The sequence below is a fragment of the Finegoldia dalianensis genome (assembly GCF_046255015.1).
Classification (GTDB): Bacteria; Bacillota; Clostridia; order Tissierellales; family Peptoniphilaceae; genus Finegoldia; species Finegoldia magna.
Map to the genome: position 1 here is coordinate 1 of NZ_JBDLBQ010000003.1, position 57,671 is coordinate 57,671.

The following is a 57,671-nucleotide window of genomic DNA, read 5'->3' on the forward strand; positions in this document are numbered from 1 at the left end:
TCAGTGTAAAATGTACTTGGGTCATGTAAAAGTCCTCCTGGGTATGTTTTTGTCGTTAAAAACATTGTACCGTAAAAGGACTGTTATATGGCCTTTTTACTTTTACACAATTATACGGACTTTATCCAATATCGTATACGAAATCGATGTTGTCGACTTGTTTGCATACATCCTTATCTTCGTACCATTTCAAAGTAGTATCGTAATTTTCAAAATAGGGAACAAGTTTGATTCTATCATTGACTATTATAGTGTCCATATTGAATCCTCGAACTATTTTATATTGTGTTTTGCCATTTTTTCCTTAAAAATATCTGTGATGATTTTTTGCAATTCGTCACGCTCTTTTTCAGGAAGTTCGCCTTCTCTTTTTGCTACAGCGTAAAGTTCAGGATATTGGTTGGCAATTCTTTCAATTGTTTTAGTCGTTGAGTGTTTTCTTACAAAAAACGGAATTTTTTTGATCCATCCATCCGGAACCAAGGCTAATATTTTATCTGAGGCTTCTTTGTCACTGATTTCTGCTGAGGATAGTCCGTCGTTGATTTCTGATTGTTCTTTTTCTGTAAAATCTTCTAATTTCATAATATCCTCCTTGTGTATTTAAAATTTAACATTGTTATATTATAACGCTAATAGTATTATTTATCAAAATCCAAATTAATTCTTAATTAATGAACTTACAATATCACCGTGTCTTTTTTCATCGTTTTTGACACTTTCTATTTCTGGGAATTTTTCAGCAACTGGTGCATAGGTATTAGCAGCATTGTATTCTCCGTTTGCAATTAGTTTATATAATTTTTTCTTTCCTATTATCTTATAAAGCAAAGGAATAATTATCGCCTTGGTTTTTTTAGGTTTCAGATTTTCTTTTGTAAGATTGTGGAATACCGATGCATGATGACCTTCTTCTGTAGCAAGCTTACGAAAAGTTTCTTGATCATTTGCATCCTTTACAGTATCTGCAAGTGCACGATACATTAACACAACGTCCAATTCACCTTGTTGAGATTTCAATAGTATTTTCATATCTTTTTGTGTTATATTCATTTTTTTCTCCTATTTTAGATTCGATTAGTTCCCTTAAATTCATAGAATAATTTTTTAGTTAATTTAATTTTACCACAAAACAAAAACCCGACTATTATCAATAGTGATAAAGCCGGGTTTTAAATTTAAATATAAATTTTTTGTTGCTCTATTGTAGTTTTACGCTGTACTTTTAAACACAATTAATTGTCTATCCAATATCTTTTAATTGTCTTACCATCTGAGTTAACAAACTCATTTTCAAGTACTCCACCATTTTTAATAATAGACTTAGCTGATCCTATATTTTCTTTATCACAAATCATGAGTACTCTTTCAATTCCCAACTTTTTACACTCTATCAAAGCTAGTCTTACCATTTCTGTGGCATAGCCTTTTTTTCTCTCACTGGGTCTTATTCCATCTCCAATATGTCCACCTTCTTTCAAAAGTGACTCATTTAAATAGTGGCGAATATTTACAGCTCCTAAAAGCCTATCTCTTTCTTCATCTAAAAGGAAGAAAACTGAATCTGGAACTTTATTTTCAGTTTTAGATTTTATTTCTAAGTTATTTAGATAATAGTCAAAATCATCGTAATCATTTTTAAATATTGACCACGGAGAAGTGTTTGTGTTATTCATTTCTTGGTCAATCTTCCATTCATCAATCATCTCACCAAGCTTTAATTCATACTCTTTAGTTAGTTTAATTAATTTTAGTTTCATATATTTTCCTTAATTCCATCCATACCATGACACAACCTACTCAATATCCAAAATGTAGCTAAAAACAAGAATTTGAAAGAAATTTTCGACAACTAATTTCAAAATACTAAGCTTTTAATAATAAATCCACAAAATCAATAATATATTGATTTCAAGCACCCAGGTTTTTCTACTTTTTCTCCAACAACACAATAGCTTCGCAGTGTCTTGAGTGGTCAGTATGGATAACATTGGTTATTTTTCAAAAGCCTCGTATGTGGGAATATGCCGATCAATAAACATCTTATAATTTACTAAATCATTCTAAAGTAGAAAAAACAGCTCATGGCTTAGCTTAATTTTGTTTAATAATTAAAGGATATAGTTTGTTTACTTACATTTACTTCTGCTTCTACCCCAAAAGGAATTATACATCTTGGAGTTGAGTGTCCAATATTTATATTATAGACAATTGGTAAATCTTTATTAGTGATTTCTTCTAATAAAATAGATTTATACTCCTCGTAATAGATTTCATTTTGAGGTTTTCCTACTAATACTCCTGCTAATACATCAAATAAGCCGTAGTTTTTTAGAGCACGTATCATTTTCCTATATAAATCTGGTTTTGATTTTTCTTCGCTTGATTCTATTAGTAAAATCTTATTCTCCCATTCCTCAAGGGTTGGAAATAAATTATATTTGCTACAAATTTCTACTGTATCGTTAAATCTAGAATTATCGAACATATCATATATTGTTTCTATGCATCCGCCTAAAATTTTTCCACTAAATATAGGATTTCCTCTTAAAAGCTCAAAACCAGTATTACTATGGCTTTTCATTTCTATTCCAATAGCTTTCTCGCTAAAATCTTCCCTTGCCTCATACCAAACTTCACTAGGATGTATCTTATTTATTTTTCCTGTTTTTATAAGTTCCAAAAAGTATTTTTCTGTATAAGCTAACATATTAGCAGATAATTCACATACATCTGGCAAGAAAGCCTGACCATAAAATGTTTTTATTCCAAGCTTATTTAGCATAAAGTGATTCATTGTTGAGTCAGAAAAGCCTAAAAAAAGTTTTTGTTTAACAATATTTTTTAATCTATCTCTTTCAAATAAATAAGGAGCTAATCTATAGGTATCTTCTCCACCAATAGCACATAAAATCATATCAATAGTGTCATCTTCAAAAGCAAGCAGCAAATCATCTGCCCTAGCTTCCGGATGATTCTTTAAAAAATCAATTCCTTTCAAAGAATTAGGTAAAAACTCTATTTCGACTCCTAGCTTATTTAATCTGTCTATTCCTATTTTTATTTCATGCTCAACGAAACTTTCTCCCAAAACACCACTGGATAAGCTCACAACTCCTATTTTCTTTATCATTATTTCCTCCAAATTTCTAAATAAAGTAAAAATATCCTATGTTCTTATTTTCTTGATAGCAACGCAACAGCTTCGCAGTGGTAAGTCCTTGGAAACTGATCGAAAAACTCTAATGACTTAATTTTATATCCTTTTTCGATAAATTTGTCCAAATCCATTCTTTGTGTTATCGGATTGCAAGAAATGTAGATGAATTTATCTGGATTGATGTCGATTAATCTATCGATTGCTTTTGGATGAATTCCATCTCGTGGTGGATCGAGGACTACTACGTCTTTTTTCTCAACTTTTTCCATAAAATTCAAGCAATCATCGCAGATGAACTTTGTGTTAGTCAATCCATTTAGTTCTGCGTTTTCTTGTGCTTTTTCGACTGCTTCAGCAATTATTTCGACTCCGATTACACTTTCAGCTTTTTTTGCAAAAATTTGTGCGATGGTACCAGTTCCACAGTACAAATCGTAGACGTTTTTTCCTGACAAATCTCCAGCTAATTCCAATGCTCTGTTATAAATTTGTTCTGCTTGTGCTGGATTTGGTTGGAAGAAGGAAAATGGAGATATTCTAAATTCCAAGCCATTTATTTTTTCTGTCAAATATTCTTTGCCGTACAACAATTCCAATTTGTCGACTATTACTGCGTCTGAAATATTATCGTTAATTGTGTGATAAATAGACACGATTCTGTTGTCGATTTGCTTTGCAAATTCAACGAAATCATTCACATCAAACTCATCACTTGTCGTTACCAAATTAATCATGTACTCATCTTCACTGAAAGTTTTTCTGATTATGAAGTGTCTCAAAAGTCCAGTATGTTTTATTTTTTTGAAAAATTCGTAATTTTTGTCACGAAAATATTCTTGAACAGCTTGTCTGATTTTGTTGAAGCCTTCATCAATGATATTGCAATCTACAGTGTCTGTTATTTCGTAGAATTTGTTTTTAGTGTGAAGTCCTAAAACAAGTGGACCACCTTTGACGCTATCTCCAAAAGTGTATTCCATTTTGTTTCTGTAGCCTTGTAAAATAGGCGATGGATGAAAATTAATATCCTCATCGTAAATATCTTTGTACAATTCAGTGAGTGTTTTTTTCTTCAAATCACACTCCACATCATACTCTAATTTTTGATAAATACAACCGCCGCATCTTTCATTTACAGGACAACCTTCAATAGTTTCAAGAGGGGAGTTTTCTAGTCTTTCAACTAGTTTTCCCTCAATAAATCCCTTTTTCTTTCTTTTTCGTTGAAAAGAGATTGTTTGTCCTTGAATTGTGTTCTTTATAGAATACAAATTATCGTCTATTTTGCAAATTCCCTTGTTAGGAAACACATTGTATTCTACTTTTGCCTCTAAAATTTTTTTCATTATCCTTGTAGACCGTCTGCTTGTCTTTGCATATTTTCTACGACGATATCGTGAATATCTCCGATTGATTGTCCGTATTCCAATACTTGCCAAGGTTCATTAGTATGGAAATGAATTTTAATCAAATCATCGCCACCTACAACCAAAAGGCAATCTCCTTTGAAATGTTCTGTAATATATTCACTAATTGTATCGCTTGATAAGTTTTCTCCTGCTATTAATAATTGTGTATCAAATCTAAATTCTATTTGTTCTGACATAATTTCACCTTCATTTTTAAATTTCCCATTGGGATTAAGTTAATTTTACCATATTGTGTTGTATTTTTCTCAGAAAAATTATTTCCAGCTATTCGGAAGAAGTGATTTGTAAGGATATGAATCAAACCTATCGTCAATCAAAAATAATTCTCCAGTATCGGTGTTTGTTCTAATAAGTCTTCCACCAGCTTGGTGTACCTTGTTCATTCCTGGATACACATAAGCGTAATCGAATCCGTTTTTTCCATTTTCGTCGAAATATTTTTTAATCAAATCATTTTCTACGCTAATTCCGGGAAGTCCGACTGAAATTATCCCTACAGTATTCAATCTGTCGCCACTCAAATCCACGCCTTCGCTGAACACTCCACCCAAAACACAAAAAGCCATTATGGTTGAAGTTGTTGTAAATTGGGACAAAAATTCCAACCTTTCCATATCAGTTAGCGTTCGTTCTTGTGTTAAAATATCGAAACCACAAATCTCATACACAGATTCCAAGTACGAATAAGAAGGGAAGAATATGAGCTTGTTTCCAGGCTTTTCGTTGATTTTTCGAAGGATTTCTGCAATTTTATATTTCGTATCTTCGCGGTCTTTGAATCTAGTTGAAATGTTGATGTGATTTACTTTCAAATTCTCTTTTGGGAAAGGAGATTCCAATCTTATGTTGTAGAATTTTTCCAAACCCAACACATCTGCGAAGTAGGTCATAGGAGACAGTGTCGCTGAGAAAAATACGTTGGATTTACATTTTTTCAAAAGATTTTTAAAAATATTGTGTGTGTTCAAGCACATGATGTTGTAAATAACATCATCATTTTCAGATTTTATCAAAGTGACGAAAGAATCGTCGTAAAAATCAGAAATTTTCAAAAATTTATTGATTTCAAAATACACATCCAATACTTTGTCGTAGTATGGTTTGTCCTTTTCTTCGACCAAGAATTTCGTCATGGATTCTTTGCAACGTACACAATAATCAATCAAATCTACTGACAAATCCTTGTATGTGTTGACTGGTTTTCCCAAAGATTCATCTTTGATTTGTTTTGCTAGTTTCTTCAAGTTGCGTTTGATTTTGAGTTCTTTTTTATCATCTAAAAGTTCATCACAACAGTCCATAAGCTGGTTGAAACTCAATGAATACGAATACATATCACGTCCTCGACTCACCAAATTATGAGCCTCATCAACCAAAAGCGACATTCTCAAATAAGGAACTTCGAAAAATCTTTTAAGATATACTACCGGATCAAAAACGTAATTGTAATCACAAATCACAATGTCACAGAAATTGGACAAATCAAGCTCCAATTCCAATGGACAAACTCTGTATTTGAATGCGTATTTTTTAATGATTTCTTCCACTATAATATCTTCGTTTTCAAGCATATCGAGAATGCATTTGTTCACCCTGTCGTAGTGACCTTTTGCAAATTCACAATCATTTGGATTACATTTAACTTCATTATTGATACAGACCTTGTTCTTTGCGATTATCTCGACTGATTTTATTATCAAACCTTTTTGTTTCATTAAATACAACTGGTCGTTACAAGCTTTTTTTAGCGTAGACTTTGCAGTCAAATAAAAAATCTTGTCCGTCAAATCTTCTCCCATAGCTTTAATTGAAGGGAAAAGCGTGGAGATAGTCTTGCCAATTCCTGTTGCAGCTTCCACCATCAAATCCACACCCTGTTTGGTTGCAGAATACACGTTTTGGCTCAAATACTTCTGACCAGCTCTAAATGCAGGATATGGAAATAACAAGTTATGAATGGATTCGTTACGATTCTTTATGTGTTGTGTGATTAACTCGGTGAATACGGAGTATTTTTCTAACAATGAAAAATAAAATTCTTTTAATTCTTCAAAAGTAAAATTTTGTCTGATAAATTTTATTTTCTTGGTATCAGTTTGATAATAAGTTAGCTGCAAATCAATATCTTCCAAGTCGTTGTCCAAAGCATAAAAATACCCGTAGCATTTTACTTGTGCCCAGTGATATTTGTTGGAATTGTATTCCAATTCTTCCAAATCACGAGTAGTCGATTTTATTTCATCTATTAACGTTTTGCCATTTTTAATTCCTATTCCGTCAGCTCTACCTTCCACGATGTAATTTACCGATTTGTAGAGGGTAGTGTTTTTGAGAGTAACTTCCGGCAAAAATCCAATATCGTATTCTTTTTGAATCATTTTGTGGATTTTCTGGCCTTCTTTTGCTCTGTCGAACACATTTCTGAATCTATCGTCTATATCGCCGCTTCGTTCAGTGTATTCAACCAAATCTCTGACAGAAAGTTTGATTTCTTTTTTCATAGTTTATAATTTTGTTGAAGCAAATTTACTTCCTTGTAAATTTTCCTTCTTTCAATCGCTAAATCACGATACATTTTATCCTCATCTGTTACATATTCTATTGTTTCATTTACCATTTCAGATTCTCCGTCTTCGTTTACACTTACCATTGTGAAATATCCCGAAGCTTTTATGATATCAGTTCCTTCTACTTTTGCACGAACGAAACATTCCATGCTCGTTTTGCCAACGTAATCTATAATTGCTGTGATTTTTATGATTTCACCTAATTTTGTTGGAGCATTAAATGTCAAATTATTTACAGCTTTGGTCAATGTTTTATTAGAACAAAATCTTCTCGTGCACACACCTGCGATTGTGTCCATCATTTTGAATAATTCTCCTCCGTGTAGAAGTCCGTAAAAATTTCCCATATCTCCATTTGCTCTGAATTTTACAATTGTTTTTGTATCTTGTTTTGTTTTCATATTTTCCACCTTTTAATTCTTACTTCTATTATAGTATAAAATTTTATTTTCGGAAAAATGAAATCAATCACAAGTTTTTAAAATTGAAACAAAAAGAAATTAAATGTATAATTAGATTGTATGAACTTTACAGGAGGTTAATGATTTGAAATATAGAGAATATTATGATAATGTTTTAGTCCGAATTGAAAAGGGCGAAGACGTTGTAGAAAAATTATTCGAATTAGTTGAAAAACTTCAACTAAAAAATGGTTCTATTTCAGGAATTGGCGCCAGCGATAATATAACTGTGGGATTATACAGTGTAGAAAAACAAGAATACACTAAGAAAAATTTTACAGGAGAGATGGAAATCACGAGCATCCTTGGAAATATCTCTACTATGAATGACAAACCTTATTTGCACATGCATATTACATTTGCAGATGAGAATTTGAATGTTCACGGCGGACATTTGAACGAGGCTATCATATCAGCAACTTGTGAGATTATAATTAATAAAATAGATGAAAAGGTTGATAGATTCAAAGATTCTGTAACAGGTTTAAATTTATACGATATTTAGAGGGGAAAATGAAATATTATTTTAATAATGACAGCGTAGATCCGTATTACAATTTTGCGGTTGAATATTTTTTCGCAAAGCATAACATTCCAGTTTTTATTTTGTGGAGAAACAAGGATTCAATCTTACTAGGTAAGAATCAAAATATTTACAGAGAAGTTAACTTGAAATACACTGAAGAAAATGGGATTAATCTAGTTCGTAGGTTATCTGGCGGTGGTTGCATATATACTGATGAAAAAAATATGCAATACACTTTTATTGAAAGTCAAAACTACGCAAATGACTTCAAACATTTCGCTAATATGATAATCAATCAAATGAAAAAAATAGGACTTAATCCAGAATTCAGCGGTAGAAATGATATTTTGATTGACGGTAAGAAAATAAGTGGCAACGCACAATATATGAAAAACAGCATGGTTGTTCATCATGGTACAATTCTTTTCGATATTGGTGTCGAAAAAATGATGCATTCACTTACTCCTCAAAAAATAAAATTCGAAGGAAAAGCCATCAAATCGGTAGAATCCAGAATCACAACTATTAATGATATGATTGATATGGAATACGATGAGTTTTTCAATAAAATTAAAAACGGTATCATTGAAGATAATAACTTAGAAGAATACGTGCTTAACGATTCTGAAAAAGAAGAAGTGAATAAATACATCGATTTATTTAAAAATGAAGAATTTATTTACTCAAAAGGAGAAACTACTGCAAATTATCAAAGAAAACACAAGTTTGGAGTTGTGGAGTATAGCTACAACATCAAGGATAATTTGATTGATAGTTTTAAAATAGAAGGGGATTTCTTTTCAAACAAAGATATTTCAGAATTTTGCGATATGTTTGTTGGAAAGGCTATGACAATAGACGGTTTCCACAGTGTATTAAATGATGTTAATATCGGGGAATACATTGTTGGAATGGATGAGAAAGTGTTTTTAGGTGATATATTTGATTAGAAAACCAAAATGGATGAGAGTAAAAATCGAAGGTAGCCAAAACCTTCACGAAGTAGAAAGTTTAGTAGATGGATTTGAATTGAACACAGTTTGCAAGGAAGCAAATTGTCCTAACAGAATGAAATGCTACGAATCACGTACAGCTACATTTATGATTTTAGGAGATATTTGTACTAGAAACTGTAGATATTGCAACGTAACTACTGGAAGAGGAAGAGCTGTTGATGAAAAGGAACCTGAAAATGTTGCAAAAGTTGTGCAAAAATTAGGGTTGAAATATGCTGTTATTACTTCAGTTGACAGAGATGACTTAAAAGACGAAGGTGCAACTCAATTCAAAAATGTTATCAAGGAAATTAGAAAATACAATGAAGGAACATTAGTAGAAGTTTTGATTCCTGATATGCACGCAAAGCATGAATTATTGGATATTGTTTTTGATGAAAGACCAGATGTATTAAATCACAACGTTGAAACAGTTCGTTCTATCTTCAAAGAAATGAGACCTCAAGGTAACTTGGACAATTCTTTTGAAGTTTTAAGATATGCAAAAGAAAAAGGACTTGTAACTAAATCTGGATTTATGGTTGGACTTGGAGAAACAAATGAAGAAGTTCATCAAATGTTGGACAAGTTAAACGAATTAAAAGTAGATATAGTTACAATTGGACAATATTTAATGCCTACATTAGAACATGCAAAGTTAGACAGATACGTTACTCCAGAAGAATTTGAAGAATACAAACAATACGGAGAATCAATCGGAATTAAACACGTTGAAAGCGGTCCATTCGTAAGAAGTTCATACAATGCGGGCAATGTATTTAAATCATTGGAGAAAAAAGAAGATGAGTAATGCAAAATAGGGCGAAAGCTCTATTTTGTATTATAAGAGGGAATATATGAATAAGTACATTTTTAGAGAGAAAATCAATTTGCTAATGCAAATTTTACTGACAATTTTGTTGTCGTGTTTTTTAGTGGTGGCGATAGTATTTACGAAAAGATTATTTGAAGTTCAAAATAAGACCTTCTCACTTATTGTAATTAGTGCATCATTGATTTTGTTCGCTGGAATAAATTATCTCAAGGACAGGACGATTTACAACATGGGACTTTCTTTTGTAGAAGGGTTTAAACAAGATTTGTTTCATAATGTAATATCACAAAATTTTTATGAAATAGATCAAAAGGAAAAAACTTTTTCGAATGATATAACATCGACATCGCTTTATTTAAAAGAATATTATATTATTCCTACATTAGAATTGATTTCTGATGTTATTTTACTAATTGTGGTAATGCTTACGGTGGGTTTTTGCGTATCATTTGTTCCGGTGTCAATTATAACAGTTGGAGTGTTGATTTTCAGTTTAATCAATGTGAGAATCGACAAATCAATAATAGAAAAGAAAACAAATACATCCAATTTAAGAAAAAAATACGTGTATTTTCTAGATGATATGTTAAACTCCAAGAAAGTTATCAACTCAAAAGCAAACAAAGCGCTTGAAGTTGTACACAGCAAACTAATTGAAGACATATCAGAAAAAGTTATGGATCTTGATAAGGAAGAACTCACGAAATACAACCTAAAATTATTGTTTATTGGATTGTATTTTATAATCAGTTTGATTTACATTATCAAATCACCAGAAATAAAAACTGGTGAAATTATAATACTTATAAGCTCTATAATGTTGTTGTATCACATGATTAAAAAAATCGTAAAAGAAAGATCCATGATTGTGCAATCTGAAGATAAAGTTTTTGAAATGGAAGAAATTTTTGGCAATCAAGAAAAATCAGATAAAATCATAGACCACATAAAAGACATTGAGTTCAGAGATGTAAAATTGTATTCTTCAAATGTTAAAGTTAAGATCAACTACACATTTTATACTGACAAAAAATACTTAATTATTTGTGATAATGAAGAAGTTGTAAATTTACTAGCCAAATCATTCATTCAAACATTATCTCCACAAAGCGGAATGATTTTAGTCAATAACGAGCCTATAGAGGAGTTTGATTTGTCATCAAACATGCTTGTCACTTACGATGAAAGTTATATTTTCGACACTGATTTTAGAAACAATGTTACATTGTTCAATTCATTTGCTGATAAAAAAATTCCACCGTTATTAAGCATATTCGATGAAGAATTGACTTCAAAACAAAGGTATTCTGAATACAGTGATAGGGACAAGAATTTGATTAGATACAAGAGAATAATCAATCAAGATTCTGAATTTAATATGGTGGTTAATTTATTTGAAAATTTGGACGAAAATACGGGAAATATTTTGCTTGAAGATTTCATTTTGAGATTCAATGGATCAATCTACTGTGCTAAGGACGTTAATCCATTTATCAAGGAAAAATTTGACGAAGTATTGTATGTTAAAAATATTGACAGCGACTATTTGTTAGTTCAAGAATAAATCAAACATCACGGTAAATAATTTATCGTGGTGTTTTTTTGTGATACTTTACATTAATATTTTTTGAGTTAAAATATATAAGTAATTAAAATTTTGGAGGAATTATGAATTGGTTAAATAAAAATTATAAAGGATTATTGCTGTGTCTTTTAATAGCTATTCCTTGCCACTTTTTAGGGAAAAAATTTCCTGTAATTGGTGGGGCAGTCCTAGCTATTTTGGTTGGGATTGTTATGGGATACATTATTAAAGACAAATCACAATTTGAAATCGGAATGAAATTTGCATCGAAAAAAATATTGCAATATGCAGTAATTTTACTTGGATTTGGAATGAATTTGGCGGTTGTAATGGAAACTGGAAAACAATCATTGCCAATAATTATACTAACTATTTCCACATCTTTAATTATTTCTTACGTACTTGCAAAGAAAATGAATATTGCGAAAAACATTGCGATATTAGTAGGAGTTGGATCATCAATTTGCGGTGGATCTGCAATTGCAGCGACTGCTCCAGTAATAGAAGCTGATGATGAAGATGTTGCACAGGCAATTTCTGTAATATTTTTCTTCAATGTAATTGCGGCTTTGATTTTTCCGTTGTTGGGAAGCGTAATTGGATTTTCCACTCATTCTGGAGAAGCGTTCGGAATTTTTGCAGGAACTGCGGTTAATGATACATCATCAGTAACAGCTGCAGCTGCAACTTGGGATGGATTGTACAATTTGGGAACACAAACATTGGACAAAGCTGTTACTGTAAAATTGACTAGAACATTAGCGATTATTCCAATTACTTTGGTATTGTCGTATTTGAGAACTAAAAAACAAGAACAATCAGAAAAAGTTGAACTCAAAAAAATATTTCCTATGTTCATTTTGTATTTCGTTCTTGCAAGTATTATAACTACAGTTGCTTTGAAAATGGGAGTAGATGCGAAAGTTTTTAATCCATTAAAAGAATTGTCTAAATTTTTCATTGTAATGGCAATGGCTGCAATTGGATTTAAAACAGATATTGTAAAATTAATAAAAACAGGTGGCAAACCAATCCTACTTGGGTTTTGTTGCTGGATTGGAATCACTATAGTTTCAATAGCAATGCAATTTGCACTTGGACTAATATAGCATAAAGCTACGCAAAAATTTTGCGTAGCTTTTTTCATGAAAAAAATCACGGCTTTAGGGGGAGCCGTGATTCTTAAGTACAATTTTATCTTACAAGGGGTTTGTTTGATATAAATTGATATCTATTATCATTATACTACGGTTTTTCAATTTGTCAACTAAAAATGATTATCAAAGTAAAAAAATCAAACAAATAGTAATATTTTTATATTTTACAGTAATATTTTAACATTTTCTTCACTAAATAATTTTATATTTTCTTTTGAAAGTTTGTGAGCAGCAATCCCCATGCCTTTTATTTTTTGATGATTGAAAGTTCCATCGTAAATGTAATTCGATCCACATGATGGAGAATTTTCTTTTAAGATTGCAATTGTAGGATTGTATAACTTCGCAAGTTTAACGACTTCTTTGCTTCCTTTTTCAAATTCTTTTGTAAATTCTTCTCCGTCATAATCAAAAACTTTCCCATCACGAATCTCAACAGGATTTCTTGGAGTTGGCATTCCACCCATAATTTCTGGGCACACTGGAATTAAATTGTATTTTTCTTTGAGCGAATTAATAATTTCATCGTCTAATTTGTTGTTAGATCCATTGTATTTGCAATCAATTCCTAATAAACAAGCGCTAATTAAAACATTTTGCATAATATAACCTCCAATTTCATTATATCATTGATTTTGTTATAATGAATAAAGGAGAATGATATGAATTTTAATAAGTTTAAATATGTTATAAAAAGGAAATGCAATAGGCTTGTTCAAATAATAAAAAGTGGGAAAAATTATACAGAAGAGCAAAAAGAGATTTTCGAAAATGCTAAAGTCGGCGATGTGATTTTTTGTGAAATGCCTATGAGTGATTCAAACTTGTACGATGTTAAACCAGGCCACGAGCAAAGACCTTATATTATTATAGAGAAGAGAGATAATTATTTGCTGGGATATCCATCAAGCCATGTTAGGCCTAAATGTTTAACCAATTATAAATATTTTGGTATTTATAAATCTATTAATGAAGATTGTTATATTCGCGGCAGAAAGTTAGATTCTTGGACTAATTCATATTACAATTTGTCAAAAGTAAAGCATATTGAAATAAGAAATATAGGCTGGTTTTTCCAAAGACCGAATGATTCTGACTTAGATAGATTAGAAAAAGTATTGACTATACGTAAAAATAATCATTTAAGAGCAATGAGAATGAACAGAAAATTCAATCTTGATAAAGGTGATATTGTGGCTGATGGTGATAATTTATTTTACATATACTCCAGTTTTAAGAATGATGTATATGCACATTCATTATATCCAGATAAATCAAGGAATACAGATTACAGAAAGAAAGTATATGCTTACAATAAGAGTTACTATGTAGATGTATCTAGCTTTGAAAAATTAAATTCTGATTTGTATCAAAATATTATTAATCAAGCCACAAGTGAATCAATAAAATCGATTGAAGAATTTAAGATGGATATAAAATCTAAAAATAGTAATAGAAATAAGCTAAGAAAAGAGATGCATTGTAAATTAATTCCAGGAACATTGATGCGACACAAAGAATTAACGGATTATGTTAATATTTATTTGTTTTCAAGAACAAAAAAGAGCTATGGGGTTTATTATGAGGATTTAGAAGAAAAAGCTGTAATAATACATATATTGAAACGTTTTAGAGAATATAAAAGATTCGATATTTTGGACAGGGAAACATTTGATGAATTAATTGAAAAGATTAAATTTGATGACGATATGAGAAGTTTCATAGTTGAACAGAGAAATATATGGGAAGAAAGACTCAACCTAGAAGATTAATCTTGGTTGAGTCTTTTGTTAATTTCGCTGACAGGAAGGCCTATAATTGTGTTCAAATCACCTTCGATATATTCTATAAGAACTGGATTTAAATCTTGAATTCCGTACGCACCAGCTTTGTCGTAAACGTTGCCTTGGTCGATATATTTTTTGATTAATTGGATATTTTTATCTGTTTTTTCTGAAAATTTTACATTACTGAAAGTGTAGAATATTTCTTCGTAATTTTTTGATTTCAAACAAACAGATGTCACAACTTTGTGAACTTTTCCGAGATAGGATGTTAGCATATCTAATACTTGGTCATAATCTTGTGGCTTGTTCAAAATTTTACCGTCATTAATTACGATTGTGTCAGAAGAAATGTATAGCGTGTCTTCTTTTAATTCTAATGGAAGAATTTTTGCTTTGGATATTTCACAGCAAACAAGTGCAAGTTTTTCTATAGTTTCACGGTCTTTGTATTTTTCATATGCTAACTTTTCAATTTTTCTTTCATCAATATCTGTAGATGTGCTTTCAAATTCACAAATATTTTTCAATAATTCGTTTCTTCTTGGAGATTTGCTAACCAAAATCACATGAGTAAATTCGTCTAAATTTCCAATTTTCGAAACATTTTTAACGTATTTCATTTTATCACCAAATATATTGTCTTATTTTTTTATTGATGTGTCAAATGGGTATATATAATATGGTGATTATATGATATATACAGTGACATTAAATCCTTCGATTGATTACATAATGCGATTGGATGATTTTGAATTTGGAGAAACAAACAGGGCGAAAGTCATCGAACTTTACGCTGGTGGTAAAGGAATTATGGTTAGCAAGTTGCTACATAATTTGGAAGTAGAAACCCAAAATATTGGGTTTTTGGGAGGATTTACAGGAGATTACATTGAAAAATTATTAGATGAGCTTGGAATTCTCCACGATTTTACTAAGATTGAGGATAACAACAGGATAAATGTAAAACTGAAACTGAATTCTGAGACAGAAATCAATGCTCCAGGTCCTGACATTTCACAACAAGAATTAGAAGACTTCTATGAAAAACTTTCTGGAATTGATGGTGGAATAGTATCTTTTTCCGGATCTGTAGCTAAGAATATGGACAAAGATATTTATGTGGAAATGATAAAAAAATTATCTCCGAATACTAGATTCACATTGGATACAACTGGTGATGTGTTATTGAAAAGCTTGGATTATAATCCTTTGTTGCTAAAACCCAACCAAGCAGAATTAGAAGAAATTTACGGAGACAAGTTTAATTCAAAAGAAGAAATAATTTCGTATATAAAATCGACCATGATTCCAAAAGCAGAGCATGTGATATGTTCTTTGGGAAGTGATGGTGCGATTTTTGTGAGTGCAAATAATTCATTTTACATTCCAATTGTAAAAGGAGAAGTTATCAACAGTGTTGGCGCTGGAGATAGTATGGTTGCAGGATTTATCTACGCTTATATGAATGAAATGAGTGAAGAAAATATGTTCAAAATGGCTGTGGCTAGTGCGACTGCGACTGTTTTCTCATATGATATGGGAGAAAAGGATCAAATAAATGAAATTTTTGGCAAATTAAAAATAATAAATATGGGGGAAAATAATGGAAATTAAAGATTTGCTTTCAAAAGATCTAATGATCATGAATCTTAAATCTACTACTAAAAAAGATGTTATAGATGAAATGATCGAAAAATTGTACGAAGACAATGTTATTAATGATGTACTAAAATTTAGATCTGAAATTATGAAAAGAGAGTTGGAATCTTCGACAGGTCTTGGAGAAGGTGTTGCTATGCCTCATGCAAAAACATCAGCAGTGAATAAACCTGCGATTGTATTTGCTAGAAGTACAACTGGCGTGGATTATGAAGCATTAGATGGAGAAGATACTTATATATTTTTCATGATTGCAGCAACTGAAGGACAAAACCAAATGCACATTGAAACTTTGGCGAAACTGTCCAAGCTTTTATTAAAAGAAGGATTTATTGACAGATTAAAAGCATCAGAATCTCCAGAAGATGTTTACAAAACTATTGATGATTATTCAGAAGAATCTGAGCCGAAAGTAGCACCAGTAGAAACTAGCTCGATTTATACAGAAAAGCCATTCGTCTTAGCTGTAACTGCATGTCCAACGGGAATTGCACACACTTATATGGCAGAAGAAGCTTTGAAGGAACAAGCATCTAAAATGGGAGTTGACATCAAGGTAGAAACAAACGGATCTGATGGTGTTAAGAACAAATTAAGCGCTGCTGATATCGAAAAATCTACTGGAATTATAATTGCTGCTGATAGAAAAGTAGAAACAGCACGTTTTAACGGCAAGAATGTAATTGAATGTCCTGTTTCCGATGCAATTAGAAATCCAAAAGATTTGATTGAAAAAATAGTAGACGGAAAAGCGAAGATTTATCATGCAGATGAATCGGAGTCAAAAGAAGTTGAAGAAGAAACGACAAATTGGAAATCAAAATTATACCAAGATATTATGAATGGCGTTAGTCATATGTTACCATTTGTAGTTGGCGGCGGAATTTTATTGGCGTTGTCATTCTTGGTTGAAAGATTTTTCTCAGACACTTCACCAATTTATAATTTATTCTCCGTAGGTGGCCAAGCTGCGTTTGGATTTTTGATTCCAATTTTGGCAGGATACATTGCTATGAGTATTGGCGATAGACCGGCGTTAATGCCTGGTATGGTTGCAGGTTTCATTGCAGGACAAGGCGCAGGATTTTTGGGAGGACTTTTAGGTGGTTTCTTAGCAGGTTATGTAATTTTATTCTTGAAGAAAATTACTAGAAATCTTCCAAAATCATTAGAAGGAACTAAACCAATGCTAATCTTCCCGGTATTTGGATTGCTATTAACATCTTTGGGTATGATTTTCGTAATATCTCCAGTGTTTACTACAATTAACAAAGCAATCAACGGATTTTTGGCAAACATGGGAACTACAAACTCAATTTTACTTGGAGCATTGCTTGGAGCGATGATGAGTGTGGACATGGGAGGTCCTGTTAACAAAGCAAGTTACACTTTCTCAATAGGAGTATTCACAGATACTGGTAATGGTGCTTTTATGGCAGCTACAATGGCTGGAGGAATGGTTGCACCACTTGCAATAGCTTTAGCATCTAGTCTATTTAAAAATAAATTTGACGAAAAAGAAAAGAAATCAGCAGTCACTAACTATATTTTGGGTGCATCATTTATCACAGAAGGAGCGATTCCTTTTGCAGCAAAAGATCCATTGAGAGTTATTGTATCATCTGTAATCGGTAGTGCAATCGCCGGCGGACTTACACAAGCATTTGGAGTAAAATCACCTGCACCACACGGAGGAATTTTCATTTTACCAGCTATGGAATCTGTAGACAAAGCGTTGTTCTTCGTATTATCCGTAGCAGTGGGATCTTTGGTTTCAGCAATCATTTATGGATTGTGGAAACAAAAAGCAGAATAATGTTATAATAATATTGTAATTTACAAATTTTCAAATTTTCAAGGAGGAAATTATGTTAGTAGCAGCAGACAAAATGTTAAAAGATGCATTAAAAGGAAAATACGCAGTAGGTCATTTCAATATTAACAACTTAGAATGGACTAAAGCTATTTTGGAAACAGCACAAGAAAACAACTCACCAGTTATTTTGGGAGTTAGCGAAGGCGCTGGAAAATATATGGGCGGATACAAAACAGTTGTAGGAATGGTTAAAGGAATGATTGAAGAATTAAACATAACAGTTCCTGTAGCAATCCACTTAGACCACGGATCATTCGAAGGTGCAAAAAAATGTATCGAAGCAGGATTTACGTCAGTAATGTTTGATGGTTCTAAATATCCAATTGATGAAAATATAGAAAAAACAAAAGAAATAGTTGAACTTGCTCACTCAAAAGGAATCAGCGTTGAAGCAGAAGTTGGAGCTATCGGTGGCGAAGAAGACGGAGTAATCGGTCAAGGAGAAATCGCCGACAAAAATGAATGTAAGAGAATTTCTGAATTAGGAATAGATTTCTTGGCAGCAGGAATTGGTAATATCCATGGAGTTTATCCTGAAAACTGGAAAGGATTAGACTTCAATGCTCTTGGAGAAATCAAAGGAGAAATCGGTGAAATGCCTCTAGTTCTTCATGGTGGAACAGGAATTCCAACTGATATGATAAAAGAAGCGATCAGCCTAGGAGTATCCAAAATCAATGTAAACACTGAATGTCAAATCGTATTTACAGAAGAAACTAGAAAATATTTCGAAGAAAATAAAGACAAAGAAAAGAAAGGATTCGACCCAAGAAAAGTTTTGAAACCAGGCTACGAAGCAATCAAAGCAAAAGTTAAAGAAAAAATGGAAATTTTTGGATCAATCGACAAAGCAAACTAATTAAAAAATCAGAATTCAAGCTGAATCTATTAATTTAGATTCGGCTTTTTGATTTGAAAAAAATTTTATTGTATAGGATAATATTATCTAGGTGATAATTTTGAAAAACATAGATTTATTTAAAACTCTTCTGAAAATTAATGCCGTGACGTTTGGTGGAGGATATACAATAGTTCCTATAATTAGAGATGAGTTTGTTAAGAACAAAAAAATAATTGACGACGACGAGATGATGAAGATAATCGCCTTGGCACAAAGTTGTCCAGGAGCGATGGCTATTAATACGTCAATCTTATTGGGGTATAGAATCAATAAAACAAAAGGAGCGATTGCAAGTGTGCTTGCAGCAACACTTCCTTGTTTGGTTATTATTTCAATCGTGAGTTTGATTTACAATAAAATCCACGACAATCCATTTATAAACATGATGCTCATTAGTATGAGTGGGGCAATCAGTGCGATACTTTTACTGACAGTTGTTGATTTGGCAAAATCAAACTTGAAAAAAGACAAGGCACTGGGAATTGGAATAATGATTTTATCATTTATCATGGGATTTGTGTTTAACATCAACGTTGCTATAATTTTACTTGCATGCGCTTGTATCGGAGTTATGTATTCAAAGATTGTGGGTGGCAAATATGATTTTGATTAAATTATTCTGGGTGTTTTTTAAAGTTGGATTATTTGCATTTGGTGGAGGATATGCAACACTTCCGCTTATCACAAATTTTGTAGTAAATGAAAATCAATGGATCAGTCTTAGAGAATTGACAGACGTACTTACGATATCGCAAATGACGCCAGGACCAATAGCGATAAATTCTGCGACATTTGTTGGAATGAAAATATATTCCGTGCTGGGCGCTGTTGTAGCAACTACTGGATTGGTGTTTCCGGCGTTAATTATTCTACTTCCGTTATCTAAGTTGATTTTCTCGGGAAAAGAATTAAAGTTTTTGGATTATATACTAAAAGGGATCAAACCTGCAGTTGCAGCACTGATATTCATTGCATTTATCGATTTGTTCGAATCGGCAGTGTTTAATGGCACATTTAATACGTCAAACATAAACGTTGTAGCTGTAATTTCATTTTTTGTAGGATTTGTAATGTATTATAAAAAAGTTTCTATCATTAAGATAATCGGCGTGTGCGCAACGATAGGACTAATATATCAATTTGTAATTTAAAAAAAGCCTCACTATGAGGCTTTTTGTAGTTTAAATATCTATTGAGTTGTCCATCATTTTAATTGATGCTTGGTATAAGCCAAGTCCTGTCAATATCCAAATAATAGTGCTTGTAATTGGTATTCCCATTATTTTTGTGAATGTGTTCATTGTAATTGTATCTGAATTTTTTAGCGTTATTAATTCGCTAGCATCTACGATTCCTTCACCTACATATGAGATTAGATAAGGGAATCTTGCGAATATTTCTTGGTCGATTAGGGATATAACCACGTTAATCACAATCATAATTATAATCCATGAGTAACCAGTTTTGTTTGATGGAAACAATGATTTTGTAGCAACTATTGAGAAATACATTACAATATATCCTATAAATGTACTTATAATAAAGTTTAAAGTCAAAATGATGAATGTAAATGGAGAAATCGTAAAGTACGGATTATTAAATGCCAATTTAATCATTTCTAAGAATTTCGATTCACCAACAAAATACATTCCCAAAAAGTTTATTAAAGAAAATGATATTGCAAATATTACTGTCCAAATAAGAGCGAATAATAATTTACTCATTAAAATGTCGTTGCTTTTAACAGGAAGTGTGAACATCAAATAGCCTCTGTCAGAATAGTAATCTCGTCTGAACACCATGACAATTTGTACAGTCAATGCCAAGAAACTTCCAAAAACTGCAAGGATACATAAAATCAAGAAAAGCATTTCGATAAATCCCATCGTTTGTGTATTTGCGATTATTGAATTTTTAAATAATGCATATAACAAGCTGTTTCCCAACAATCCGACAAATAATGATATCAAGCATAATTTCAAGTTGTTTTTTAAATCGTGTTTTAAAAGTTTAAGCATGGTGACCTCCAAAAATTTGTTTGTACACATCTTCAATGCCTTTGTTGTAAGTTGATCTCAAATTTTCTACGCTATCATTTAATTCCACAGAACCTTTGTTGAGCATGATTACTCTGTCGAAAATTCTTTCGATATCTCTAACCAAGTGAGTAGTAATAACAAGAGTAGAGTCAGGGTCGATGTTATCAATAATTGCATCCAAAATTTGTTCACGAGCTACAGGATCAACTCCTGCGATTGGCTCATCAATTATGAAAAGCTTAGCGTGACGTGATAACACAAGTGCCAAGTTCAATTTTTCAGTCATACCTTTTGATAGATTGCTGACTTTCATTTTCTTGTCCAAACTCATTTGTTCAATAAAACTAGTGAATTTTTCTCCGTCAAAATCGGAATAAAAATCTTCGAACAATGCTTGTGTTTGAGCGATTGTAAGGTTAGGGTCTAGGAAAAAACGATCCGGCAAATAACTTACGAATTCTTTTGTCTTGTAATTAACATTTTGTGAATCAATCTTCACTTCGCCTTCGTATTTTTTTATTATTCCAGCTAAAATTTTGATTAAAGTTGTCTTGCCAGAACCATTTGGACCTAGAAGTCCGATAACCTCTCCTTTTTCGGCTGTAAATGATACATCTTTAAGTGCTTGTTTGTTGCCGTATTTTTTCGACAAATTTTTTATTTCGAGTACGCTCATTTTTTCCACCTTTCATCTATAAGTTCCATTAGTTTTTCTTTTGGCATATTCATTTGATACATTTCATTTAAGAAATCATCTATCAATTGTTGTGCCATATCATTTTTCAAAGCTTTTAATTTATCTTCGTCGACATCGACAAATGAACCAAGTCCTCGTTTACTCATAGTAATTCCACAGCTTTCCAACTCTGCATAAGCACGTTGAACTGTGTTAGGATTTACATTCAATTCTTTCGCAGTTTCTCTGACAGAAGGAATTTTATCAGAAGACTTTAATTCTTGCCTAATTATTTTGTATTTAAAATAATCTACGATTTGAATGTAGATAGGCTTATTATCATCAAATTGCATATTATCTCCTTTCTCATCTGTTCTATAACAATAATACACCATTACAATAAAAAAGTCAAGCTATTTTAATAAAATATTTACGCCCTTTGATGATAAATCGTTCAGCTCATCGATTTGTTCTTGATTAATTGTGGAATTTTTCTTAGCGAAAATCTTTCCCGGTGGATAAATCACGATATCATTGATGATTTTTGTGTTTAGTAAATAATCGTATGTTTTATAAGTTTTCGTAGAGTCTGATTTTTCATATGAACGAAGAGCTTCAAGCAAGATTTCGAAATCTTTTTTATCATCGGCAATCGTTGAAATCAAAACTAGATTTTTGTCGTCTATCATTTCAATATAAACTCCGTTTTTTATCAAATGCTCATTCACATCATTTGGATTGTCACATTGAAGGACAATTCTTGTAAAATCTCTCTTGCAATTTTTTTGAATAGGAGCTTTACTTATGAAATCTAAGCCTTCAATCTCACTATAAAACCAATCTATTATTTCTTTTAATTCAGCGTATCTGCTTTCATTTTTAGTGCAATAATTGACGGCGTATTCTACTGATGTCATGAAAATATATGATGGGGAAGATGTCATAATCATTTGTAGATTACTCATAGTTTTATCTATCAATTCATCTTCACAGTTAAAATTAATCGCAGCAGTTTGTGTGAATGCAGGCATCGTTTTGTGATACGAATTAATCGAAATATCACAACCTAGTTGCATTGCATTTTTGTCAAAATACTCCAATGCAAAATGCGTTCCGTGTGCTTCGTCAACTATAATCTTGATATTATTTTCGTGACAGTAAGTTACAAGTTTTTCGATAGGCTGATAAATCCCATAATAATTGGGGCGTGTTATAAGAACTGCTTTGATAGATGAATCTTTCTTCAAATTTTCTATCAAAACTTCTTGTTCACACACTCCATCACAGTCGATCTCCACAGATTCTCCACGAGCGAGTCTTACGCCGTTGATTACGGATTTGTGGCAATTTTTCTCTACTAAAATTTTGTCGTTTTCATCTAATACGCTCATTATACTTGCGACTATTCCAGAGGTTGAACCATTGACAAGATACATTGATGATTTTGCATGTGAAAAAAGGGCAAGATTATTCCTGCCCTCAGCTATAATATTATTTGCATGGTACAAATCATCTGTATCAGATAATTCCGTTACATCAATCTTTAAAATATTTTCAAGAAAATCGTTCATTCCTTCCAACATCTTGCCCTTATGGCCAGGCATATGAAAGCTTACTTTTTCTTTTCTATTTATAAGATTATCATACAAATTACGCATTCAACATTTTCTCCACTTCAACCATAATTGCACATTCAGTACGCTTCTTTTGCATTGCACAACCCAATTCATAAGGTTTGTAAATATCATTATTAAAATTATACGCATTTGCATGGCAACCACCAGAACAGTAGAATTTGCACCAACAATTTTTGCAATCTTCTTTTGTAAATACATGACAATTCAAAAATTCTTCACGCATATCTTCTGGTAAAGTTAGATTTTCATCCAAAATATTGCCCATTTTGAATTTTTCATTTCCGACAAATTGGTGACAAGGATAAATGTCACCTTCTGGAGTAACTGCAACGTATTCGCAGCCAGCTCCACAACCTTGCATTCTTTTAATAACACAAGGACCTTGAGTCAAATCCACCATAAAATGGAAGAATTTAAAATTGGAACCATTGACTTGATCTTTTGCATAATCCACTGCCAACTTTTCGTATTCATTTAAAACAGTGTCCAAATCTTCCTTAGTAATAGCGTAATCATCATAATCGCTGTCTACAACAGGTTCAATACTTGACAATTCAAATCCTAAATCTTTGAAATGTTTTACATCTTCTGAAAAATCCAAATTCTTCTTAGTAAAAGTTCCTCTAACATAATAATATTTTCCTTTTCTTCCTTTAATAAGCTTTTGGAATTTAGGAACGATTAAATCGTAAGAGCCCTTATCATTCAAAGTTTTTCTCATATTATCGTTGACAGATTTTCTGCCGTCAAGACTAAGAACAACATTGTGCATATTTTCGTTGATAAAATCTATCTTGTCATCGTCTAACAAAACACCATTAGTAGTTATTGTAAATCTGAATTTCTTACCTTTTTCCTCGGCTATTTCGTTGCCGTATTTCACTAATTTCTTCACAAGCTCGAAATCCATTAAAGGTTCTCCACCAAAGAAATCCACTTCCAAGAATTTTCTTGAACCGCTATTGTCAACCAAATATTTCAAAGCTTTTTTGCCGACTTCTTCAGTCATATAAGCTTTGTGTCCACCAAAATCACCTTGTGAAGCAAAACAATATTCACACTTCAAATTACAATCGTGAACAACGTGAAGGCACATTGCCTTTAATACAGGTTCTCTCTTTTTGAAATCTTCAATGTGAAGATAATCATCTGATGAAAAAAGCATATTCGCTTTTTCCAATTCTCCGATTTCCTTGATAGAATCTCTGACAGATTCTTCAGGATATTGAGCTAATTTTTCTACTATTTCATCTGCACTTAAATCTTTGTAATAATCAAGTACATCGTAACTTATGTCGTCAAAAACATGGACACTTCCACCGTTTACATCTAAAACAATGTTGTGGCCATTCATTTTGTATTTATGTATCATATAATTCTCCTTTCAGCTACCGTACTATTTTATAGAAAATTCCGAATTAAGTCAATAAAAAACGAAAACCACTCAAAAGAGTGGCATTAATTTAATAATCGCATATCTGATTGTTTACTTAAAAGTCTTCAATCATTATGTAAACAAGATTATCTATTTTCGTTTTCACATTCTTGGTTAGCAACTGTGCAAGAAGTTTTGCAAGCTGATTGGCAAGATGTTTGGCATTCACCACAACCACCTTTGCAAGCTGATTCTTTCAAAGTGTTAGGTGTTAAAGTTTTAATATGTTTTTCCATAATATTCACCTCAAAATAATTATATCATAAATTCTAAAAAAATGTGCGAAATAATATTTCTGTGAATATTAAAAAAATACATTGCATAAACATAAAACAAGTGATATATTTAATTTAAAGGAATGATGAAAATGTTCAATTATATTACGCAAAATAAAAAATTATTCTACCTAACTCTTCTTACAGCACCTATTGCCGTTGGATTTGATATTGGCTTGGCGTGGCTTTTAAGAATTATAACAGATGCAGGAACTAATGGAGAAGAACAACTTTTGCCCAGAATAATTCTAATTTCTGTGTTGTACATAATTTTTGCAAGTATTTCCGATTTATTATATCGAAAAAGCACAGTAGAACTTACGAATAATTGTATATACAATGTTAGAAATGATTTGTTCAACAGTATAACAGACGAATCTCTAATCAAAATATCCAAACAAAATAGTGGATATTATATATCAATGTTTTTGAATGATTTGGAAGACTTGAAGATGGATTATTTTAAGAATATTGTGTCTTCATATCATGAAATTCTTAATTTCGTAATATCCTTAGTGTTGCTTGTCAAAATCGACATAATAATGGCAATTACAATAATAATATTTTCAGTGGTGCAATTAGCAGTTCCATTTATTTTCGAAAAATTAATCGAAAAAAGACAAGAAGAACTTATGAATATAAGAAATGAATACACGTCTAGTTTGCAAGAATTCGTGAACAATTTCAATTTGATTAAGTTTTTCAAAAGAGAAATTATTTTTCAAAAAATTAATCAAGATAAATCCATCGAATATCGTAACGCATCAAATACTAAGGAAACTTTGAGCAAAACTATTTACGTTTTATCATTTGCTAGTTCATTGGCAATGTATTTGGGTTGTATGTTGGTCGGAATTTGGCTAGTATTTAAAGACAGAATAACCATTGGTCAAGTAATAGAATCAAGCCAACTTATGGCTTATGTGACAGGACCGTTGTTAAACTTCACAGATATAATGACAAGTTTTAAATCAGCAAAGCCAGTCCAAAACAAAATTATGAATTTCATCTCAGAAGAAAAACCTGTTGAAGTAGAAGATGAATTTGAATTTAATAATTTGAAATTAAACAATATTTCGTTTAAATATCCAACAAGTAACAAATACGTTTTGAAAAATTTGGATTTTACATTTGAAAAAAGCAAAAAATACATTATTATTGGAGAAAGTGGAACGGGTAAATCAACTATATTCAAGATTTTGCAAAAACAAGAAATTGCAACGGAAGGAGAAGTTCAGCTTAATAATAAAAATATTTTGGATATTAAGGATTCAACTTACTATTCGAAAATCGGATTTGCAACTCAAGATACTGGAATATTCACAGCAAGCATCAAAGATAACATATCCTTGTTTGACAACAGACCTGTAGATAAAACAATCATTGAACAATTGGGATTAAATACTTTGATTAATTCCAAACCACAAGGAATTGACACTGTAATCTCCAGCGAAGACAAATCTATCTCAGGTGGAGAAAAACAACGAATTGCCATTGCAAGGCTACTAAATGAAGACTTCGACTGTATTTTATTAGACGAATCTACATCCTCATTGGATAAAAATAGCGTGGATATTGTTGAAGAATGCATACTTTCGAAAAAAGATTTGACAGTAATAGCAATCACACATCATTTGACAAGTAAAGCAATTGACATGAGCGATTGTATTTTAAAATTAGAAGACGGGAAATTAGTACCAGTTACAATGTAAACTAAAAGAGGTTAATAATATGGGAACTAAAAACACTTATAACAACTATCAATTCTACGAAACACCAGCATTGACTAAATATTTGGAAGAACAATCAATAAAAGGCTATAGTTTTTGTGGTGTAGTGGGAGAATTTTTAGATGTATTAAAGTTTAGTCACATGGAAGATAAAAAAAGTAAATCTTTTACTATTTTGCGTAAGCGTTTGGACGAACATATAGATGAAAAAATAAGAGAAATGAAAAATAATAAAACTGAAGTTATACACGAAAATAATACGTATATTGTATTTGCAAATAATTCTGAGGAGGATACGGAGTTAGAATCCATTTTAAAAATGCAAAATGCTCTCCAAGCAGTTTCCATAAAAAAATCTGTAGCATTTATCAGTATATTATTGATTATTTCTGTGATTAGTGTGGTTTTGAATTTATTATGGTCACAAAACACAAATTTAGTGTTAAATAGTCTGAATGTGGAAGTTTGTATTTCTCTAATTATTAATTTCTTGATTTATTTTATTGGAGATTTGCACGATTATTTTTCGGGAAAAGCAGTAACAACAGACGGGAAGCTAATATTTAATAACCGCACCAAATTAAAAGATACGCTATTTCGAATGGGAGATGTACTTAAATTCGCAATATTATTGGTAAGTATATTTCTTAGCATAAAAGTTGTGCTACAAGCAAGTGATCCTGCGGTTACAGTTAATGTTTTAAAAATGTGGTCGATATTTTGTATTGTGGGATTTGGTTCAAGGATAAAATTCCAAAAATCATATATCGCATTGCTTTTTATCGAAGTATTTCTAATAACACTTGGAGCGTTGTAGAAAACAAAAACTAATTTCTATGTAAAAAATTGCACGATTAATCTCGTGCTTTTTTTATTGCTAACATGTAGCAGGAAATTGTTTTTTTAGGATATAATATATAATGATATTTGAAAGTATAAACATGGAGCGGAATATGATAGAAGTAAACAACCTGAAAAAAGATTATGAAATAGTTAAGAGAAAAAGTTTATTAAACAAAGAAAAAACTATCGTGAATGCAGTGAAGAAGATTTCTTTTGAAATTGAAGATGGAGAAAGAGTCGGACTCATTGGGCTAAATGGAGCAGGAAAGACTACTACGATTAAAATGATGACTGGAATTTTGTATCCAACAGATGGTTTCATAAAAGTGAATGGATTCACTCCGTCTGATAGGAAAAAGGAATTCTTGAATGAGATTGGAGTATCAATGGGACAACGTTCGTGTATGTTTTACGATATTGACGTGATAGAATCATTCAAATATTTCAAAGAAGTTTATGAAATTTCGGATACAGAATTTGAGGAAAGATTACAAGAATTCGATAAAGTTCTTGGACTTTCTCAACTTTTACATACTCCTGTAAGAAAATTGTCTTTCGGTCAGAGAATGAAGTGTGAATTGGCAGTGAGTCTGATTCATTTGCCTCGAACGATATTTTTGGATGAGCCTACTATTGGTCTTGATGTTGTGGTTCAAGAGAACATATTTGAATTTTTGAATATGATAAATCAAAAATATAATTCTACTATTATATTGACCACACATGAAATAGAAAACATCGATAAATTTTGTCCAAGAATTATTGTATTAAACCATGGAGAAGTGATTTATGATGGATTGTGCAATAAATTTTTGGATAGGGATATGTACAGAAAACTAACCGTATCTTCCAAATACGTTGAGTATTTGAATGATTTCAATCCAGACATCGAAAATGAGAAGGCGACAGCTTTATTGACAATCGATCAGTTAAATAGTGTAGATATTTCAAACTTTTCTAAGTCCGAATTCACCATCGAAGAATTGAGCTTGGAAGATGTTTTGAAAACTAAATTGAGAGGTGAATGATGAAATTATTTGCTTGTTCTCTAAGAATTGCTCTGAAAAAGATGTTTGCTTATCCAAATGAAATAATCATGATATTTTTTCACAGCCTTTTCCAATTATTGTCGACGATTTTGTTTTGGGTTGTGTTATTCGACAATGTAGAATCTTTTGGATACGACAAATCTTTCATATATTTGTTGGCAATGGTCGGGATGTTATCTTCAGCTATTGAAGAAATGTTTTTCGGACTCAGAGATTTTGAGTGGTTGGTGCGTGACGGAAGTTTGGATAGGTATTTGTATCGCCCTCAAAATACTTTGTTTATGATAATGATAGAAAATATTCCACTTGTTGCATTCATTGAGCAACTCGTGCTTGGAATTGTTGGAATAATTTTGGTAGTAGTGAAATTTGATATCGCGATTTCTTTTGTAGCTGTATTAAAGATGATAATTCTTTTAATAATAGGAAACATTTATTATCAAACGATTTATGCAACAATAACTATGCTGAGTTTGAGATTTGAAAAAATATCGACATTAAGGGATTTGATTTTCAATTTTAATTTTTCAAAAAATTATCCTACTACAATTTTCCCGAATTTTTTGAGAAAATTTCTGACTTATGTAGTTCCTGTTTCATTGATAGCATTTGTTCCAACACTAGCTTTAAGTGGAAAACCTACTAGACATTTTCCTCTGATATTAATTTTTTTAGCAGTGAGCTTGATGATTTTAAACATTGTGTACAATCGTGGACTTAGAAGATATTCTTCAAATGGAGGTTAGAATGAAAAAATACTTAGCGTCTTTGAAAATAGAATACCTAAATTCAAAAGAATACTTTATTTCTTTTGTTTCCTCCATATTTTACATACCAATCACAATCATTGTTTATTATTTTTTGTGGAAATTCATAATGAAAGGACAAGCTGATATTGCTGGAATGAATTTTGACGATGTGATTGCGTATTTCATGACGATTTTGGTAGTGAAAAATTCAATATCAAATACAATGGCTGAAACTTACTACATATTCCAAGATATAAATTCGGGAAATATTGATACTCTGATAACTAAGCCAATTTATTATCCTATTACTAGATTTTTCATATCTCTAGGAAGAGTTGTAATATCAATGCCTTTGGGGATAGCTTTTTGGATAGCAGTTCAGTTGTATTTCAATAAGTTTTCATTTGTATCGCTTGGTTATTTTATAATATCTCTGTTTCTGGGATTTTGTTTGATGTTTCAAGTGCTATGCATTTTAGGATTACTAACATTTTGGTTAAAATCTGTACTTAGTCTCAGAGATGTTTTCTGGTATATTCTGGCAATATTTTCAGGAGAAGTAGTTCCCTTAGCGTTTTTCTCCGGAAAATTTGAAATTATACAACACAATCCACTTGCCGGAATTTATTATATCCCTGCAAACATAATAAACTCAAACAATATGAGTTTATTGTTGTTAGAACAGATAATTTATATGGTGATTTTTTCCATAATAATTTATTTTATGTGGAGAAGAGGAATAAAACATTACGAATCACAAGGCGGGTAAATATGATTTTGATATTAAATAATATATATGATAGGATTAAATTAGCAATTATTAAAAAATTGCGATATCATGCAATGTCCACTATATAGCAAGTGTATGGGAGGATGTGGGTACAAAGAATATTCAAATAAAAATGGGTTTTAAATAAATTGTAATTATGAATCTATAAATTATTTGAATAAATTATATTTTTTGTTTGAATTGTCAAATGAATTTGGTGTTTACATAGAAAACCCATTGGAGGTGATAAATAATGTTGAAATTAAAAAGATATGTTTCAAATAAAAGCCTTGCCATTTATTGTTTGATAAATGGTCTATTAAAAATTTTGTTTTTAGTATCTCCACTTGTTGCAAAAAAGTTTATAGATAATGCAATGAATAAAAATTTTAATAATATGTTGATTTTTGGACTGATAGATGTTTTCTTATTTGTATTAACTCAGGTTGTATCTTATATATTTGATATTTTCAGTAAAAAAGTAGAAACATCAGCAATATCTAATATTTTCAAAGAGGTAAATGAAAATTTGGATACATATAGAGTAAAAGAACATTCAATTAATAGAGATAGGATTAATCAAGAAATAACAAATAATCTTACATTAATAAAAGGCTTTATTGTAGATATACCTGTTAGTATTGTATTTTCTATTATTACTATGATAGCAATATTTTTAATAATGTTAAAATTGTCTATTAGCTTAGCATTAGTTATGATAATTGTAGTCCCAGTAGGTGCATATATATCATATAAATTAGGTTATTTGATTTCAGATTATTCGGAAAAGGATTTAACGAATAATAGAGATATTAAGGGATATCTGCTAGATAAATATTCTATTACAAAGTCAGAAAGACTTTTGAAAAAAAAGCAGATGTTTGATATAAAAATTTTATTAGAAAATTATGAGAATACCTTAAATAAAAAATATAAATTAGAATCTCTTGTAAATAATATGATGATTTATTTTATTTTAAATGGTGTAATAATTTCTATGTATTTGATTTCTGGATATTATGTGTATAAAAATATGATTACAATAGGTACTTTTTATGCTACACAACTTTATGTGTCTAGATTTTGGACACCAGTAGAATATTTGTTTGACATAAGAAATCAATATTTAACAGCAAAGCCAGCAATAAATAGTTTTTTGAATTTTATGGAAGTAAAAAAAACAAGATACAATTATGATATTATAAAAGAAATAGAATTGGTGAATTTTGAATGTTTGAGTAATAAAGGGAAAGTATTAAATGAAAAAATTTCTATGAAATTTGATAATAAAAATATAAATATAATTTCTGGAGATAATGGTGTAGGAAAAACAACTGTGATAGAATCTATTTTGAATTATACTGATAGATACAATGGAGATATATTAATAAATGGAAGAATATTAAAAGAGAGCTACTATGATATGGTGTACATATCATCTGATTATAATATATCTAATTTTGGATTGTTATCTGATAAAATAAATTTTTCTTCTGGACAAAAGAAAAAAGCACAAATAGAGTTAGCATTAAATACGGATAAGAGTGTTTATATAATAGATGAACCTACTAATTTTTTAGATGAAGAAAATAAAATCAAAATAGCGAATATGATAAATGAGTTGTATTTTAAAAGGAAAATAGTGATTTTGATTACGCATGATAGCGAAATTATTAATATGATAAAAAATAAAAAAATGTATTTTTTAAAAAAATCTGCATGAGATTATACTCGTGCAGATTTTTCATTTATTAGCATTCTTTGTTTTCTTCGATTGTTTATGAAATTAATTAAAGCTCCACTGAATATTAAAATATATCCAATTATACTCAAATAATCAGGAATTTGATGTAGGAATAAAAATCCGAACAAACCTGTAAAAATTATCGTCGAATAATCAAACACTGAAATTTCAGAAGCTGGTGCGAATTTGTAAGCCAATGTTATTCCAAATTGTCCGATAAGAGCTGCAAGTCCAACGCCGATAAGAGCAAGGATTGATGATGTTCCCATTGGAACAAAATTAAATATCATAAATGGAATACATACTACACACGAAAATCCTGAGAAAAACGCAACGATAAACGAACTATTAACTCCAAGGGTGTTCAATTTTCTAACGCAAGTGTAAGCTCCACCTGCACAAACTCCACCCAAAATTCCTATTAAATATGGAAGAATTTCCTGGATTTGTAGTGTAGGTTTTACAACGAATAAAACCCCTACAAATGCTATCAGAATCGAAATTATGTGTTCCTTTCTCAAATCTTCTTTTAGAAAAATCCAAGACAAAATCAAAGTCGCAAAAGGAGCGAGTTTGTTGAGAACTGATGCATCAGAAATAAACAAATGATCCAACGCGTAATAATTACAAAAAATTCCTGCAGTACCCAAACTTGCTCTCAAAATCAAAGTTTTCCATGGGATTGATTTAACATCGTGAAGTTCTTTTACTTCTTCTTTTTTATTCGATTTTAGTAAAATTGCGAAAGCCACCAAAAAAGCAATCAAATTTCTGAAAAAACTTTTTTGTATAGTTGGCAAATCTCCAGCAAGTGGTATGAATAAATTCATAAGAGCAAATCCAAATGCTGACAATAATATTGCTATAATACCTTTAGTTCTATTATTCATTTATTACCTCCGTATTAATAAATGATATCATAAAACAATGTAGATTTGAAATAATCGCTATATTTATCTCACTAAAAAATCTGCCTGTTTCAAGGCAGATTTTAGTTTTAATATGCGTTATTGTAAATTGTTTCGATGTCTGATGTTGACAAATCTGAGTAGCTTGTTTTATATGCAGCTGTGTTTTCAGCCATTTCTTTGATTTTATCTTTTGGAATGTCAAGTTCACGAAGTGTAGTTGGAGCTCCGATTTCTTTAAAGAAGTTTTGTAGTGCAACGATTGATTCTAGTGCTAATTCTTCATCTGTTTTTTCTTCTGGATCTATATTCCACACGTTGATTGCAAAGCTTCTGAATTTTTCCAAATGATTTTTGTAGACAAATTTCAAATAATTTGGATGAACTACTGCAAGTCCCATTCCGTGCGTTACATCAAAATATGCAGATAATGTGTGTTCCAATTTGTGGCTTAACCAATCTGAGCTTTTACCAGTGGCAGTAAGTCCGTTGATTGCAAGTGTACTTGCCCACATTAGATTGCTTCTAGCTTGGTAATCTTCAGGATTTTTGAGAGCTACTCTGATACTGTCGATTACAGTTTTCATCAAGCTTTCTGATATATTATCTGTTGTGTTTTCATAATCTGGTTCTGAAAAATATTCTTCCATTATGTGGCTGAACATATCGCAAGTTCCACTGATTAATTGATATTTTGGAAGTGAATATGTGTATGTTGGGTCGATTATTGAAAATACTGGATACAATAATCTGTGTCCGTAGCCGTATTTTTTCTTTCTTTCTATATTTGAAATTACACAACTACCATCCATTTCACTACCAGTTCCAGCCATTGTAATTACTGTTCCAAGTTTGATAGCGTCTATTGGTTTGTTTTTTTCTTCGAAGAAATAATCCCAGAAATCTTCATCAGTTTTTGCGCCCATTGCAATAGCTTTTGAGCAGTCCAATGTTGAGCCACCACCGACAGCTAGTATAAAATCAATGTCATTTTCTTTGCAGATTTTAATTCCTTCATAAACTTTGTCAGTTCTTGGGTTTGGAGTGATTCCTGAAAGTTCGAAAACTTCTTTGCCTTTCAAATTTTCCATAACATCATCGTAAACTCCATTTTTCTTGATGCTTCCTCCACCATAAGTTACTAAAATTTTATTGTAATCTTTTAATTCTTCTTTTAGGTTTGTAACTTGACCTTTACCAAAATGTACTCTTACTGGATTGTAAAATGTAAAATTGTTCATAATGCCCCCTTGTTTTATTCAAAATTTCTCTTATTTTAATATATATCCGATATTTGATTATTTAAAACAAAAAGCAGCGTAAAATATACGCTACTTAATTCATTTCTTTTATTTTTTTGTAAACTATATCTTTGATTTCAGTTGAACTAAAAGTTTTAGTGTCAACTTTTTTTATGTTTTGTAAATTATCTGGAATAGGTGATTTGATAAAGGAGTTTAGTTTTTCCAATGCCATATTTATATCCAGATTTTCGTTGTATCCGAATGATTTCAACACATTTTCCGTAGAAGAATACGGAGATGTTGTAGCCATAATTATTGAAGGAGTGTAATCATAAGAATCGATTACGTATTTGTCGTAAGCAAGAGATGCCATCGCAGTTTGAGGTGACAATGGGTACTGACATTCCAAGAATAATCTCAAAATTTTCTGACTAACCTCATCACTTGTCATGCTGTATGTTTCAATACAACTCAATTTTTGTAGTTCTTCAGGATACAAAGTGAATTTATTTTTTTCTCTAAAATCTGTGTAAATCTCTCTTATTCTATCTTGATTATTTATCAAATGATGTAGCAATCTTTCGATATTCGCCAAGACCAATCTTTCAAATGATGTGGATTCTTCACCGAAAACTTCGTCATAGACAAATTCTCCCGTATCCAAGAATTTTTTGAAAGACAATGGACTTTTTGTCGCACAAATTATTTTATTAATAGGAAGTCCCATTCTTTTTGCGTAGAAACAAGCCATTATATTGCCGAAATTTTCCGTAGGAATACTTACGTTGATTCTTTTTCCAGCTTCTATCTCTCCGTATTTTACCATAGTCACATAACTGTAAAAATAATAAATAACTTGAGTGAGAACTCTGATTATATTCAAAGAATTGCACGTAGAAATAACCGATTCTTTTTGTGCAATCAAATCTTTGATATCAGAATCATTTATCAAACTATCCACCAATTTTTTACATTCATAAAAATCACCATCTACGCCAATTGCACAGACATTATCGGAAAGTGTGGATAATAATTTTGATTTTTCGATATCTGAGATATTATTTGGATAAAACACGAAAACTTTTGTGTTCATCTTTTTGAAATTCTCAATCGTAGACACAGAGATATCCGTGGAAGCTGTGAACAAGTATAAGTTTTTCACATCTTCATTATTATTCAAATTAATATCTATAAATTTAGAGATAATACTCAATGACAAATCCCTATAAGACAGACTTTTGTTGTTGAAAAGTTCAACGTAACATCTATCATTTGTTTTTCTCAAAAAAACATTAGGCTCATCTCCATCGTAAGCGTTATTTACAATGCTTGATATTGAATCTTCGTCAATATCAGTTAAAAAATGCTTCAAAATATATATAGCAAGTTCGTTATATGTCATATCTCTAAGCACATCAATATCGTACAAATTATCTAAATTCAAAGGAACGTAAATATCATCATTTATACAATTGAAGATTACTTCTTGAGAATCGATAGTTATTGAATTATCCCTAGTGCTAATAAATTTCATATTTCCTCCTAATATTATTCTAATTATATCATTTTATGAGATTTAAGTTAATCTTTTTAAATTTCGATAAAATTTGAGTAAAAAATGCCGAAAATACAACGAGAAGCTTATAACTATTGTTTATTTTTTTTTGAAGAGTATAATAATAGTAAAGCGTTTTCTAATCAATAGAATTGATTGTAGCTTTGGGTAAGAATTATAAAATTGAGGGAGAGAGGGCATTATGATAAAAGTAATTCTTAAAAAGAACATCAAGTTTATGGCAGTATCTTTGATTATGAGCTTAATTATGGTTGTGGCGACGTTGTCCGTACCGTTTTTAAGTAATAAAATTTTCAGAGATATCACCAACATTCAAAGAAGTGATTTGTACTTATTGTTTGGTATAATGGTGTTAAATTATTTTATTCAAATAGGGCTGATTTTGTTAAAAGAAAAAGTAGCGGTGAATGTGAATTCAGAAAACTTAGATAATTTTATGCAGGATTTATTTCATGTGAAATACGACACTATGATTAATTTGGGAAACAATTCACTGATTACGAAGATTTCTAAGTTGACTAATTCTATTTACAGTTTTTTGATTGACGATGTAAACACAATGGTTAGTTCGATTTTGATAATTATTGGAGCTTTGATTTTTGTTTCTATTCAAAATATTTATTATGGTTTGATTTTATTAGCGATAATACCATTTACATTTTTCGGATTTAAATTAATCAATAAAAAACTATCTGAAAAATGCGTATCACTATCTGCAATTACTTCCAAAAACTACCAAGATTTTAACAATATTTACAGCAATCCAGATTTTTTGAAACAATACTCCAAGTTTGATGGTTTTGATAATCTTATCAACAAGAAAATCGTGGAAATTTTTGAAGCACACAAAAGCGTTAATCAATTCGCAGGTGCAGCAAGTAGTAGTATTAGAATGTTTAACGAGCTTGTGCAAAACGCTTTGTTGATATGGATAAGTTATAATGTTACGATTGGAAATGCTAAGTTATACTCAATTGTGGTGTTTACTTTGGTAATCAATGTATTCTTCGACTCATTGTATTCATTAAATGGAGTAAATATCGACTTAACGAATTTGAAGGTGGATTCTGGATTTTATAAGGAAAATATTTTAGATAATTTGGAAAACAAAAATGGCGTTGCAATTGAAAATACAATAAGCAAAGTTAAATTTGAAAATCCAGTTGTGAATATTTTGGATACTGAGTTCAAATTTGAAATTAATGAAGAATTTTATCCTTCAGATATCGTATACATAGATGCAAAAAGTGGTGCTGGTAAGAGTACATTACTGCGTTCGCTGTTGAATATCAGAGATGTCGATGGAATATCTATCAACGATAAGGACGTCAATTCATTATCTTTGGCTGAATTAAGAGAAAAAGTCGCATACGTTCCACAAAATCCACTTATCATTCCTGCAAGTTTGAGGGAAAATATTTTGGTTGATACAGTCAAAGACAAATCTATCGATGAAAAAATATTGTCTATGGATGTTTTGAAGCCTGTGTTGAAGAATAAAAACTTGGATTCAGAAATTTTGGCAAATGGAGAAAACTTATCGGGAGGAGAAAAACAAAGAGTATCCATCGTTAGAAGTCTAATGAGAGATGCCGATGTTTATATTTTTGATGAAATAACAAGCAACTTGGATTCAGAATCACAGGAAGATTTCTTCTCCAATTTTATTAAGGATATTGACGACAAAATCGTGTTCATTATAAGTCACGATAAAAAAGTACAAAAATATTGCAATAAAACAATGCATGTAAAATAAAGTAACGAGCTGATTTAATTCAGCTCGTTTTTAATATGTGATTCTGTCTAATATTTTATTGATTTTCGCAAGAACAATTCCGTAATTGGTCATAGGTATGTCGTGCGATTTTGCGAAGTTCGTTTTGCTTTGCATGTACATTTTGTTTTGCATACAGCCACCACAATGAATTATCAAATCGTAATTATAAGCTACGTTGAAGAAATCTTCTCCTCTCACAAAATCAATTGTAACATTTGGATTGATTTTACGGATTAGAGATGGGATTTTGACTCTTCCGATGTCTTCTTCTTTTGGTGAGTGAGTACATGCTTCAGTTATCAATATTTTCTTATCATCTGTCAAATTATCAAGCACTGATACTGATTGGATAAAATAATTGAGGTCTCCTTTGTTTTTTGCGAAAAGTATTGAAAATGATGTTAGTTTTATTTTTTTGTCTAAAATTTTGTCTACTTCTTTGAAAACTTTTGAATCTGTGATTACAAGGTCTGGTTTTTTCATCATTTGTAGTGATTGCTCTAATGTTTCTAGTCCTGTGCTTAAAACCAAGCATTCCTTGTCCAAAAGCTCTTTCATTATTTGAGATTGGGGAAGGATTAATCTTCCTGTTGGACTGCTTTTATCTTGTGGCATTACTAAAAGAATTTTGTCGTGATTATTCACCAATCCATCTGTTAGTGATGATGATTTGGGAATTAAATTTTCTGAAATCTTTTTTAATAATAAGTCGACATTTTCTCCAGTTAGTGCATTTACAGATAAAATTTCAGAGTTCTTTGGTTTAATCATTGCAGACGATTTGTTGTTAAAAACTTTAATTATTTTGACGTTCGTATCGGTTTCAAAATCAATTTGAGTTTTGTTCATATCGTCTGTCACATAAATTATCAAATCAGCGGACTTGATTTCATTGAGAGTTTTTGATTTTCTGTCTTCTCCAAGAGATGTATCGTCATTAAGTCCAGCAGTGTCCACAACTGTACAAGCACCAATACCGTCGATTTCTATTGTTTTCTTAACGGTATCTGTGGTAGTTCCTTTGATGTTGGATGTAATCGAAACATTTTGTTTGCAAATTTTGTTGATTAAAGTTGACTTTCCAACGTTGGTATCACCGACGATTACGATTCTGTTTTTCATTGATTTGTGAGCGCTAGAATCTGAAATCTCTGTTGCCATTTTCTATTTCCTGTAAATATTCTTTAGTTTTTTCGCGGACTTTTTCATTTGGAATATTTGCTAATTCTTTTTGGATTATTTCTTCGCCTTTTTTCTTCGTTTCATCACTGGCATAATCCATCAAGTATTCCTTCAATGTTAGTAGTGCATTTGGGCCGCAGACATTGAGGATTTGTTTTGATTTACAAAGTGACATGAATCGGTCGCCAGTTCTTCCTTCTCTGTAACAAGCTGTACAAAAACTTGGAATGTGTCCCATATCCAACAGCCAATTTACAACTTCATCCAAGCTTCTTTTGTCAGATGTGTCAAATTGAGAAGTTTCCTCTTCTTCTACACAATATCCACCGACAGATGTACGAGATCCACCAGAAATTTGGCTGACACCGACTTTCAAAGCTTTTTCTCTGCTTTTTTGTGATTCTCTTGTAGAGACGATTATTCCAGTGTAAGGAACCGCAATTCTCAACAATGAAACTATTTTTATGAAAATATCATCTGATAATGCGTTTTCAAAATCGTTCGTGTCGATATCATCAGCAGGACAAATTCTAGGAACGCTAATTGTGTGAGGGCCAAAGCCAAACTTTTCTTCCAAATGTTCCTTGTGCATCATTAGCCCAACGAGTTCGTAATCGTATGTTTCCAAGCCAAACAACACACCAACACCAACATCGTCAATTCCACCTTCCATTGCACGATCCATCGCTTCAGTGTGATAATCGTAGTTGTGTTTTGGTCCAGTTGGGTGCAAAATTTCGTAGTTTTCTTTGTTGTATGTTTCTTGGAATAAAATGTAAGTTCCAATTCCAGCTTCTTTTAATTTTCTGTAGTTTTCAACAGTAGTAGCTGCAATGTTTACATTGACACGTCTAATTGATCCGTTTTCGTGTTTGATAGAATAAATAGTTTTGATACTTTCCAACAAATAATCCATCGTATTTATCCTGTCGTCTTCTCCCATTTCAAGAGCAAGTCTTTTGTGTCCCATATCCATAAGAGCGATTGTTTCTTTTTTTATTTCTTCTTGTGTAAGTTTTTTTCTTGGAATAGTTTTGTTCTTAGCGTGATAAGGACAATATGTACAGCCGTTTATGCAGTAGTTTGATAAGTATAATGGCGCAAAAAGAACAATTCTGTTTCCATAATAATCGTTTTTGATTTTGTTTGCTAATTTGAAAATCTCATCCCATACTTCATCTTTGTTGCAATTAATTAAATATGCAACCTCTTCGTGAGTTAATCCTTTTTCTTTTTTTGCTTTTTCGACAATGTCCATGTAAAATTCCAATGGTTTTTGTTTTTTGGATTCGTCCAAGCATCTCAAAATTTCTTCATTAGATATAAATTCAACAGCTTTATCGCTTTTTTTATCGTACATTTTATTCACCATAATTTCCTATACTCATATTTGGGTTAAACCCAAGTGCTTCTATTTTTTCTTTTAATTTTTCAAAATTGCCAGATATTTGAATTTCGAAATCTTTTTTATCATTGTAAATCGAATAATTTTTCCTATTTTCAACAGGAGAAACATTAGGCATTAAAACATTGCCACCGACAGCTAATCCTTTTACAATAGAATCCTTATCCAATGTGGAAAGTGCTGTTGTAATCGGAATCAAAGCTTTGTGGTCAATCAACCTAATCATAGCCAGTAAAAAATATGTCAAATCCAAATCACCGTGCTCATATTTTTCAAAAGGAGTGTTATCAGCAGGGATAAATGGACCAATTCCAACCATTTCCGGTTGAAGTTCTTGAATGAAATACAAGTCCTTTGCCAATGTTAAATCAGTTTGAAAAGGAGACCCTACCATCATTCCGCATCCAGTTTGAAAGTGAAGACTTTTTAAATTTTTTAGGCAGTCTTTTCTGTGATCAAGACTCATTGATTTAGGATGAAGCTTCGAATAGTGATTTTCATCATTTGTTTCGTGACGAAGCAAATATCTATCAGCTCCAGCGTTTTTTAATTTTTCGTAGGAAGAAAAATCTCTCTCACCTAATGAAAGCGTCACAGCAGCATCAGAATATTTTGATTTGATTTCTTTAATTAAATCTATCAAAAACTCATCGGTTATTTCAGAATCTTCTCCACCTTGAAGCACGAATGTCCTGAAGCCTCTCTGGTAAGATCCGTCTACTGACTGTAGTATTTCTTCTTTGGATAATCTGTAGCGGTGAGCGTTCTTGTTAGAATGTCTTAGTCCACAATAAAAGCAATCATTTTTGCAGAATGAACTTATCTCCACCAACGCTCTGAAATAAACGTCGGTTTTGTAATAATGTTTTCTTATTTTTAAAGCTTCATTTGCAAAATCATCGTAAAAATTATTTCTGTTTTTTATCAAATATTCAAACTCTTGTATTGATAATTTGTCGTTGTTTTTTAATTTTTCTAGTAACTCCAAAGCCTGTATCTCTCCGTTTTTCAAGATAAATATCTTACAAAAATTTTCAATATTATATTATTATTAATGCAAGTAAATGTCAAATTTTATTTATACAGAATTTATTTTTTGATTAATAAAATTTCGTTTGACAACATTTGCATACTTTGCTATGATGAAGCTAGTATTATAAATAGGGGGGCAATATGTGTAACTGTTGCGAAAACAAATTTGATATAAGTTGTTTTCTAAAGGGGAAAGACAAGACCGATTTGATTGAAGTTTTGCACAAAGTTCAAGATAAATACGGTTATATTCCACAAGAAGTTGTGGGGAAAATTTCAGAAGAATTTGATATTACACCAGCTAGTATCTACGGTGTAATCACTTTTTACTCAAGATTTACCTTGAAACCAAAAGGAAAGTACGCGATTTCTGTGTGCATGGGTACAGCTTGTTATGTAAAAGGTGCTGAAAATTTGTTGGATGAATTTTCCAAGAGATTGGGAATAGAAGTGGGCGACACTACTGATGATTTGATTTTTTCTTTAGTTGAGACGAGATGCGTGGGAGATTGTGCATCGGCGCCTGTGGTTACTGTCAACGATACAGTGTATAAAAATGTTAAGCTTGAAGATGTAGCTGAAATTTTATCAAATGTTAAGGAGTCGTAATGGAAAAGACTAATGTAATTGATCAAATTATAAAAGAAAATTCTTCGAAATTTTACGATAGAATTAAAAATGATGATAATTTTGTAGTTGATGGCGAAAAAATAACTAAAAAAGGTGATTTTTTCCAAAAACAAACTAGAATCGCTTTAAAAAACTACGGGATAATTAATCCTGAAAGTATAGAAGAATACATAGTGATGGGTGGATATAAAGCTTTAGAAAAATCCATTTTTGAACTTAGTAATCAAGAAATAATCGACATAGTAAAAGATTCTAATTTGAGAGGTAGAGGTGGAGCAGGTTTCCCAACAGGAAGAAAATGGGAAGGTGCAATGCGTGTAGAATCTGATCAAAAATATGTAATCTGTAACGCAGACGAAGGCGATCCAGGTGCGTACATGGACAGATCGATTCTAGAAGGAGACCCCCACAGCGTAATTGAAGCTATGGCTATCTGTGCGAAAGCAATCGGCGCAGACAAGGGTTATGTTTACATAAGAGCAGAATATCCAAAAGCGGTAGCTGCTTTGAAAAAAGCAATTGATGATGCAAAAAAATACAATCTTTTAGGAGATAACATATTAGGCTCTGATTTTAGTTTTGATTTGAAAATTAGATTGGGAGCTGGAGCATTTGTTTGTGGTGAAGGTACTGCACTAATTCAATCAATTGAAGGTAAAAGAGGTATGCCTCAAGCGAAAGTTTTCAGAACTACTGAAAAAGGTTTGTTCAGAAAACCAACTGTACTTAACAACGTTGAAACATTTGCAAATATTGCTGCGATAATTAATAACGGAGCTGACTGGTTCAAATCAATCGGTACGGAAGATTCTCCAGGAACAAAAGTTTTCGCATTGGTTGGTAAGGTAAATAATGCTGGACTGGTAGAAGTTCCAATGGGCATGACAATCAACGAAATAGTTTTTGATATTGGTGGAGGAATTCCTGATAACAAAAAAGTAAAAGCTGTTCAAACTGGTGGACCATCTGGTGGTTGTATTCCAGAAGAACTTTTCGATACAAAAGTTGATTTTATTTCTCTTGCAAGAATTGGTTCAATCATGGGTTCAGGAGGAATGGTTGTAATGGATGAAACTGACTGTATGGTCGACATTGCAAAATTCTTCATGAAATTTACTGTTGATGAATCATGTGGAAAATGTACTCCATGTAGAATTGGTAACAAAAGAGTGCTTGAAATTCTTGAAAGAATCACATCTGGTCAAGGCGAATTAGAAGATTTGGATTTGCTTGACGATTTGTGTGCTGTAATTACGGATTCAAGCTTGTGCGGTTTGGGAAAAACTGCGACAACTCCTGTTATTAGTTCTATGAAATATTTCAGGGATGAATACAAGGAACACATTGTCGATAAAAAATGTCGCGCATCAGTATGTAAAGATTTATTGCAATATACAATTACAGAAAAATGTGTTGGCTGTGGAATTTGTAAAAAGCAATGTCCGGTTAATGCTATTTCTGGAGAAAGAAGAGAAATGCACGAAATCGACACAACAGTTTGTATTAAATGTGATAATTGTCGTAGCGCATGTCCTGTTCATGCAATTGTAAAAATGTAGGAGGGGAATATGTTAAATATTAAAATTAATGATGTAGATGTACAAGTAAAAGAAGGAACTACGATACTTCAAGCTTGCGAAAAAATAAATATACACATTCCTACTTTGTGCCATTTGGATATGCATTCATTGGGATTTGTAAATTCAGAAGCGAACTGCAGAGTTTGTATGGTGGAATTAGCTCACAATCACAAATTAGTTCCGGCATGTAATACTTTGGTTAAGGATAAAATGGAAATTAGAACTGATACTCCAAGAGTTATCAGGACTAGAAGAACAAATATTGAACTTCTATTGTCAAACCACCCAACAGATTGTTTGGTTTGTGAGAGAAATGGTAACTGTGAATTACAAGATTTGGCAGTATTGGCGAATATAAAAGACATAAGATTTAAAGGCGAGAGAAAAATATTCGAACCTGATACAAGTTCTTTTTCAATTATTAGAGACCCTAACAAATGTATTTTGTGTAAAAGATGCGAAACTATGTGCACAAATGTGCAATCAGTTGGTACATTAACTTCAATTGATAGAGGTTTTGAAACAGTTGTAGGAACACAATATCATAAGCCAATGATTGACACTAACTGCGTATTTTGCGGACAATGTTTGTCAGTGTGTCCAACTGGTGCGTTGACAGAAGTAAACAATGTAAGAAAAGTTTACAAAGCATTGAATGACGAAGAAAAAGTTGTTTTGGTTCAAACGGCTCCAGCAGTTAGAGTTGCTTTGGGAGAAGAATTTGGAATGGAAGTTGGAAGTGTCGTTACAGGCAAAATGGTAACTGCGCTAAGAAAAATCGGATTTGATTATGTTTTCGATACAGATTTTGCCGCTGACTTGACAACTATGGAAGAAGCTTACGAATTTGTGGATAGATTCAAAAAACAAGAAAACTTACCAATACTTACAAGTTGTTGTCCAAGTTGGGTTAAATTTATTGAACACAATTTCCCGGATATGTTGAACATTCCATCTACTTGTAAATCTCCACACGAAATGTTTGGTTCAGTTGCCAAAACGTATTTTGCAGAAAAAATAGGCGTTGATCCAAGAAATATCGTTGTAGTTTCTGTAATGCCTTGTGTTGCTAAAAAATACGAATCAGCAAGACCTGAACTTGGTTTAACTGAAGACATTTCTGATGTAGATTATGTAATCAGTACGAGAGAATTGGCGCACATGATTAAGGAATACTCATTAGATTTTCCAAGCTTAGAAGATTCTGAATTTGACGATCCACTAGGGGAATCATCAGGAGCTGGTGTGATTTTCGGATCAAGTGGTGGTGTATTAGAAGCTGCTGTAAGAACTGCTTACAATATGTTAACAGGTGAAGATCTTGAACAATTAGAGTTCAAAGAACTTAAAGAAATGAGAGGCATTAAAGAATCCAGAATAGAAATTTTAGGAAAAGAAGTTAAAGTTGCTGTTGCAAGTGGACTCGCAAATGCTAGAAGGCTTTTGGAAAGCATCAGAGATGGAAAAGCTCACTACGATATTATAGAAATCATGGCATGTCCTGGTGGATGCATCGGTGGAGCTGGACAACCACTTCTTAGAGGAAATGTTTCGAAATTAGAAAAGAGAATGAATGCTATTCATAAAGAAGACAGGGACAAACCAATCAGAAGATCATACGAAAATAAATCTATCAAAAAGATTTACAATGAGTATTTGGATGCTCCTGGTTCAGAAAAAGCACATCATTTGCTTCACACTGAATATTCTTCAAGAGCAAAATATTAATTGAATAATTTTTGAAAAAGTTCTTTGGCGATTGCTGAAGAACTTTTTTATTGAAATCGATTATCAAACACATTTTTTTGTAGTATTATATATAAATGGAGTTGGTGAATAATTGAAAAAAATTTGTAATATATTTTTGGGACTAATTTTGGTCGTGGTTTTTGTAATAAATTCAAAATGGGGAAATAGCGATCATTTGGTAAGCTATGATGGAATTGAACTTGATTATGTAAAAGCTATTGTAGTAGACGTTGTTGATGAAACATTGGATTATCCTTACAATTCAAAGCCCGTTGGAATACAAAACATAAAAGCAAAAATTAAAAATACAGGAGAAATTGTAGATGTGGAAAACAAACTAGAAGCTTCCCATAGTGTTTTAGTAAAGGAAAATGATAAGGTTATTTTGGCAAAAAGCAGGAATCCTCATCATAATTCTGAAACTTTTTACAGGATGTATAATTACGATAGAAGTTTTGGCACGATTTTTTGGATAGTTTTATTCTTAGTTTTCATAGCACTTGTTGTAGGAAGTAGAGGAATAAAAAGCACGGTTGCACTTGTTATTAGTATATACATAATTTTGTTTTTCGATATTTCATTGATAATGAATGGATTTAATAATGTTTTGATTACGATTTTAACTGTAATTTTGTGTACTATTTTTTCGACATTGATTTTATATGGTTATTCGAAAATGAGTTTAATTAACATGATTTCTGTTTCGGTGTCATTTATATTTGTGAGTATTTTAGTTAAGTTAATGAGTATTGGACTTAATATTTCAGGATATAATTTGGAAAATGTCGGAGAATTGATACTCGTAATAGGAAAAGAATGGAAATTAAATATCGAAAATTTACTATTTTCTACCGTTGCTATTTCAGCTTTGGGAGCGTCAATGGATGTAAGTGTATCGATAGCTTCTGCGCTAAGAGAAATTCAATCACTAAATAAAGATGTATCGAGCAAAAAATTATTTAAAAGTGGGATGAGTATTGGCAAAGATATTATAGGAACAATGGTAAATACATTGGTATTTGCATTTATTGGATCATCACTTGTGAGCATAATGATTTTTATATTGCATGGAACAAATACTTTTAATAGAGTTGTAAGTTCTGATTTTTTTGCGGTGGAAATTACGAAAGCGTTAATTGGAATAAGCGTTGTGATTATAATGGTTCCGGTTACTTCTTTTTTCGCATCGAAAATATACAAAGCGGATAGTTTTTATAAGCATATCAAATGATGTGCTTTTTTTAATGCTTTCTTAACAAAATTTTACATTTTATTAACTTTGAAAAACATAAATTTAATATTTTAATCGTACAATGTATTTGGTGATGAAATATTGAAGAAAATTGTTAATGTAATTTTAATCTTGCTATTGATTGGGATTTTCTTTTTGAATAGAAAGCTAGATGTAAATGAAAGCTTGATTAGTTACAAGGGTGTGGAATATCTGAGGGCGAAGGTTGTGGAAGTTGTGGATGAATCGCTAGATTATCCGGATAATTCTAAACCTGTCGGCGTTCAGAAGATTAAAGCTAAGATTTTAAAAACTGGAAAAGTTGTTGAGTTGGATAACGAACTTGTGAACACACACAGCATTAAGGTTCACAAAGGAAGTAATGTTATTCTAATTCAAAATCAAAATTCAGGTTCAACTGATGATTATTACTATTCCGTGTACAACTACGATAGAAGTATAAGAATTTTTGTGATTATAGAATTATTTGTAATATTTTTGGCTGTGATTGCTGGGATAAAAGGCCTCAAAAGTGCGATAGCTTTATTTGTAAGTATTTACATAATTTTATTTTTTGATGTGGCGCTTTTGATGAATGGATACAATAATATTTTGGTTACGATTATAACGGTAATTTTGTGTGCAGTCTATTCTCTAGTGGTGTTGTATGGATACAGTAAAATGACTTTGGTAAATATGATATCGATAGGGACTTCATTTTTGATAGCGGCAATTATGGTCAAAATCATTGGAAAAGTTTTGTATGTTTCTGGACACAATATGGAAAATGTAGAAACTTTGATTTTGATAGGAAAAACATGGGGACTTAGGATTGAGAACTTATTATTCTCTGCAGTTTCCATAGCATCTCTTGGTGCTTCAATGGATGTTAGTGTGTCGATTTCATCTTCTTTGAAAGAAATTAAATCATTAAATACAGATTTGGATAGCAGGAAGCTTTTTCGAAGCGGAATGAATATAGGTAAAGATATTATTGGAACAATGGTAAACACTTTGGTGTTTGCATTTATTGGATCATCTCTAGTGACGATTATGGTTTTGATATCGCACGGAGTAAGTTTTAATCAGCTTGTAAATTCTGATTTCTTTTCAGTGGAAATCACAAAAGGGCTGATAGGTACGGTCGTTGTGATTATAATGGTGCCAGTGACATCATTATTCTCATCAATTATATATAATCATAAGGGGGAAAATTAATGAACAAAACGGCAAAAGCGTTATTAGCATTGGGTATGGTATTTTCAATAGCAACAACAGCTACATACACAACTACATTTGCTGAAACTAATGGAAAAAATGATATTAGCACAACAGCAACACAAACTCAAGAAGAATCTCAAATAAGATTTCCAATCTTGACTATAGGTAAAGACCAAAGTGAAAGAAACTTCACTTGGTACAGCAAGAGCAAAGAACAAGGTTATTTGGAAATCGTAGAAGCAAATGATCAAAAAGATTTTTCAAATGCAACGAAAATCAAAGCTGTAACTTCTGACAAGAACACAACATTTGATATCAATGACAAATCAAACGCAAAAGTAAAAATCGAAAAAGATAAGAAAGATCAAGCCTTAAAAGATTTGTATGAACTTAAAGATATGTCAAACTCTCAAGTAAATATCAAAAACTTGAAACCAAACACTAAATACATGTACAGAGTTTACAATGGTAATGGTAAGAAATCTGAAATTTTTGAATTTAAAACTCAATCAAAAGGAGACTTTTCATTTGTATTAGCAGGGGACCCTCAAATTGGTGCCGGTAAATTCTACGCAGACAGAGACAAATGGGAAAAAGCATTGGGAGTTATCAAACAACAAGTTCCTAATATGAGTTTCTTATACAGCTTAGGGGATCAAGTCAACGAACATGCGTCTAAGTCAGAATTAGAATACAGTGGATACATCGAAAGAGAAAACGCAAAAGGAATGACATTTGCAACATTAATTGGTAACCACGATTCACGAGCAAACTCTTATTCACAACACTTTGCACTTCCTAATATTCAAGCTGAAGGAAAAACAGAAGCTGGTTCAAATTATTATTTCGTCTACAACAACACATTATTCATCCAATTGAATTCAAATAATATGAACACTGCTGAACACAAAGCTACAATAGAAAAAGCAATTGAAATGACAAAAAATCAAAATATCAAATGGAAAGTAGTTGGCTTCCACCACGCTATTTATTCTGCAGCAACTCATGCTAATGACGATGATATCATCAAAAGAAGAGCGGAATATCCAGCATTGATGAAACAATACGGTATTGATTTAATAGTATCCGGTCACGACCACGTTTACACAAGAAGTAGAATGATGAATGGCGGAGTAGCTATTGAAAGCGAAAGAAACTTTACTGACAAATCAAAAGAAGAAGGTAAAGTTCCATCAAAATATGTAAACCCAAAAGGACAATTATATTTAACTGCAAACTCTGCATCAGGTTCAAAACACTATGATTTAGTAGAATTCAAAGACTACATGGCAGTTAGAGACCAACATTACAAACCAAACTTCACAGAAGTTAAAGTGACTGACAAATCAATTGTAGCCACAACATATGAAACAGATTCATTAAAAGTTGTTGATCAAGTTGAGATCGAAAAATCAACTGCAAACACTACAAATGGAAATGTTCAAAGAATTTCTGGAGAAAACAGAGTACAAACATCTATCGAAGTTTCTAAAAAAATGTTCAAAGAAGGAACTAACAAAGTCGTATTAGCTAACCAAGATAATTATTCTGACGTTTTGACGGCTGCTCCATTTGCAAAAGCAAACAACGCATCCTTATTGTATGTATCTTCTAACTCAATTAGTAAAGAAGTAATGAGTGAAATTGCTAGATTAAAAGCAAAAGAAATCACTATTATCGGTGGAGAAAAATCTGTAAATGAAGGGTTGAAGAAAGAGTTAGAAAAGAGAAACTTCAAAGTTGACAGACTTTCAGGAGCTGACAGATACAAAACAAGTGCACAAATTGCATCTAAACTTATCACAGACAAAACAACAACACTAGAAATCGCTAGTGGTGAAAACTATGCAGATGCATTATCACTTAACAACGCAGCTGAGAAAGACAAAGCTCCAATACTTTTAGTAAGAGTTAACGCTATCGACAAATCAGTTGAAGATGTTATCAAATCATCAAAAGCATCATTAATAAACATAGCTGGTGGAGAAAAATCAGTATCTGAAATCACAAAAGCTAACATCAAAAAAATCTCCAATGCAGCTGTTAATAGAATGGGCGGATCTGACAGATACGAAACAAGTATTCTTCTTGCAAAATATTCTGGAGCAAAAAAAGTTGTCGTAGTAACAAGTGGCGAAAACTTTGCGGACGCATTAATCGCAGCACCATTCTCAGCAAAACAAAAAGGTGCAATCCTTCTTACTAACAAAGACAAATTAGGACAAAACGCAGAACAATTCATCAAAGATACTAAATTCAACAAATCTTATGTAATTGGTGGAGAAAAATCAGTATCTGAAGATGTAATCAATCAATTAACAAGTATCATAAAGTAATCCCATAAACTTCTAAATTTTAGGTATCCTCTCAATTTATATTGAGGGGATATTTTTGTTATGAATTTTAAAAATCAGGGTATAAATAAACCAAATAAAGGGGGAGTATGTATGAAAAGATTACATAACTTTTTAAAATTTTCGGTTGTTTTATTATTTGCGATAATTTTTCTAGCATCTTGTAGTAAAAATAATGCCAAAAAAGAAGATATTAAACTAACTGAAGAACAACAAAAATGGGTAGGAAATTACTTTGAAGAAGCATTCAAAGGAATAAAATCAGGAAAAGATAGAAAGCTTACAGATGACGAGGTCAATCAAATTAAAAAAGTATTTGTGGAAAAATTTCCTGGATCAGAATTTGATGGAAATATAAACATAACTTCGAATTTCTTCAAGGCAGGAAGTTACAACGATCCAAAAGAAATAGATTTGGATGGTTTTATTAATTATTTTCCAGGTAGAGCACTGGTAGAAAATTCTGATGAATTTAAAACAACTCTTGAAAAATTGAAAAAACTAGATAGTTTTTCTGAATTTGAATTATCAAGTAAACTTATGCCACTTGTAGAAATCGACAAGAATCTTGTAGATGCTACGTTGATGAAGTATGCAGGAATTGTCTCTGACAATGTTAAAAGTAAAGAAAAATGCTTGTATTTAAAAGAAAACAACGCTTATTATACATTTGTAAGCGATGTTGCGATAGGCACTTTTTATCCAAATGAAGGAGAAATCAAAGGCAATGATTTGATATTAAAAAACAACTATGCGACTCTTACTCTTGAAAATAAGGACGGAAATTACTTTATAAAATCATATATAGAAAAATAATTTTACTGAAATGGTTCCAAAAATTAGGAGCCATTATGTATATTTGTAAAATATTTCAAAGTAATATATACTATCTAGTGTTCAAAATAATAAAATCATGGAGGGATTATGAAAAACAAATTTTTAAAGATGTTAAGTCTTTCTTTAATGTTAATTTTTGCATTGACTGCTTGTCAATCAAAAGATAATTCAAAGGAAACAACATCAAAAGAATCTACAAAAACTGAAGAAAAAGCAGACGACGCTAAAAAGTTTGAAGGTAAAACTTTGAACGTTGTTGCTACAAGCGACAAATACGTAAAATTATTTGACAAGTTCACTGAAAAAACAGGAGCTAAGGTAGAATTCTTATCTATGTCAAGTGGTGAAGTTTTATCAAGAGCGAAGGCCGAAGGTAAAGCCATGGCTGATGTATGGTTTGGAGGCGGAATCGACGCTTTCATGAAAGCTAAATCAGACGATATGTTAGAAAAATATGAATCTGAAGCTTTGAAACAAATTCCAGACGATTACAAAGACAAAGATGGTTATTGGTTATCAAAAGGAATCACAGTTGTTGGCTTCTTAGCAAATAACGAAGTATTAAAATCTAAAAACTTAGAAGTTCCAAAAACTTGGGATGAATTAGCAGATCCAAAATACAAAGGCGAAGTAATCATGAGTGATCCTTCAATTTCTGGTACAAATTATGCAGCAGTTAAAGGATTATTGGACAAATACGGCGAAGAAAAAGGTTGGGATTATTTATCTAAATTAAATGATAACATCAGCTTCTACGGCAAAAGAGGAAAAGATCCTCAAGAAAAAACAGCTGCTGGAGAATTTGGAATTGGTATTATTCCAGTTGACAAATCAGCGTTCGATACAGCAAAAGACAACAACTTAACTGTTGTATATCCTGAAGATGGTATTCCATGGGTTCCAGAAGGAGTAGCTATTTTCAAAAATTCACCTAACACTGAAGTTGCAAAAGCATTCATCGATTTCATGTTAGAAGATGAATCTTTACAAATGTTAGCAGAAATAGACGGAAAAGATTCTAACCAAATGGTTAAAGATGGAATCAAAGGTCTTGATTTAGGTTTGAAAAAAGAAAACTTAATCAAACAAGATTTGTCTACTTTTGGTGAAAAGAGAGAAGCTATTTTAAATAAATTCTCAGAATTTGTAAAAAATAAGTAATTTAATAGGGAGAAATCTGTCAGGTTTCTCCCATTTTACTAGCACCTTAACGGGTGCTTGTTTTAAATGGAGTAAATTATGAAAATATTAGATAAATTTATTAAATACATAATTTTCCTACTCATATTCGTTTTTATTGGACTTCCATTTTTGTATGTATTTAAAGAAGCATTCACTGCAGATGGAGGCAATTCAATAGATTTTATATTAAATGTATTTAAAGAGAACAAAAATCTGTTTGTGAATTCAATTACTGTTGGTTTTATTGTATCGGTTTTAACGACTATTTTTTCTGCAATAATTGGATTGTATTGCTTTTTGAGTGGTAAAATTCATCAAAAAATCATTAGTGCAATTTTATTGGTGACGATGATTTCGCCCCCTTTTGTAACAAGTTTGTCTTACATAAATTTATTCGGTAGAAGAGGGTTCATCACGTACAATTTGTTGAAATTAAACACCAATCCTTATGGAATGACGGGAATTATATTAATGGAAACGTTGGGATTTTTGTCGTTGAGTTGTTTAATGGTTATATCTTATCTTAATAATTTGGATACAGCTTCTATCAATTCAGCAATTGATTTGGGAGCGAATACGAATCATGTAGTAATCGATATTTTAATTCCACAATTAAAAAATACATTGATTTCTGTATTTTTCCTCACATTTATTCGTTCAATTGCGGATTTTGGAACTCCTGCAATTATAGGTGGTAAGTTTAACGTTCTAGCCAGTGAAGGATATATGTCGGTCATTAGCAAAGGAGATATTAAAACTGCGGCGGTTATCAACATAATGATTTTGATTCCTTCTGTTATTATGTTTATCATTTATTCGAAGTCTATGAGAAAAAGCAATGTCAATTTTAATTCTTCACAAAGTGCAATTATTGACAAAAAATCTGCTGTGTTTTATTTCTTGTGCGTTATCAGTGTGTTCTTGTTGAGTTGGCTTGTGATTCAATATGCGTCAATTATTTTGTCAGCATTTACGAAAATGAAAAACAACGAACTTATATTTACTTTTGAAAACTTCAGAAATTCCAAATCGTACATTACAAACACTATAACAAGAAGTATTGTGTACTCTTTGATTAGTGCATTTTTTGGAAGTATGATTGGCTTGTTGATGGCTTATTACTCGATAATCAAAAAGAGCAAGGTAATTAAAGTTTCAGATTATATTTCAAATTTGCCTTATATTTTGCCGGGAACATTCTTCGGTCTAGGTTATTTGTTAGCGTTTAATCACAAACCATTGATGCTGGTTGGAACTAGTGCAATTGTAGTGTTGAATGTTTTGTTCAAGCAAATGCCTTTTTCGACAAAAGTTATGAACAGTCACGTTTTATCAATCAGCGAAGATGAAATCAATTCTGCACAGGATTTGGGTGCCAATTTCATTTATGTATTTAAAGATATCGTGCTTCCACTAACTAAGAAAGGCTTCACTGTTACATTCATCAATGCGTTTACTGCGACAATGACGACAATTGGTTCGATTATTTTCTTGGTTTATCCAGGACAAAAAGTTTTAACACTTGTTATGTTTGATGTTATAAACAGTGGTAATTACAATATTGGTTCTGTAATTGCTCTAATAATAATTTTGATATGTCTTGTTGTAAATGGTGGATATTATTTGGCGACAAAGATAGGAGATAAAAAATGATTTTAAGTGTAAAAAACCTTACGAAAATTTACGAAGATAAAACTGTTGTGGATAATGTTGAATTTGAATTAGAAAAAGGGAAAATGCTGTGTATTTTGGGACCTTCTGGTTGCGGTAAAAGCACGATTTTGAACATGATTGGTGGTTTTGTGAAACCAAATTCTGGACAAATTATTCTAGATGGAGAAGATATCACAAATCTTACTGCTGAAAAAAGAGACATCACGACTGTGTTTCAATCCTACGGACTTTTCTACCACATGAATGTGTTCAAAAATATTGCCTATGGATTAAAATTCAAAAATATAGACAAAACAACTATCGAAAACAAGGTTAACGAAATGATTGAGCTTGTGGGATTAAAAGGTCACGAGAAAAAAATGATTGACGAATTATCAGGTGGACAAAGACAAAGAGTCGCCCTTGCAAGATCTTTGGTTTTGAGTCCAAAACTTTTGCTATTAGATGAACCTCTTAGCAATTTGGATCAAAAGTTAAGAGTTAGCATGAGGTTGTTAATCAAAAATATTCAAAAAAATTTAGGAACTACCATGATTTTCGTAACACACGACCAAAACGAAGCTTTTGAGTTAGCAGATGATATTATTTTAATGAACAAAGGTAAAATCGAACAACATTCCTATCCTTTAGATATCTACAAAAATCCGAAAAATAATTTTGTGTTGAATTTTATCGGTGATAAAAATATTTTTGAAGGATATTACGTTAGACCAGAAGATGTAAAATTTTCAGAACAAGGAGAAGATGGTATTATCAAGGATATTGTGTTCCAAGGCTCAAGCGTAAAAGTTGTGATACAATTGGATGATAAAACTATCGATTCTTATATGCTCAACAATGATTTCAAAAACGAAATTGGAGATAAAGTAAAAGTTATATATTCTAAAAGAAAATTACCGACAAATTAGAGTAAAACACTTGAATTTTGGGTAAAATATAGTATAGAGATATTTTTAGGAGGTAACATGGGTAGAAAAAAAGTTTCTGAATATCCTTATACTATTCAAGAATTGAAAGAGATTACGATTCGCCAATTAAAAGAAAGAGGCGTTGAGATAGAAGATATTTCAAAAATAGTGTTCACTTTACAAGAAAAATATTATCCGAATTTGACGATGCAATTGTGCACTGAAAATGTAGAGAGAGTTTTAGAAAAAAGAGAAGTGTTGCAATGCGTGTTAACGGGAATTGCAATCGACAAAGCTTGTGATAAGAAATTATTCGATGATCCTATTCAAAAAATTATCGAATCAGATGAAGGACTGTATGGAATTGATGAAGTGTTGGCTTTGTCCATAATCAATGTGTATGGCTCAATTGGATTTACTAATTTTGGGTATTTGGATAAGGAAAAGATCGGAATTATCAAAGAGCTAGATGTAGAAAAAACTGATTGCGTTAACACATTTTTGGATGATATAGTAGCTGCTATCGCAGCGGCTGCGGCAAGTAGGTTGTCTCATTCGAGATTTAAATAGGAGATTTTATGTATACGATAGATAACATAAATAAAAAAAGAAGATTAAAAAAAATAGACTTGGATTGTAGCCTTGAAATAGAAGAAGGTTACATCTATTTGTTTACAGGTCACGATAAAAACATTGATGAATTATTTGATATTTTGGGTTCTTTTACTACTAAATACAATGGAGAATTCTTGTATGGTTTTGAAGAAAAAGAAAACGTCCTAAAGAATCCAAAACTAACTAATGAGGTTGAATTTTCAACATTTTTACAAGATTATAACTCATCAATGAAGGTGAAGAAGTATCTTAAATTAAAAAAGAAGTTGAATCCTTATTTCGACGAAGAATTTGTGGACTCTGTGCTAAAAGGATTTGCGATTGATGAATTTGCAAGACTAGAGGATTTGAAAGAGGATTACTGCAACATCGTACTTATGACTGCAGCACTTGCTACGAACAAAAAGATAGTATTACTGAAAAATTTTGAAATAGTAGACAAAAAACTTTCTTTGGAATTCATTGATATAATGAAAAAACGTCAAGAATTAATCAGAAACACAATTCTGATTTCAGCTCCAATTGCGGAGGAAGTATTTTTTGATTATTTGGTGTTGATGCAAGATGGTAGCATTAAATTCAAGGATTCTAAGCACAACATACTAACAAAATCAAATGTGGTTCGTGGACCAAAGGAGATCATCACTGCTATGAATTACAAAATGATATTGACGAGAACCTCTGATGGATTAGAAGATGAAATCAAAATGTTCGATGAAATCAACGAAGACGAACGACTTTTACTTGAAAATAACGGATGTGTAATCAAACAATTGCCATTAGACGAATTAATTACAATGATTGAGGAGGGAAATTATGAAAAGACTGTTAAAACAGAAGTTGTCGAATAGTTTGGCATACGCATTTTACACTCTTCTTGTATCTGTTGTGATATTAGCAATCATTGGAGGACTTTCCTACTTTAATATATGGAAATTCGATTTTGGAAAACTTCCACTATTCACATATGTTGTGCCTATGTTTTTATTCAATACTTTCTACTTTTTATTGGTAGCAAGTAAGGATTACTTCCAAGATTTTGGAATGAACGTTGAATCATCTTACCATAGAAAACAAATTAAAAAAGCTACGATTTTTGAAAGAATTTTCAACGTCGTGTTGGTATTTGCAATTATAATTGGAGTAATTTATCTGACGAGAATTTTATCAGGATTCTTACATGCAAAACAAATCGAAATTTATTACGACAAGATTGGGGTGTTTACAAAAGGCTCATTGTTGTCATACATGCCAATAGTTTTTGTAATCACATCAGTGTGTAGCCTTGCATTTAATTCATTGATATTCTTAGCGTACAAATTCGGAGCTGTGAAAATATTCATATTATTTACTGCGATAGTTATTGCTTTGAATGTATTCTTCTCAGAATATTTAATATCAGCATTTAAATTATTTAGTGGACTTAACATGTATATCTATTTGGGAGTTGGAGTAATAGCACTTATATTGTCCATATTATTTACTAACTTCATCAAAAGCTTAAATGTAAAATAAAGGAGATGGCTCGGAGCATTCCGAGCTTTTTTATATGAGAGATATTTACAAATCAAAATTAGGAAATATTCTTATCGAAAGTGACGGAGAAAATATAACAAAATGCGAATTCACAGATTTTTTTGTAGAACAGGGGACTGATGAAACAATTGAAAAATGCAAAAGATATTTAGACGATTATTTTTCCGGTAAGATTACAGGGCAATTTGACGATATATTAATCGACAAATCAGATTATGCAACTAAGATATTGAAATTAGTATGTGAAATTCCGTATGGAATGACTGCAACATACACTGATATCAAAGAAAAATACGAAGAAATCTACAGTGTTAAAACATCAGCAAGAGCAGTTGGGAGAGCTGTTGGCTCAAATGATTTGATGATTTTAGTACCTTGTCACAGAGTGATCGGAAAAAACAATACGCTTACTGGATATAAATTTGGAATAGAAAAGAAAAAGTATTTATTAGATTTGGAACAAAATCACAAATCTTCTGTAAATATTTGAGCAATGTTTACGAAATTGCAACAAATGTTTTTAAGCGATTTTTAAGATATTTGTCGTGATATAATTAAGAAAAGCAGGAGGAAATTATGAGGTTAGATATTTTTAAATCGAAACTTAAAAACTTAAAGAAAACAATAAAGCTATATCCAATGGTACTACTTGCCATATTTATTGCTACGATTTTTGCTATTATGGGGATATGGTATATCGAAATAGGTGCATTGAATAGTACTTTAACAGCGGATTTGCTTATTTCTTCGCTCTACTTTGCGATGAGTTACATGATTGTAAAGCTGATTATCACTGACAAAAACATAGAAATCACCAAAGGCAAAAAAGCTTTGGTATATACAATTGTTTCAGTGATTATGGGATTAGTGTGCTATTTCCTAATAATAAAGGTAGATAAGTCCTTCGTACTTAGAAACCAAATCACGGAAATGGGATTATTTGTGACGCTTTTTGTCGGAATGTTTATCGAAGGTCACTTTAATAAGAAAAATGACTATGCCGACTACGCAGTTAAAATAGTTTTATCAATAATAGAATCGTTGATTTATTGCGTGACAATTTTTATAGGAATTGTTGCCATTTTGTTCACGACAAAGGAACTATTTAAGATACAATTTAATCTTAGCAATGTCATAGTATCATG

General features: G+C 31.5%; 56 protein-coding genes (1 of these 56 running past the window's edge). 33 read left to right on the plus strand and 23 right to left on the minus strand.

Annotated elements, in window-relative coordinates:
* Nucleotides 1–121: 121 nt before the first annotated feature.
* The 9 genes from ABDJ34_RS03780 to ABDJ34_RS03820 form a co-directional block, all read right to left on the minus strand.
* Entirely contained in the window at nucleotides 122–259 is a 138-nt protein-coding gene (locus ABDJ34_RS03780; RefSeq protein ID WP_412701429.1) for a hypothetical protein, read from the minus strand.
* 14 nt (nucleotides 260–273) lie between these two features.
* Nucleotides 274–585 (minus strand): hypothetical protein, encoded by a 312-nt coding sequence (locus tag ABDJ34_RS03785; protein ID WP_412701430.1) that lies wholly within the window; start codon nucleotides 583–585, stop codon nucleotides 274–276.
* Between the two features lie 75 nt (nucleotides 586–660).
* Nucleotides 661–1,053, minus strand: coding sequence for a ferritin family protein (locus ABDJ34_RS03790; protein WP_412701431.1), 393 nt, complete (start codon nucleotides 1,051–1,053; stop codon nucleotides 661–663).
* A 182-nt stretch (nucleotides 1,054–1,235) separates the two neighbouring features.
* Entirely contained in the window at nucleotides 1,236–1,760 is a 525-nt protein-coding gene (locus ABDJ34_RS03795; RefSeq protein WP_412701432.1) for a GNAT family N-acetyltransferase, read from the minus strand.
* Nucleotides 1,761–2,104: 344 nt separating this feature from the next.
* The gene (locus ABDJ34_RS03800) at nucleotides 2,105–3,133 is read right to left on the minus strand and encodes a S66 family peptidase (RefSeq protein ID WP_412701433.1); all 1,029 of its coding nucleotides are present in this window, start codon (nucleotides 3,131–3,133) and stop codon (nucleotides 2,105–2,107) included.
* A 44-nt stretch (nucleotides 3,134–3,177) separates the two neighbouring features.
* Nucleotides 3,178–4,506 (minus strand): 23S rRNA (uracil(1939)-C(5))-methyltransferase RlmD, encoded by a 1,329-nt coding sequence (rlmD, locus tag ABDJ34_RS03805; RefSeq protein ID WP_412701434.1) that lies wholly within the window; start codon nucleotides 4,504–4,506, stop codon nucleotides 3,178–3,180.
* On the minus strand, nucleotides 4,506–4,766 hold the full coding sequence (locus tag ABDJ34_RS03810; RefSeq protein ID WP_002835237.1) for a hypothetical protein: 261 nt from the start codon (nucleotides 4,764–4,766) through the stop codon (nucleotides 4,506–4,508). The genes rlmD and ABDJ34_RS03810 overlap by 1 nt, the downstream gene beginning before the upstream one ends.
* 78 nt (nucleotides 4,767–4,844) lie before the next feature.
* Nucleotides 4,845–7,091, minus strand: coding sequence for an ATP-dependent DNA helicase (locus tag ABDJ34_RS03815; protein ID WP_412701435.1), 2,247 nt, complete (start codon nucleotides 7,089–7,091; stop codon nucleotides 4,845–4,847).
* On the minus strand, nucleotides 7,088–7,558 hold the full coding sequence (locus ABDJ34_RS03820) for an acyl-CoA thioesterase (RefSeq protein WP_094208259.1): 471 nt from the start codon (nucleotides 7,556–7,558) through the stop codon (nucleotides 7,088–7,090). Before ABDJ34_RS03820 ends, ABDJ34_RS03815 begins: the two co-directional genes overlap by 4 nt.
* 145 nt (nucleotides 7,559–7,703) lie before the next feature.
* On the opposite strand from ABDJ34_RS03820, the gene ABDJ34_RS03825 reads away from it, so the two are divergent.
* The 5 genes from ABDJ34_RS03825 (at nucleotide 7,704) to ABDJ34_RS03845 (ending at nucleotide 12,668) form a co-directional block, all read left to right on the plus strand.
* Complete coding sequence (locus tag ABDJ34_RS03825) at nucleotides 7,704–8,123, plus strand: PPC domain-containing DNA-binding protein (protein WP_316529949.1); 420 nt, start codon at nucleotides 7,704–7,706, stop codon at nucleotides 8,121–8,123.
* Nucleotides 8,124–8,131: 8 nt separating this feature from the next.
* Entirely contained in the window at nucleotides 8,132–9,094 is a 963-nt protein-coding gene (locus tag ABDJ34_RS03830; RefSeq protein WP_412701436.1) for a lipoate--protein ligase, read from the plus strand.
* A complete protein-coding gene (gene lipA / locus ABDJ34_RS03835) occupies nucleotides 9,087–9,950 on the plus strand; it encodes a lipoyl synthase (RefSeq protein ID WP_412701437.1) in 864 nt (287 codons plus the stop codon). Before ABDJ34_RS03830 ends, lipA begins: the two co-directional genes overlap by 8 nt.
* Nucleotides 9,951–9,996: 46 nt before the next feature.
* Nucleotides 9,997–11,538 (plus strand): ABC transporter ATP-binding protein, encoded by a 1,542-nt coding sequence (locus ABDJ34_RS03840; RefSeq protein ID WP_412701438.1) that lies wholly within the window; start codon nucleotides 9,997–9,999, stop codon nucleotides 11,536–11,538.
* Between the two features lie 104 nt (nucleotides 11,539–11,642).
* Entirely contained in the window at nucleotides 11,643–12,668 is a 1,026-nt protein-coding gene (locus ABDJ34_RS03845) for a YeiH family protein (RefSeq protein WP_412701439.1), read from the plus strand.
* A gap of 212 nt (nucleotides 12,669–12,880) precedes the next feature.
* On the opposite strand, the gene ABDJ34_RS03850 is transcribed toward ABDJ34_RS03845, so the two are convergent.
* Nucleotides 12,881–13,318, minus strand: a complete 438-nt coding sequence (locus ABDJ34_RS03850) for a 2-thiouracil desulfurase family protein (RefSeq protein WP_412701440.1) — start codon at nucleotides 13,316–13,318, stop codon at nucleotides 12,881–12,883.
* A 60-nt stretch (nucleotides 13,319–13,378) separates the two neighbouring features.
* Here ABDJ34_RS03850 and ABDJ34_RS03855 point away from each other — a divergent pair, with 60 nt between their 5' ends.
* Nucleotides 13,379–14,488 carry a hypothetical protein gene (locus ABDJ34_RS03855; protein ID WP_412701441.1) on the plus strand — a complete coding sequence of 370 codons (1,110 nt, stop codon included), beginning with the start codon at nucleotides 13,379–13,381 and terminating at the stop codon, nucleotides 14,486–14,488.
* Here ABDJ34_RS03855 and ABDJ34_RS03860 read toward each other — a convergent pair.
* The gene (locus ABDJ34_RS03860) at nucleotides 14,485–15,123 is read right to left on the minus strand and encodes a Maf family protein (protein ID WP_412701442.1); all 639 of its coding nucleotides are present in this window, start codon (nucleotides 15,121–15,123) and stop codon (nucleotides 14,485–14,487) included. The genes ABDJ34_RS03855 and ABDJ34_RS03860 overlap by 4 nt on opposite strands.
* 70 nt (nucleotides 15,124–15,193) lie before the next feature.
* Here ABDJ34_RS03860 and pfkB point away from each other — a divergent pair, with 70 nt between their 5' ends.
* The 5 genes from pfkB to ABDJ34_RS03885 all read left to right on the plus strand — a co-directional run bounded on the left by pfkB (nucleotide 15,194) and on the right by ABDJ34_RS03885 (nucleotide 20,090).
* The gene (gene pfkB / locus ABDJ34_RS03865; protein WP_412701443.1) at nucleotides 15,194–16,117 is read left to right on the plus strand and encodes a 1-phosphofructokinase; all 924 of its coding nucleotides are present in this window, start codon (nucleotides 15,194–15,196) and stop codon (nucleotides 16,115–16,117) included.
* Nucleotides 16,107–17,978 carry a PTS fructose transporter subunit IIABC gene (locus tag ABDJ34_RS03870; protein ID WP_412701444.1) on the plus strand — a complete coding sequence of 624 codons (1,872 nt, stop codon included), beginning with the start codon at nucleotides 16,107–16,109 and terminating at the stop codon, nucleotides 17,976–17,978. Before pfkB ends, ABDJ34_RS03870 begins: the two co-directional genes overlap by 11 nt.
* A 52-nt stretch (nucleotides 17,979–18,030) precedes the next feature.
* Nucleotides 18,031–18,897, plus strand: a complete 867-nt coding sequence (gene fba / locus ABDJ34_RS03875) for a class II fructose-1,6-bisphosphate aldolase (RefSeq protein WP_002835224.1) — start codon at nucleotides 18,031–18,033, stop codon at nucleotides 18,895–18,897.
* Nucleotides 18,898–18,988: 91 nt separating this feature from the next.
* On the plus strand, nucleotides 18,989–19,552 hold the full coding sequence (locus ABDJ34_RS03880) for a chromate transporter (RefSeq protein ID WP_412701445.1): 564 nt from the start codon (nucleotides 18,989–18,991) through the stop codon (nucleotides 19,550–19,552).
* The gene (locus ABDJ34_RS03885) at nucleotides 19,539–20,090 is read left to right on the plus strand and encodes a chromate transporter (protein ID WP_412701446.1); all 552 of its coding nucleotides are present in this window, start codon (nucleotides 19,539–19,541) and stop codon (nucleotides 20,088–20,090) included. Before ABDJ34_RS03880 ends, ABDJ34_RS03885 begins: the two co-directional genes overlap by 14 nt.
* Nucleotides 20,091–20,120: 30 nt before the next feature.
* On the opposite strand, the gene ABDJ34_RS03890 is transcribed toward ABDJ34_RS03885, so the two are convergent.
* From ABDJ34_RS03890 to scfA, 6 genes are all read right to left on the minus strand, one after another.
* On the minus strand, nucleotides 20,121–20,957 hold the full coding sequence (locus ABDJ34_RS03890; protein ID WP_412701447.1) for an antibiotic ABC transporter permease: 837 nt from the start codon (nucleotides 20,955–20,957) through the stop codon (nucleotides 20,121–20,123).
* Entirely contained in the window at nucleotides 20,950–21,654 is a 705-nt protein-coding gene (locus ABDJ34_RS03895) for an ABC transporter ATP-binding protein (RefSeq protein WP_154253779.1), read from the minus strand. Before ABDJ34_RS03895 ends, ABDJ34_RS03890 begins: the two co-directional genes overlap by 8 nt.
* Nucleotides 21,651–22,007 carry a GntR family transcriptional regulator gene (locus tag ABDJ34_RS03900; RefSeq protein ID WP_094206139.1) on the minus strand — a complete coding sequence of 119 codons (357 nt, stop codon included), beginning with the start codon at nucleotides 22,005–22,007 and terminating at the stop codon, nucleotides 21,651–21,653. The genes ABDJ34_RS03895 and ABDJ34_RS03900 overlap by 4 nt, the downstream gene beginning before the upstream one ends.
* Before the next feature lie 60 nt (nucleotides 22,008–22,067).
* Nucleotides 22,068–23,312: an aminotransferase class V-fold PLP-dependent enzyme gene (locus tag ABDJ34_RS03905; protein WP_412701448.1), complete on the minus strand. Its 1,245-nt coding sequence runs from the start codon at nucleotides 23,310–23,312 to the stop codon at nucleotides 22,068–22,070.
* On the minus strand, nucleotides 23,305–24,663 hold the full coding sequence (scfB, locus tag ABDJ34_RS03910) for a thioether cross-link-forming SCIFF peptide maturase (protein ID WP_094208998.1): 1,359 nt from the start codon (nucleotides 24,661–24,663) through the stop codon (nucleotides 23,305–23,307). Before scfB ends, ABDJ34_RS03905 begins: the two co-directional genes overlap by 8 nt.
* 149 nt (nucleotides 24,664–24,812) lie before the next feature.
* The gene (scfA, locus tag ABDJ34_RS03915) at nucleotides 24,813–24,962 is read right to left on the minus strand and encodes a six-cysteine ranthipeptide SCIFF (protein ID WP_002835215.1); all 150 of its coding nucleotides are present in this window, start codon (nucleotides 24,960–24,962) and stop codon (nucleotides 24,813–24,815) included.
* A gap of 131 nt (nucleotides 24,963–25,093) precedes the next feature.
* On the opposite strand from scfA, the gene ABDJ34_RS03920 reads away from it, so the two are divergent.
* The 6 genes from ABDJ34_RS03920 (at nucleotide 25,094) to ABDJ34_RS03945 (ending at nucleotide 31,864) form a co-directional block, all read left to right on the plus strand.
* A complete protein-coding gene (locus ABDJ34_RS03920) occupies nucleotides 25,094–26,713 on the plus strand; it encodes an ATP-binding cassette domain-containing protein (RefSeq protein ID WP_412701449.1) in 1,620 nt (539 codons plus the stop codon).
* Between the two features lie 19 nt (nucleotides 26,714–26,732).
* Complete coding sequence (locus ABDJ34_RS03925) at nucleotides 26,733–27,548, plus strand: hypothetical protein (RefSeq protein WP_412701450.1); 816 nt, start codon at nucleotides 26,733–26,735, stop codon at nucleotides 27,546–27,548.
* 136 nt (nucleotides 27,549–27,684) lie between these two features.
* Nucleotides 27,685–28,602, plus strand: coding sequence for an ABC transporter ATP-binding protein (locus tag ABDJ34_RS03930; protein ID WP_412701451.1), 918 nt, complete (start codon nucleotides 27,685–27,687; stop codon nucleotides 28,600–28,602).
* Entirely contained in the window at nucleotides 28,602–29,369 is a 768-nt protein-coding gene (locus ABDJ34_RS03935; protein WP_412701452.1) for an ABC transporter permease, read from the plus strand. The genes ABDJ34_RS03930 and ABDJ34_RS03935 overlap by 1 nt, the downstream gene beginning before the upstream one ends.
* 1 nt (nucleotide 29,370) lies before the next feature.
* Nucleotides 29,371–30,141 (plus strand): ABC transporter permease, encoded by a 771-nt coding sequence (locus ABDJ34_RS03940; protein WP_412701453.1) that lies wholly within the window; start codon nucleotides 29,371–29,373, stop codon nucleotides 30,139–30,141.
* Between the two features lie 253 nt (nucleotides 30,142–30,394).
* The gene (locus tag ABDJ34_RS03945) at nucleotides 30,395–31,864 is read left to right on the plus strand and encodes an ATP-binding cassette domain-containing protein (protein ID WP_412701454.1); all 1,470 of its coding nucleotides are present in this window, start codon (nucleotides 30,395–30,397) and stop codon (nucleotides 31,862–31,864) included.
* 2 nt (nucleotides 31,865–31,866) lie between these two features.
* Here the strand turns inward: ABDJ34_RS03945 and ABDJ34_RS03950 are convergent, their stop codons facing one another.
* From ABDJ34_RS03950 to ABDJ34_RS03960, 3 genes are all read right to left on the minus strand, one after another.
* Entirely contained in the window at nucleotides 31,867–32,775 is a 909-nt protein-coding gene (locus tag ABDJ34_RS03950) for a DMT family transporter (protein WP_412701455.1), read from the minus strand.
* A 107-nt stretch (nucleotides 32,776–32,882) separates the two neighbouring features.
* On the minus strand, nucleotides 32,883–34,034 hold the full coding sequence (locus ABDJ34_RS03955; protein ID WP_412701456.1) for an iron-containing alcohol dehydrogenase: 1,152 nt from the start codon (nucleotides 34,032–34,034) through the stop codon (nucleotides 32,883–32,885).
* Nucleotides 34,035–34,128: 94 nt separating this feature from the next.
* The gene (locus ABDJ34_RS03960; RefSeq protein ID WP_412701457.1) at nucleotides 34,129–35,571 is read right to left on the minus strand and encodes a PALP domain-containing protein; all 1,443 of its coding nucleotides are present in this window, start codon (nucleotides 35,569–35,571) and stop codon (nucleotides 34,129–34,131) included.
* 223 nt (nucleotides 35,572–35,794) lie between these two features.
* On the opposite strand from ABDJ34_RS03960, the gene ABDJ34_RS03965 reads away from it, so the two are divergent.
* Nucleotides 35,795–37,369: an ATP-binding cassette domain-containing protein gene (locus ABDJ34_RS03965; RefSeq protein WP_412701458.1), complete on the plus strand. Its 1,575-nt coding sequence runs from the start codon at nucleotides 35,795–35,797 to the stop codon at nucleotides 37,367–37,369.
* A gap of 30 nt (nucleotides 37,370–37,399) precedes the next feature.
* Here the strand turns inward: ABDJ34_RS03965 and hydF are convergent, their stop codons facing one another.
* The 3 genes from hydF to hydE are packed head-to-tail and all read right to left on the minus strand — an operon-like array spanning nucleotide 37,400 to nucleotide 40,965.
* A complete protein-coding gene (hydF, locus tag ABDJ34_RS03970) occupies nucleotides 37,400–38,551 on the minus strand; it encodes a [FeFe] hydrogenase H-cluster maturation GTPase HydF (protein ID WP_412701459.1) in 1,152 nt (383 codons plus the stop codon).
* Nucleotides 38,526–39,932, minus strand: a complete 1,407-nt coding sequence (hydG, locus tag ABDJ34_RS03975) for a [FeFe] hydrogenase H-cluster radical SAM maturase HydG (RefSeq protein ID WP_412701460.1) — start codon at nucleotides 39,930–39,932, stop codon at nucleotides 38,526–38,528. Before hydG ends, hydF begins: the two co-directional genes overlap by 26 nt.
* Nucleotide 39,933: 1 nt before the next feature.
* The gene (gene hydE, locus ABDJ34_RS03980) at nucleotides 39,934–40,965 is read right to left on the minus strand and encodes a [FeFe] hydrogenase H-cluster radical SAM maturase HydE (RefSeq protein WP_412701461.1); all 1,032 of its coding nucleotides are present in this window, start codon (nucleotides 40,963–40,965) and stop codon (nucleotides 39,934–39,936) included.
* 185 nt (nucleotides 40,966–41,150) lie between these two features.
* Between hydE and ABDJ34_RS03985 the strand changes: the two genes are divergently transcribed.
* From ABDJ34_RS03985 to ABDJ34_RS04055, 15 genes are all read left to right on the plus strand, one after another.
* Nucleotides 41,151–41,618 (plus strand): NADH-quinone oxidoreductase subunit NuoE family protein, encoded by a 468-nt coding sequence (locus tag ABDJ34_RS03985; RefSeq protein WP_094204035.1) that lies wholly within the window; start codon nucleotides 41,151–41,153, stop codon nucleotides 41,616–41,618.
* The gene (locus ABDJ34_RS03990) at nucleotides 41,618–43,198 is read left to right on the plus strand and encodes an NADH-ubiquinone oxidoreductase-F iron-sulfur binding region domain-containing protein (RefSeq protein ID WP_412701462.1); all 1,581 of its coding nucleotides are present in this window, start codon (nucleotides 41,618–41,620) and stop codon (nucleotides 43,196–43,198) included. Before ABDJ34_RS03985 ends, ABDJ34_RS03990 begins: the two co-directional genes overlap by 1 nt.
* A gap of 9 nt (nucleotides 43,199–43,207) precedes the next feature.
* The gene (locus ABDJ34_RS03995) at nucleotides 43,208–44,947 is read left to right on the plus strand and encodes an NADH-dependent [FeFe] hydrogenase, group A6 (RefSeq protein WP_412701463.1); all 1,740 of its coding nucleotides are present in this window, start codon (nucleotides 43,208–43,210) and stop codon (nucleotides 44,945–44,947) included.
* Nucleotides 44,948–45,059: 112 nt separating this feature from the next.
* Complete coding sequence (locus tag ABDJ34_RS04000; protein ID WP_412701464.1) at nucleotides 45,060–46,199, plus strand: YibE/F family protein; 1,140 nt, start codon at nucleotides 45,060–45,062, stop codon at nucleotides 46,197–46,199.
* A gap of 102 nt (nucleotides 46,200–46,301) precedes the next feature.
* On the plus strand, nucleotides 46,302–47,417 hold the full coding sequence (locus tag ABDJ34_RS04005) for a YibE/F family protein (RefSeq protein ID WP_412701465.1): 1,116 nt from the start codon (nucleotides 46,302–46,304) through the stop codon (nucleotides 47,415–47,417).
* Nucleotides 47,417–49,756, plus strand: a complete 2,340-nt coding sequence (locus ABDJ34_RS04010; RefSeq protein ID WP_412701466.1) for a cell wall-binding repeat-containing protein — start codon at nucleotides 47,417–47,419, stop codon at nucleotides 49,754–49,756. The genes ABDJ34_RS04005 and ABDJ34_RS04010 overlap by 1 nt, the downstream gene beginning before the upstream one ends.
* A gap of 111 nt (nucleotides 49,757–49,867) precedes the next feature.
* Nucleotides 49,868–50,590, plus strand: a complete 723-nt coding sequence (locus ABDJ34_RS04015) for a hypothetical protein (RefSeq protein WP_412701467.1) — start codon at nucleotides 49,868–49,870, stop codon at nucleotides 50,588–50,590.
* Between the two features lie 108 nt (nucleotides 50,591–50,698).
* Nucleotides 50,699–51,772, plus strand: a complete 1,074-nt coding sequence (locus tag ABDJ34_RS04020) for an ABC transporter substrate-binding protein (RefSeq protein ID WP_154271523.1) — start codon at nucleotides 50,699–50,701, stop codon at nucleotides 51,770–51,772.
* A 78-nt stretch (nucleotides 51,773–51,850) separates the two neighbouring features.
* The gene (locus ABDJ34_RS04025) at nucleotides 51,851–53,446 is read left to right on the plus strand and encodes an ABC transporter permease (RefSeq protein WP_412701468.1); all 1,596 of its coding nucleotides are present in this window, start codon (nucleotides 51,851–51,853) and stop codon (nucleotides 53,444–53,446) included.
* Nucleotides 53,443–54,375 (plus strand): ABC transporter ATP-binding protein, encoded by a 933-nt coding sequence (locus ABDJ34_RS04030; RefSeq protein ID WP_412701469.1) that lies wholly within the window; start codon nucleotides 53,443–53,445, stop codon nucleotides 54,373–54,375. The genes ABDJ34_RS04025 and ABDJ34_RS04030 overlap by 4 nt, the downstream gene beginning before the upstream one ends.
* 57 nt (nucleotides 54,376–54,432) lie before the next feature.
* On the plus strand, nucleotides 54,433–54,945 hold the full coding sequence (locus ABDJ34_RS04035) for a phosphatidylglycerophosphatase A family protein (protein WP_353316465.1): 513 nt from the start codon (nucleotides 54,433–54,435) through the stop codon (nucleotides 54,943–54,945).
* Nucleotides 54,946–54,953: 8 nt separating this feature from the next.
* Complete coding sequence (locus ABDJ34_RS04040; RefSeq protein ID WP_412701470.1) at nucleotides 54,954–55,841, plus strand: ABC transporter; 888 nt, start codon at nucleotides 54,954–54,956, stop codon at nucleotides 55,839–55,841.
* Nucleotides 55,807–56,505, plus strand: a complete 699-nt coding sequence (locus tag ABDJ34_RS04045; RefSeq protein WP_412701471.1) for a hypothetical protein — start codon at nucleotides 55,807–55,809, stop codon at nucleotides 56,503–56,505. The genes ABDJ34_RS04040 and ABDJ34_RS04045 overlap by 35 nt, the downstream gene beginning before the upstream one ends.
* Nucleotides 56,506–56,539: 34 nt before the next feature.
* Nucleotides 56,540–57,016 (plus strand): methylated-DNA--[protein]-cysteine S-methyltransferase, encoded by a 477-nt coding sequence (locus ABDJ34_RS04050; RefSeq protein ID WP_412701472.1) that lies wholly within the window; start codon nucleotides 56,540–56,542, stop codon nucleotides 57,014–57,016.
* An 86-nt stretch (nucleotides 57,017–57,102) separates the two neighbouring features.
* A protein-coding gene (locus tag ABDJ34_RS04055; protein ID WP_412701473.1) for a DUF4153 domain-containing protein crosses the window boundary here: on the plus strand, nucleotides 57,103–57,671 show its 5' end (the start). Its footprint extends 1,192 nt past the window's final position; only the first 569 of its 1,761 coding nucleotides appear in the window; it begins with the start codon at nucleotides 57,103–57,105; its stop codon lies off the right edge, out of view.

Excerpts from the sequence above, each read along its gene's own strand:
- ABDJ34_RS03780 (WP_412701429.1), bottom strand. The coding sequence starts at position 259 with ATGGACACTATAATAGTCAATGATAGAATCAAACTTGTTCCCTATTTT.
- ABDJ34_RS03785 (WP_412701430.1), bottom strand. The coding sequence starts at position 585 with ATGAAATTAGAAGATTTTACAGAAAAAGAACAATCAGAAATCAACGAC.
- ABDJ34_RS03790 (WP_412701431.1), bottom strand. The coding sequence starts at position 1,053 with ATGAATATAACACAAAAAGATATGAAAATACTATTGAAATCTCAACAA.
- ABDJ34_RS03795 (WP_412701432.1), bottom strand. The coding sequence starts at position 1,760 with ATGAAACTAAAATTAATTAAACTAACTAAAGAGTATGAATTAAAGCTT.
- ABDJ34_RS03800 (WP_412701433.1), bottom strand. The coding sequence starts at position 3,133 with ATGATAAAGAAAATAGGAGTTGTGAGCTTATCCAGTGGTGTTTTGGGA.
- rlmD (WP_412701434.1), bottom strand. The coding sequence starts at position 4,506 with ATGAAAAAAATTTTAGAGGCAAAAGTAGAATACAATGTGTTTCCTAAC.
- ABDJ34_RS03810 (WP_002835237.1), bottom strand. The coding sequence starts at position 4,766 with ATGTCAGAACAAATAGAATTTAGATTTGATACACAATTATTAATAGCA.
- ABDJ34_RS03815 (WP_412701435.1), bottom strand. The coding sequence starts at position 7,091 with ATGAAAAAAGAAATCAAACTTTCTGTCAGAGATTTGGTTGAATACACT.
- ABDJ34_RS03820 (WP_094208259.1), bottom strand. The coding sequence starts at position 7,558 with ATGAAAACAAAACAAGATACAAAAACAATTGTAAAATTCAGAGCAAAT.
- ABDJ34_RS03830 (WP_412701436.1), top strand. The coding sequence starts at position 8,132 with ATGAAATATTATTTTAATAATGACAGCGTAGATCCGTATTACAATTTT.
- ABDJ34_RS03840 (WP_412701438.1), top strand. The coding sequence starts at position 9,997 with ATGAATAAGTACATTTTTAGAGAGAAAATCAATTTGCTAATGCAAATT.
- ABDJ34_RS03845 (WP_412701439.1), top strand. The coding sequence starts at position 11,643 with ATGAATTGGTTAAATAAAAATTATAAAGGATTATTGCTGTGTCTTTTA.
- ABDJ34_RS03850 (WP_412701440.1), bottom strand. The coding sequence starts at position 13,318 with ATGCAAAATGTTTTAATTAGCGCTTGTTTATTAGGAATTGATTGCAAA.
- ABDJ34_RS03855 (WP_412701441.1), top strand. The coding sequence starts at position 13,379 with ATGAATTTTAATAAGTTTAAATATGTTATAAAAAGGAAATGCAATAGG.
- ABDJ34_RS03860 (WP_412701442.1), bottom strand. The coding sequence starts at position 15,123 with ATGAAATACGTTAAAAATGTTTCGAAAATTGGAAATTTAGACGAATTT.
- pfkB (WP_412701443.1), top strand. The coding sequence starts at position 15,194 with ATGATATATACAGTGACATTAAATCCTTCGATTGATTACATAATGCGA.
- ABDJ34_RS03870 (WP_412701444.1), top strand. The coding sequence starts at position 16,107 with ATGGAAATTAAAGATTTGCTTTCAAAAGATCTAATGATCATGAATCTT.
- fba (WP_002835224.1), top strand. The coding sequence starts at position 18,031 with ATGTTAGTAGCAGCAGACAAAATGTTAAAAGATGCATTAAAAGGAAAA.
- ABDJ34_RS03885 (WP_412701446.1), top strand. The coding sequence starts at position 19,539 with ATGATTTTGATTAAATTATTCTGGGTGTTTTTTAAAGTTGGATTATTT.
- ABDJ34_RS03890 (WP_412701447.1), bottom strand. The coding sequence starts at position 20,957 with ATGCTTAAACTTTTAAAACACGATTTAAAAAACAACTTGAAATTATGC.
- ABDJ34_RS03895 (WP_154253779.1), bottom strand. The coding sequence starts at position 21,654 with ATGAGCGTACTCGAAATAAAAAATTTGTCGAAAAAATACGGCAACAAA.
- ABDJ34_RS03900 (WP_094206139.1), bottom strand. The coding sequence starts at position 22,007 with ATGCAATTTGATGATAATAAGCCTATCTACATTCAAATCGTAGATTAT.
- ABDJ34_RS03905 (WP_412701448.1), bottom strand. The coding sequence starts at position 23,312 with ATGCGTAATTTGTATGATAATCTTATAAATAGAAAAGAAAAAGTAAGC.
- scfB (WP_094208998.1), bottom strand. The coding sequence starts at position 24,663 with ATGATACATAAATACAAAATGAATGGCCACAACATTGTTTTAGATGTA.
- scfA (WP_002835215.1), bottom strand. The coding sequence starts at position 24,962 with ATGGAAAAACATATTAAAACTTTAACACCTAACACTTTGAAAGAATCA.
- ABDJ34_RS03920 (WP_412701449.1), top strand. The coding sequence starts at position 25,094 with ATGTTCAATTATATTACGCAAAATAAAAAATTATTCTACCTAACTCTT.
- ABDJ34_RS03925 (WP_412701450.1), top strand. The coding sequence starts at position 26,733 with ATGGGAACTAAAAACACTTATAACAACTATCAATTCTACGAAACACCA.
- ABDJ34_RS03930 (WP_412701451.1), top strand. The coding sequence starts at position 27,685 with ATGATAGAAGTAAACAACCTGAAAAAAGATTATGAAATAGTTAAGAGA.
- ABDJ34_RS03935 (WP_412701452.1), top strand. The coding sequence starts at position 28,602 with ATGAAATTATTTGCTTGTTCTCTAAGAATTGCTCTGAAAAAGATGTTT.
- ABDJ34_RS03940 (WP_412701453.1), top strand. The coding sequence starts at position 29,371 with ATGAAAAAATACTTAGCGTCTTTGAAAATAGAATACCTAAATTCAAAA.
- ABDJ34_RS03945 (WP_412701454.1), top strand. The coding sequence starts at position 30,395 with ATGTTGAAATTAAAAAGATATGTTTCAAATAAAAGCCTTGCCATTTAT.
- ABDJ34_RS03950 (WP_412701455.1), bottom strand. The coding sequence starts at position 32,775 with ATGAATAATAGAACTAAAGGTATTATAGCAATATTATTGTCAGCATTT.
- ABDJ34_RS03955 (WP_412701456.1), bottom strand. The coding sequence starts at position 34,034 with ATGAACAATTTTACATTTTACAATCCAGTAAGAGTACATTTTGGTAAA.
- ABDJ34_RS03960 (WP_412701457.1), bottom strand. The coding sequence starts at position 35,571 with ATGAAATTTATTAGCACTAGGGATAATTCAATAACTATCGATTCTCAA.
- ABDJ34_RS03965 (WP_412701458.1), top strand. The coding sequence starts at position 35,795 with ATGATAAAAGTAATTCTTAAAAAGAACATCAAGTTTATGGCAGTATCT.
- hydF (WP_412701459.1), bottom strand. The coding sequence starts at position 38,551 with ATGGCAACAGAGATTTCAGATTCTAGCGCTCACAAATCAATGAAAAAC.
- hydG (WP_412701460.1), bottom strand. The coding sequence starts at position 39,932 with ATGTACGATAAAAAAAGCGATAAAGCTGTTGAATTTATATCTAATGAA.
- ABDJ34_RS03985 (WP_094204035.1), top strand. The coding sequence starts at position 41,151 with ATGTGTAACTGTTGCGAAAACAAATTTGATATAAGTTGTTTTCTAAAG.
- ABDJ34_RS03990 (WP_412701462.1), top strand. The coding sequence starts at position 41,618 with ATGGAAAAGACTAATGTAATTGATCAAATTATAAAAGAAAATTCTTCG.
- ABDJ34_RS03995 (WP_412701463.1), top strand. The coding sequence starts at position 43,208 with ATGTTAAATATTAAAATTAATGATGTAGATGTACAAGTAAAAGAAGGA.
- ABDJ34_RS04010 (WP_412701466.1), top strand. The coding sequence starts at position 47,417 with ATGAACAAAACGGCAAAAGCGTTATTAGCATTGGGTATGGTATTTTCA.
- ABDJ34_RS04015 (WP_412701467.1), top strand. The coding sequence starts at position 49,868 with ATGAAAAGATTACATAACTTTTTAAAATTTTCGGTTGTTTTATTATTT.
- ABDJ34_RS04020 (WP_154271523.1), top strand. The coding sequence starts at position 50,699 with ATGAAAAACAAATTTTTAAAGATGTTAAGTCTTTCTTTAATGTTAATT.
- ABDJ34_RS04025 (WP_412701468.1), top strand. The coding sequence starts at position 51,851 with ATGAAAATATTAGATAAATTTATTAAATACATAATTTTCCTACTCATA.
- ABDJ34_RS04030 (WP_412701469.1), top strand. The coding sequence starts at position 53,443 with ATGATTTTAAGTGTAAAAAACCTTACGAAAATTTACGAAGATAAAACT.
- ABDJ34_RS04035 (WP_353316465.1), top strand. The coding sequence starts at position 54,433 with ATGGGTAGAAAAAAAGTTTCTGAATATCCTTATACTATTCAAGAATTG.
- ABDJ34_RS04040 (WP_412701470.1), top strand. The coding sequence starts at position 54,954 with ATGTATACGATAGATAACATAAATAAAAAAAGAAGATTAAAAAAAATA.
- ABDJ34_RS04045 (WP_412701471.1), top strand. The coding sequence starts at position 55,807 with ATGAAAAGACTGTTAAAACAGAAGTTGTCGAATAGTTTGGCATACGCA.
- ABDJ34_RS04050 (WP_412701472.1), top strand. The coding sequence starts at position 56,540 with ATGAGAGATATTTACAAATCAAAATTAGGAAATATTCTTATCGAAAGT.